General features: G+C 51.0%; 42 protein-coding genes (1 of these 42 only partly in view). 40 read left to right on the top strand and 2 right to left on the bottom strand.

Going from position 1 to position 44,584, the window contains the following annotated elements; genetic code table 11:
- Positions 1-525 precede the first annotated feature (525 nt).
- The 10 genes from JOD24_RS05810 to JOD24_RS05765 all read left to right on the top strand — a co-directional run bounded on the left by JOD24_RS05810 (position 526) and on the right by JOD24_RS05765 (position 9,625).
- A complete protein-coding gene (locus tag JOD24_RS05810; protein ID WP_380163246.1) occupies positions 526-909 on the top strand; it encodes a VOC family protein in 384 nt (127 codons plus the stop codon).
- Positions 910-1,021: 112 nt separating this feature from the next.
- Positions 1,022-1,462 (top strand): hypothetical protein, encoded by a 441-nt coding sequence (locus JOD24_RS05805; RefSeq protein ID WP_380163245.1) that lies wholly within the window; start codon positions 1,022-1,024, stop codon positions 1,460-1,462.
- Between the two features lie 224 nt (positions 1,463-1,686).
- Positions 1,687-2,055 carry a transposase gene (locus JOD24_RS05800; RefSeq protein ID WP_380163338.1) on the top strand — a complete coding sequence of 123 codons (369 nt, stop codon included), beginning with the start codon at positions 1,687-1,689 and terminating at the stop codon, positions 2,053-2,055.
- Positions 2,056-2,267: 212 nt separating this feature from the next.
- Positions 2,268-2,519: a YlmC/YmxH family sporulation protein gene (locus JOD24_RS05795; protein ID WP_380163244.1), complete on the top strand. Its 252-nt coding sequence runs from the start codon at positions 2,268-2,270 to the stop codon at positions 2,517-2,519.
- Positions 2,520-2,750: 231 nt separating this feature from the next.
- Positions 2,751-3,641 carry a dipicolinate synthase subunit DpsA gene (gene dpsA, locus JOD24_RS05790; protein WP_380163337.1) on the top strand — a complete coding sequence of 297 codons (891 nt, stop codon included), beginning with the start codon at positions 2,751-2,753 and terminating at the stop codon, positions 3,639-3,641.
- A gap of 5 nt (positions 3,642-3,646) precedes the next feature.
- Entirely contained in the window at positions 3,647-4,249 is a 603-nt protein-coding gene (locus JOD24_RS05785) for a dipicolinate synthase subunit B (protein ID WP_380163243.1), read from the top strand.
- Between the two features lie 104 nt (positions 4,250-4,353).
- The gene (locus JOD24_RS05780; protein WP_380163242.1) at positions 4,354-5,379 is read left to right on the top strand and encodes an aspartate-semialdehyde dehydrogenase; all 1,026 of its coding nucleotides are present in this window, start codon (positions 4,354-4,356) and stop codon (positions 5,377-5,379) included.
- A gap of 24 nt (positions 5,380-5,403) precedes the next feature.
- Positions 5,404-6,627: an aspartate kinase gene (dapG, locus tag JOD24_RS05775; RefSeq protein ID WP_429246494.1), complete on the top strand. Its 1,224-nt coding sequence runs from the start codon at positions 5,404-5,406 to the stop codon at positions 6,625-6,627.
- A 56-nt stretch (positions 6,628-6,683) separates the two neighbouring features.
- On the top strand, positions 6,684-7,577 hold the full coding sequence (gene dapA, locus JOD24_RS05770) for a 4-hydroxy-tetrahydrodipicolinate synthase (protein ID WP_429246493.1): 894 nt from the start codon (positions 6,684-6,686) through the stop codon (positions 7,575-7,577).
- Between the two features lie 368 nt (positions 7,578-7,945).
- Positions 7,946-9,625 carry a ribonuclease J gene (locus JOD24_RS05765; RefSeq protein WP_380163239.1) on the top strand — a complete coding sequence of 560 codons (1,680 nt, stop codon included), beginning with the start codon at positions 7,946-7,948 and terminating at the stop codon, positions 9,623-9,625.
- Positions 9,626-10,076: 451 nt separating this feature from the next.
- Here JOD24_RS05765 and JOD24_RS05760 read toward each other — a convergent pair whose 3' ends face one another.
- Positions 10,077-11,462: a UDP-N-acetylmuramoyl-tripeptide--D-alanyl-D-alanine ligase gene (locus tag JOD24_RS05760; protein ID WP_380163238.1), complete on the bottom strand. Its 1,386-nt coding sequence runs from the start codon at positions 11,460-11,462 to the stop codon at positions 10,077-10,079.
- A gap of 163 nt (positions 11,463-11,625) precedes the next feature.
- Here JOD24_RS05760 and JOD24_RS05755 point away from each other — a divergent pair, with 163 nt between their 5' ends.
- The 18 genes from JOD24_RS05755 to JOD24_RS05670 all read left to right on the top strand — a co-directional run bounded on the left by JOD24_RS05755 (position 11,626) and on the right by JOD24_RS05670 (position 31,922).
- Positions 11,626-12,399 carry a ClpP family protease gene (locus JOD24_RS05755; protein WP_380163237.1) on the top strand — a complete coding sequence of 258 codons (774 nt, stop codon included), beginning with the start codon at positions 11,626-11,628 and terminating at the stop codon, positions 12,397-12,399.
- Positions 12,396-12,611, top strand: coding sequence for a YlzJ-like family protein (locus JOD24_RS05750; RefSeq protein ID WP_380163236.1), 216 nt, complete (start codon positions 12,396-12,398; stop codon positions 12,609-12,611). Before JOD24_RS05755 ends, JOD24_RS05750 begins: the two co-directional genes overlap by 4 nt.
- An 89-nt stretch (positions 12,612-12,700) precedes the next feature.
- Entirely contained in the window at positions 12,701-14,992 is a 2,292-nt protein-coding gene (locus JOD24_RS05745) for an FtsK/SpoIIIE family DNA translocase (RefSeq protein WP_380163235.1), read from the top strand.
- 175 nt (positions 14,993-15,167) lie between these two features.
- Complete coding sequence (locus tag JOD24_RS05740; RefSeq protein ID WP_380163234.1) at positions 15,168-16,205, top strand: BMP family lipoprotein; 1,038 nt, start codon at positions 15,168-15,170, stop codon at positions 16,203-16,205.
- Positions 16,206-16,280: 75 nt separating this feature from the next.
- Positions 16,281-17,813, top strand: coding sequence for an ABC transporter ATP-binding protein (locus tag JOD24_RS05735; protein WP_380163233.1), 1,533 nt, complete (start codon positions 16,281-16,283; stop codon positions 17,811-17,813).
- Complete coding sequence (locus tag JOD24_RS05730) at positions 17,804-18,865, top strand: ABC transporter permease (RefSeq protein ID WP_380163232.1); 1,062 nt, start codon at positions 17,804-17,806, stop codon at positions 18,863-18,865. Before JOD24_RS05735 ends, JOD24_RS05730 begins: the two co-directional genes overlap by 10 nt.
- Positions 18,858-19,793: an ABC transporter permease gene (locus tag JOD24_RS05725; RefSeq protein ID WP_380163231.1), complete on the top strand. Its 936-nt coding sequence runs from the start codon at positions 18,858-18,860 to the stop codon at positions 19,791-19,793. The genes JOD24_RS05730 and JOD24_RS05725 overlap by 8 nt, the downstream gene beginning before the upstream one ends.
- A 326-nt stretch (positions 19,794-20,119) precedes the next feature.
- The gene (gene yfmF / locus JOD24_RS05720) at positions 20,120-21,409 is read left to right on the top strand and encodes an EF-P 5-aminopentanol modification-associated protein YfmF (protein ID WP_380163336.1); all 1,290 of its coding nucleotides are present in this window, start codon (positions 20,120-20,122) and stop codon (positions 21,407-21,409) included.
- On the top strand, positions 21,396-22,673 hold the full coding sequence (gene yfmH / locus JOD24_RS05715) for an EF-P 5-aminopentanol modification-associated protein YfmH (RefSeq protein ID WP_429246492.1): 1,278 nt from the start codon (positions 21,396-21,398) through the stop codon (positions 22,671-22,673). Before yfmF ends, yfmH begins: the two co-directional genes overlap by 14 nt.
- A 154-nt stretch (positions 22,674-22,827) precedes the next feature.
- The gene (gene ymfI, locus JOD24_RS05710; RefSeq protein WP_380163229.1) at positions 22,828-23,583 is read left to right on the top strand and encodes an elongation factor P 5-aminopentanone reductase; all 756 of its coding nucleotides are present in this window, start codon (positions 22,828-22,830) and stop codon (positions 23,581-23,583) included.
- Between the two features lie 116 nt (positions 23,584-23,699).
- On the top strand, positions 23,700-23,963 hold the full coding sequence (locus JOD24_RS05705) for a DUF3243 domain-containing protein (protein ID WP_380163228.1): 264 nt from the start codon (positions 23,700-23,702) through the stop codon (positions 23,961-23,963).
- A 165-nt stretch (positions 23,964-24,128) separates the two neighbouring features.
- Positions 24,129-24,902 (top strand): DUF3388 domain-containing protein, encoded by a 774-nt coding sequence (locus JOD24_RS05700; protein WP_429246491.1) that lies wholly within the window; start codon positions 24,129-24,131, stop codon positions 24,900-24,902.
- 29 nt (positions 24,903-24,931) lie between these two features.
- Positions 24,932-26,200: a helix-turn-helix domain-containing protein gene (locus JOD24_RS05695; protein ID WP_380163226.1), complete on the top strand. Its 1,269-nt coding sequence runs from the start codon at positions 24,932-24,934 to the stop codon at positions 26,198-26,200.
- A gap of 37 nt (positions 26,201-26,237) precedes the next feature.
- Positions 26,238-26,972 carry a helix-turn-helix domain-containing protein gene (locus tag JOD24_RS05690; RefSeq protein ID WP_380163225.1) on the top strand — a complete coding sequence of 245 codons (735 nt, stop codon included), beginning with the start codon at positions 26,238-26,240 and terminating at the stop codon, positions 26,970-26,972.
- A gap of 343 nt (positions 26,973-27,315) precedes the next feature.
- On the top strand, positions 27,316-28,140 hold the full coding sequence (locus tag JOD24_RS05685; RefSeq protein WP_429246490.1) for a helix-turn-helix domain-containing protein: 825 nt from the start codon (positions 27,316-27,318) through the stop codon (positions 28,138-28,140).
- A 338-nt stretch (positions 28,141-28,478) separates the two neighbouring features.
- Positions 28,479-29,063 carry a CDP-diacylglycerol--glycerol-3-phosphate 3-phosphatidyltransferase gene (gene pgsA, locus JOD24_RS05680; RefSeq protein WP_380163223.1) on the top strand — a complete coding sequence of 195 codons (585 nt, stop codon included), beginning with the start codon at positions 28,479-28,481 and terminating at the stop codon, positions 29,061-29,063.
- A 25-nt stretch (positions 29,064-29,088) separates the two neighbouring features.
- On the top strand, positions 29,089-30,342 hold the full coding sequence (locus JOD24_RS05675) for a competence/damage-inducible protein A (protein WP_429246489.1): 1,254 nt from the start codon (positions 29,089-29,091) through the stop codon (positions 30,340-30,342).
- Positions 30,339-31,922 carry a DEAD/DEAH box helicase gene (locus JOD24_RS05670; protein WP_429246488.1) on the top strand — a complete coding sequence of 528 codons (1,584 nt, stop codon included), beginning with the start codon at positions 30,339-30,341 and terminating at the stop codon, positions 31,920-31,922. Before JOD24_RS05675 ends, JOD24_RS05670 begins: the two co-directional genes overlap by 4 nt.
- Before the next feature lie 57 nt (positions 31,923-31,979).
- Here JOD24_RS05670 and JOD24_RS05665 read toward each other — a convergent pair whose 3' ends face one another.
- Entirely contained in the window at positions 31,980-32,291 is a 312-nt protein-coding gene (locus JOD24_RS05665; RefSeq protein WP_380163220.1) for a metal-sulfur cluster assembly factor, read from the bottom strand.
- 221 nt (positions 32,292-32,512) lie between these two features.
- Here JOD24_RS05665 and recA point away from each other — a divergent pair, with 221 nt between their 5' ends.
- The 12 genes from recA to JOD24_RS05605 all read left to right on the top strand — a co-directional run.
- Positions 32,513-33,601, top strand: a complete 1,089-nt coding sequence (gene recA / locus JOD24_RS05660) for a recombinase RecA (protein ID WP_429246487.1) — start codon at positions 32,513-32,515, stop codon at positions 33,599-33,601.
- A 20-nt stretch (positions 33,602-33,621) separates the two neighbouring features.
- A complete protein-coding gene (locus JOD24_RS05655) occupies positions 33,622-34,278 on the top strand; it encodes a RecX family transcriptional regulator (RefSeq protein ID WP_429246486.1) in 657 nt (218 codons plus the stop codon).
- A gap of 4 nt (positions 34,279-34,282) precedes the next feature.
- On the top strand, positions 34,283-35,272 hold the full coding sequence (locus JOD24_RS05650; RefSeq protein WP_429246485.1) for a metallophosphoesterase family protein: 990 nt from the start codon (positions 34,283-34,285) through the stop codon (positions 35,270-35,272).
- Complete coding sequence (locus JOD24_RS05645) at positions 35,269-36,744, top strand: AAA family ATPase (RefSeq protein WP_429246484.1); 1,476 nt, start codon at positions 35,269-35,271, stop codon at positions 36,742-36,744. Before JOD24_RS05650 ends, JOD24_RS05645 begins: the two co-directional genes overlap by 4 nt.
- The gene (locus tag JOD24_RS05640) at positions 36,710-36,973 is read left to right on the top strand and encodes a hypothetical protein (RefSeq protein ID WP_380163215.1); all 264 of its coding nucleotides are present in this window, start codon (positions 36,710-36,712) and stop codon (positions 36,971-36,973) included. The genes JOD24_RS05645 and JOD24_RS05640 overlap by 35 nt, the downstream gene beginning before the upstream one ends.
- A complete protein-coding gene (locus JOD24_RS05635; protein WP_380163214.1) occupies positions 36,957-37,634 on the top strand; it encodes an ATP-binding protein in 678 nt (225 codons plus the stop codon). The genes JOD24_RS05640 and JOD24_RS05635 overlap by 17 nt, the downstream gene beginning before the upstream one ends.
- Before the next feature lie 344 nt (positions 37,635-37,978).
- Positions 37,979-39,481: a ribonuclease Y gene (gene rny, locus JOD24_RS05630; RefSeq protein WP_380163335.1), complete on the top strand. Its 1,503-nt coding sequence runs from the start codon at positions 37,979-37,981 to the stop codon at positions 39,479-39,481.
- Between the two features lie 51 nt (positions 39,482-39,532).
- Positions 39,533-40,324: a TIGR00282 family metallophosphoesterase gene (locus JOD24_RS05625; RefSeq protein ID WP_380163213.1), complete on the top strand. Its 792-nt coding sequence runs from the start codon at positions 39,533-39,535 to the stop codon at positions 40,322-40,324.
- A gap of 143 nt (positions 40,325-40,467) precedes the next feature.
- Entirely contained in the window at positions 40,468-40,728 is a 261-nt protein-coding gene (locus tag JOD24_RS05620) for a stage V sporulation protein S (RefSeq protein ID WP_040387185.1), read from the top strand.
- A gap of 188 nt (positions 40,729-40,916) precedes the next feature.
- Entirely contained in the window at positions 40,917-41,858 is a 942-nt protein-coding gene (locus tag JOD24_RS05615) for a dipeptidase (protein WP_380163212.1), read from the top strand.
- Positions 41,859-42,769: 911 nt separating this feature from the next.
- Positions 42,770-44,530 (top strand): 2-oxoacid:acceptor oxidoreductase subunit alpha, encoded by a 1,761-nt coding sequence (locus tag JOD24_RS05610; protein ID WP_380163210.1) that lies wholly within the window; start codon positions 42,770-42,772, stop codon positions 44,528-44,530.
- On the top strand, positions 44,517-44,584 hold the 5' end (the start) of the coding sequence (locus JOD24_RS05605) for a 2-oxoacid:ferredoxin oxidoreductase subunit beta (protein ID WP_380163209.1). It continues 799 nt past the right edge of the window; 68 of the gene's 867 nt are visible here — the first part of the coding sequence; its start codon is at positions 44,517-44,519; its stop codon lies off the right edge, out of view. The genes JOD24_RS05610 and JOD24_RS05605 overlap by 14 nt, the downstream gene beginning before the upstream one ends.

Here is a 44,584-nt window from a genome sequence, read left to right as displayed (position 1 = left end):
TGGGTAGGATGGCTACCTTCATCTAGAGCTTCAGCTCCTTTGGATTGTAGTGCCCATGGTACAAAGGTCGCTTTGGCAGCACACGACTCCCTTCCACAACCCATTTTCTGGGTAATCAACAGCCCTGGATTTTTTTCATTTGTCACCTCTTCACTTTTTGGAAATAGGGATAACGGGTGGTGCGCAGCCCTTCCGCGAACAGCTCCACATCGGGCATGGAGTGGTCCACGGCGATTTGGATCGCTTTTTCTCGGTCGTAACGTAATGAACTCGTCGAAGCTGGACGGAAGCATCCTTTCCAGAGAAGTGCCTTTTGATATGATGCAAGAGATTCTCCATACCCTCATTCGTCGATCCGGTCGGTTTTTTGTTTACATTAATTCAAGCGGCGGTTCGAAACGGGATTGATCATTCTGATGTTAGGAAGATTATTAGGGAAAAAAGCAGGGTTGAAAATGTGCAAGATGCTATGAAGGACGACAATAAAGATAATTGATTGTAACTATTTTTTGTAGGGGTGCTATCATGAACTATAGGGAATTCGGGGTAATCCTATTTGTTGAACGCTACGAAGCGTGTGTGGATTTTTATAGTTACATAATGAATTTAGAAGTAAGGAATAAGAAAGAACGCCTTGTTACTTTTAACATTCCCAATGGTTATTTAATGGTTGAGAAAGGCGGGATTGGTTCCGATGAAGAAAAAGCCCGTAGCGAAAATCCTGTTGTATTGCGATTTGATGTTGAATCACTTGCATCTGAAGTAGCTCAGCTAGAAAAATGTGGCGTAGGTTTTGTGCATAAACACCTTGCATTTGATTGGGGAACAATTGCGGTATTTCTCGATCCCGATGGAAATCGCATTGAATTGGGGGAAATAAACAGTAATAGTACTTCATACGCTAAATAAAATGGGTGAGGGACAGGGCTGTCGATTAGCCAAAGTTTAGAGAAAAAAAGCCCCTTTGTAGTACAATGGTTTTGAAGGACCCACCTCAAAACACTACTCAAAGGAGCTTTCTATGAAGCAGGATACTCTACTTTTTGACCTATTGCAATCGCTGTATGGTTTGCAGGAACATACCCAACTAGCTCAAGCATATGAATTCCAGAATTCCGCAAAATTCTCCACCTATCACTTGTTGAAATACTGGATCGCCGTTGCCATCGGACAGTGGAAAGGATTTCTCCATAGTGAAAAACAACCCCCAACCTGCGCTGGGCTTCCTTCAGTGGACCAATCCACCTTGGCGAAGAAAGCCAGAGAAGTGCCTTTTGATATGATGCAAAAGATCCTCCATACCCTCATTCGTCGATTCGGTCGGAACGTTCGACGAACCCTTTCGCTCCCGCTTCCCATTGAAGCCCTCGATTCCACTACCGTCATGGTCGGAAAGGGAAGGCTCCCTTGGGCCCATTTTCAAGGAAGCCAAGCAGGGGTGAGAAGCTACACGTCAGGATAAATACAACGGATCAAGCTTTGGTACAAGTCGAAGCTTCCCCTGCACGGGCACACGACATGGCCTCCACCCTGTTGCAAGAGCCCCATCACATGGGTGGTTCAAGATCGGGAATACATTCACGGCAAACGGTTGGAAAAGCTGGATGACCAGCGGGTCTTCTTTGTCGTGAGTTTACGCAAAAATATGAAAATCGCTCACGTACTCCATCCAACGAGGATTCCCCTATATTTCAGGACATTGGGGCCACTCTTCAAGGGACCTCCCGTCCGCTTCGGATCGTTTCCTTTCACGGTGATCAAGGAAAGGCCATCCACGTCGTGACGAATTTGATCGTGGTAGATCCCGAGGGGATTGCTGATCTGTACCGCGCCCGATGGCAAGTGGAGCTTTTTTTCCGTTGGCTCAAGCAGCATCTGAATGCCACAACCTTGTTTGGGACGACAGAGAATGCGGTTAATGGCCAACTGTTTGGTGCCTGTATTACCTATGTTTTGCTCCATATGCTTTATAATTGGAAGAAGCCGGGTCACTTCCGATCTGTTTCCATGCTGGATTTCATGCGTGATCTATGGAACCTTCAACATCACCTGTAATGGGTGCTTTCCTTGTTCGATTTGTTACGAGCTTCCCCTCATCTTTATGCGAAATATGGCTAACCGACAGGCTTGAGTTTCACATGACCTTCCGTTAAACCTCTCTTCCCCAACCGTCGCAGATTTCCTTCCGAAAAAGGGAACGTTTGTTTCTTGAGAGGTTGTCATAAGTCCCTTTCCCGATCGATAGACTGCAGCAGGAGGGGATCTGGATGCGTTTCAGTGAATTTGCGGAAAAAGAATTGATCGATGTGGCAGGGGGAGAACGGATCGGATCCGTGGGTCAGGCGGATCTGGTGATTGATCCCCAGACGGGGGATATCCGTTCTCTGTTGTTACCCGTGGGGAATTCCTGGTTTGGGAAAAAGCAGGGGGCACGGGAGATTGCATGGAGTCAGATCCGGAAGATCGGTCCCGAGATGGTGATTGTGGAAGGGGTAGGGCGTTCTTATTACAGCCGATAAAAGCGTTGGGTTTGAACTGTCGGGATGAAATGGTGGGCCAAAGTTCACAACGTGGATTACATGATGGGTGCCGGGCTTAGATCTGCCCGGCTTTTTCATATGAACAAAGGCTGAGTTCCCGGTCACCGTGGTTGCTCTATTCTCATAGGATGCAAAAGCGGAGAACTTCTCTCAATGAGGGGATCCCCGCCTCATGGGGTGCTCCCCCAGGAAAGGGGTCTTACTGGGGAGATGTTGACGGGGAAACACATCGCCATTGTCGGCGGAGATGCCAGACAATTGGAAGTGATCAAAAGTTGCATCGAGGGGAATGCGAAAGTCAGTCTGATCGGATTTGACAATCTGCAAAACCCATTCAGCGGTGCTGTCCACCGTGAGCTAAGTATTCAGTTTGTCGAATCGGTGGATTTAATGATCTTGCCCATCATGGGGACCGATGATCATGGGTTGGTGGACAGTATTTTCACCCAGAGGCGAATCGTATTGGCAGAAGAGCATATATCCGCATTGCCGGACCACGCCATTATATTTTCGGGGATGGCTAAACCCTATCTGAAAAATCTCTGTGAGAAGTATTCCATACGTCTGGTGGAATTGCTGATGCGGGATGATGTCGCCATCTACAACTCCATCCCTACGGTGGAGGGAGCTTTGATGTTGGCGATCCAAAATACCAATATCACTATCCACGGTTCTACCTGCGCTGTTTTGGGACTGGGAAGAGTAGGAATGACACTCTGCCGAACGTTGCATGCCCTCGGAGCCCGGGTGAAGGTGGGGGTCCGCAGTCCGGATCAAGTGGCCCGGGCAGAAGAGATGGGACTCTCCCCTTTTCTGATGAAAGACTTATCGGCTCAAGTGGGGGATTTGGACCTGTTGTTCAACACAGTACCCGCTCAGGTGGTAACGGAGCAGGTGTTGAACCAGATGTCCTACTCCTGTGTGATTATCGATTTAGCTTCGAAACCAGGGGGAACTGATTTTACCTTTGCGGAAAAACGAGGGATTAAAGCGATGCTAGCCCCTAGTCTGCCAGGGATTGTCGCCTCCAAAACAGCGGGCAGGATTTTGGCACGGACAATCACCCGCCTGATGGCGGAAGAACTGGGTGAGAGGGAGTGATGGATATGAATCTTGCGGGAAAGACGATTGGATTTGGCATGACAGGTTCCCATTGCACCCATGATGAAGTGTTACCGCAAATGAAACGCCTGGTGGATCTGGGCGCACGGGTGATCCCGATTCTTTCGCATACGGTGCAAAAGGTGGATAGCAAGTTCGGTGAAGCCCGGGAATGGCTGGCCAAAATTAGTGAAATCACAGATGAGAAGATGATCACGACAGTTCCTGAAGCGGAACCAGTCGGTCCCAAAAAATTGCTCGATTGTATGTTGATTGCTCCTTGCACAGGGAACAGCATGGCTCGTTTAGCCAATGCATTAACGGATGGTCCGGTTTTGATGGCAGCAAAAGCGCAGATGAGAAATCGGCGTCCGGTGGTTCTCGCCATCTCGACGAATGATGCTCTAGGACTCAATGCGGCCAATTTGGCCCGGTTGTTGCCAGCGAAATATATCTATTTTGTCCCCTTCGGTCAGGATTCCCCTGAACAGAAGCCGAACTCCTTAGTAGCCAGGATGCAACGGATTCCGGAGACGATTGAAGCTGCCATGGCGGGGGAACAAATCCAACCATTGATAGTTGAAAAATACCGGGATTTAACCTCATAATAGATAGGGATTGATAGTATGTCAGAGATCCTGTGTCGGCTGAATCCATCACGGGAAAGACTCCATAGGATCTCTGACAGAGGAAAATGAGGGGGATTAATTCTATGCCATCAAAGGAAGCAACTGTGGCTGTTTTGGGAGCGACAGGTGCAGTTGGAGAACAGATCCTGAGGAACCTGGAGAGACGTTCCTTTCCTGTGAAAGAGCTCCGCTTGCTTGCATCCCGTCGATCCGCTGGCAAAAAGGTCCGTTTCAAGGGAGAGGAAGTGAAAGTGCAGGAGGCATCTCCCGAGGCCTTCAAAGGAGTGGATATCGCTCTGTTCAGTGCAGGTGGGGGTGTAAGTGAAACTTTTGCACCCGAAGCCGTGAAACGAGGGGCCGTGGTTGTCGACAACACGAATGCATTCCGGATGGATCCGAAGGTCCCCCTGATCGTCCCGGAAGTGAATGGGGCTGCGATTGGCCATCATCAAGGAATTATAGCCAATCCCAACTGCTCTACGATTCAGATGGTTGTGGCTCTGAAGCCTCTTTATGACCGATTCGGTTTGGAGCGGGTAATTGTGTCTACTTACCAGGCGGTCTCCGGCTCTGGAGCGGCAGCCATGGAGGAATTGAAGGAGCAGTCTCGGGCCGCGCTGGAAGGCAAGGAAGTAGTGAAAGAGATTATGCCTGTGGGTAAACTGCCCCAGCATTATCAGATCGCCTTCAATGTTATCCCGCAATGCGATGTGGCTGAGGAGAACGGATTCACCCTGGAAGAGATGAAGATGGTCCGGGAAACAAAGAAAATCTTTGCTGATGAAACGATCGGAGTGACCGCCACCTGTGTCCGTGTGCCGGTCTCCCGCGGTCACAGTGAATCCGTCTACGTGGAGTTGAAACGAGATTTTCAGCTAGAGGAAGTGCGTGAGGCGTTTCGACAGGTTGAAGGAATCGTCCTGCAGGATGACCTTCATCGCCAAGTTTATCCGATGCCTCTGAAGACGGTGGGTCGGGATGAAGTTTTTGTAGGTCGGGTTCGGAAAGATACGGTCCATCCAAGAGGTCTCAATTTTTGGGTGGTTGCCGACAACCTTCTGAAAGGCGCCGCAACCAACGCTGTTCAAATCGCAGAACATCTGCTTTGATTCAAATGAAGAAGGGATTGTCTCATGAGAATCCGTATACAGAAATTCGGAGGTACTTCCGTGGCAACCCCAGAACGCCGAAGTCGGGTGATCCATCATATCCGGCAAGCTCTGGAGGAGGACTGCAGGGTCGTCGTAGTAGTCTCGGCGATGGGACGCAAGGGGGATCCCTATGCTACGGATACATTTTTGGAGTGGGTTTCAAAAAATGGTAATCCTTTGTCGCCGCGTGAACAAGATCTGTTACTTTCCTGTGGAGAGATTATCTCCGCGTCGACCTTGTCTGGCATTTTAAACCGGGAAGGGATCTCCAACACCGTATTAACCGGTGGCCAAGCGGGAATTATCACCAATAATCAATACAATAACGCTCAGATTCTCACGGTGAATCCGACCCGGGTGCAAGAAGAGCTGGAACAGGATCGGGTGGTGATCCTGGCTGGTTTTCAGGGAAAAACCATCGATGGGGAGATCACCACACTGGGACGAGGCGGGAGCGACACAACGGCGACAGCCTTGGGTGTTGCTCTGAAGGCAGATACGGTGGATATATTTACAGATGTGGAAGGGATTATGACAGCGGATCCCCGGATTGTTGAAGATGCGGCTCCGTTGGATACTGTCACCTACTCTGAAATTTGCAACCTCGCTTTCCAGGGTGCCAAGGTAATCCATCCCCGGGCTGTGGAACTGGCCATGCAGACCAATGTTCCCATCCGGGTACGCTCTACCATGAGTGATCACCCCGGAACCTTGGTGTCCAGCACTTACCATCAACCGGGCGGGGAGTTTAACGACCGTCTCATTACTGGGATCACACATATGCCCCGGGTGACTCAAGTAAAGGTACCTGCCAAAGAAGGGCAGTATGATCTTCAGCTCAAGGTGTTCAAGGCGATGGCCGAGAACGGGATCAGTGTGGATTTTATCAATATCAATCCCAGCGGGGTGGCCTATACGGTTTATGATCAGGTGGCGGACCAGGCTGAGGAGATTTTGCTCTCGCTGGAGTTGGAACCGGAACTGGTGCGTCACTGTGCCAAGGTTTCAGTGGTGGGGGCGGGTATTGCCGGTGTGCCGGGGGTGATGTCCCGGATTGCGGAAGCTTTGACTCATGAGGATATTCCCATCCTCCAATCCGCAGATTCCCACACCACGATCTGGGTGCTGGTTCCGGGGGAGAAAATGGTTCAAGCGATTCGCTCCCTGCATCGGAAATTTGAACTTCATCATGTTCATATGACCTGATCCTCAAGGTCAACTATACAAAAAATTACATCGTGATTAGATCGGGATATAGGGGGATGGACACCGTGGAATTTGGTAGACTTCTGACTGCTATGATCACTCCCATGACGGATAGCGGGGCCATAGATTGGCCCAGTGTCGATTCCGTCGTGGAACACCTGATCGAAACCGGCACCGACTCTTTGGTTGTTGCAGGGACGACAGGGGAATCGCCCACATTGACTCACGAGGAGAAGCTGGAGCTGATCCGGCATGTGGTCCGACAAGTGGACGGACGTGCAGGGGTAATTGCCGGTTCTGGCAGCAACGACACCGCTTCTTCGATTCAATTGACCCAGGAGGCGGAAAAAACAGGTGCGGACGGCGTGATGCTGGTGGTCCCGTACTATAACAAACCGACGCAGGAGGGGTTGTACCAACACTTCAAAACGGTGGCCCAATCCACTTCACTCCCGGTCATGCTGTATAACATTCCGGGTCGGAGTGTGGTCAATATGAGTGTGGATACCATGGTCCGTCTGACCCGTGATGTGGAAAACATCACCTCAATTAAGGAGTCCAGCGGTGATTTGGTTCAAGTGATGGAACTGGTGGAAGGGAAGCGGGAGGATGTTGCTGTATATAGTGGGATGGATGAGCTGACGGTTCCGTATCTCTCAGTAGGGGGAGCAGGGATCGTGAGTGTCGCGAGTCACGTGGCTGGAGAAGAAATGAAGCAGATGGTGGAATCTTTTTTCCAGGGGAATGTGGATCGGGCTGGCCAAATACAACGTCGCCTCATTCCCTTGGTCCGGGGACTCTTCATGACTTCCAGTCCGGCACCGTTGAAGTATGCTCTATCCTTGATGAAGGTTTGCGGGGATTCAGTCCGTCTGCCGATCGTCCCGTTGAATCCTTCTGAAAAAGACCACATGCGTTCGCTCCTCCAACAGATGAACAAAAAATCTTGACCAGGGCTGTTGATTGACCATAAGTGGATGATGGGAACGAGATAAGCCTTTCGCTCTTCCCATTGCTCCCCGTCACAATATCGCTTGAGGGAACGGGGATGGCGGGACGGCTACGATCTATTGCAAAGAGCGTAAGGGCTTTTCACCGTCCTACCATTCCGACCTTAGTTCCTACCTGAAATTGGCTAATCAACAGGCCTGAATCTTGACATTTAACAGCCGGATCCCCAGGGATCCGGCTGTTTTTTCATTCATTCCCAGAAGCTTTCTTGAAAGCTTCTTTGCAGATCGTGTATAATGTACCTAAGTGACTTGGTGCGGTTTTTTTGGGTGAACTACAATTGAATACTTTACAGGAGGAAACTTTTTTGACGAAAAACAACTCACGAAGCAAACTTTCTATTTTTGCTCTCGGTGGGTTGGATGAAATCGGGAAAAACATGTATGTGATTCGGTACGGAGACGACATCGTGGTGATCGATTCCGGATTGATGTTTCCAGAAGACGAGATGTTGGGGATCGATGTAGTGATACCGGATATCACATACCTGTTGGAGAATCGCGATAAAGTGCGCGGTATACTCCTGACGCATGGGCATGAGGACCATATTGGCGGCCTTCCTTATATTCTGAGAGAACTGAACGTACCGGTGTACGGAACCAAACTGACCATCAGCTTGGTTGAACATAAGCTCCGTGAAGCCCATCTGCTGAATAAGACCAAACGGGTGGTTGTCAATAATCGCTCTGAAGTGAAGCTGGGATCGATCCTAGCGACTTTCTTTAAGGTGAATCACAGCATTCCCGACGCGGTCGGGATTTGCCTGGAAACACCCGATGGCAGGGTAGTTCACACGGGCGACTTCAAATTTGATATGACCCCGATCAATGGTCAAACAGCTGATATGCATCGGATGGCTGAAATCGGAAAAAAGGGTGTTCTATGCCTTCTTTCGGACAGCACCAATGCGGAACGAGCTGGATTCACAGGTTCGGAACGGACTGTCAGTGAGTCTTTGGAAACGGTGTTTCGAAAAGCGAAACAGCGGGTGATCGTAGCCACTTTTGCTTCCAATATTCACCGGATCCAACAAGTGGTGGACGCGGCGGATCAACACAATCGCAAGTTGGCGGTTGTGGGACGAAGTATGGTCAATGTGGTCAATATCGGAATGGAATTGGGATATCTGCGTGTTCCCCCCGACCTTCTGATTGATCCTGACGATATCAACCGCCTTCCGGCTCACAAAGTGACGGTCATGTCCACGGGGAGCCAGGGAGAACCCATGTCTGCCTTGACGCGGATGGCCCACGGCTCTCACCGGAAAATTGAAATTCTCCCCGGAGATACGGTGGTATTGGCTGCCACGCCGATCCCGGGAAATGAGAAGTTAGTGGCCCGTACGGTGGACCAACTGTTCCGGGTTGGGGCTAATGTGGTATACAGCACCACTTCCCAACCGAGTGTCCACGTATCCGGCCATGGCTCTCAAGAAGATTTGAAACTCATGCTGAATCTGATCAAACCGAAATATTTTATCCCGATTCATGGTGAGCACCGGATGCAGCGTGCTCACTCCCAACTCGCCGAGACCGTCGGGGTCCGTCCGGAAAATATCTTCATCTGTGAAAACGGAGATGTAGTTGAATTCTCGGGCGGCAAAGCGCGTTACGGAACTAAGGTTCAGACGGGCAAAGTCTTGATTGACGGATTAGGTGTCGGAGACGTGGGAAACATCGTTCTCCGCGATCGTAAATTGCTGTCTCAGGACGGCATTCTCGTAGTTGTAGTCACCCTAAGCAAAAACAATGGCAAAATCCTGTCCGGACCCGATATTATTTCACGTGGCTTCGTCTATGTGCGCGAATCGGAAAAACTACTGGATGAAGCCAACCGCATTGTCACCCAAACGATGGAAAAATGTGCAAATGAACGGGTCAGTGAATGGGCCTCGCTTAAGACGAGCATCCGCGATGCTCTCAGTCGTTTCCTTTACGATAAGACTCGACGTCGTCCGATGATCCTTCCGATTATTATGGAAGTGTGATCGAATTGTATTTGTAAATGGCCGCACCCCCTTTAAATATATGAGGGTGCGGCTTTTACATTTTGACCGCAGCGGATTCAAATTCCATAAAGGAAGGGGAGGATGGGATCAGCTTAGCTCATGGTTCGTACTAGTGCCCCTTCAGGTAACTTTGATCCTTGTTTTTCAGCAAGGCGGAGGCAGGATGGTGGGGAGGCTCCGATCTCTTGCAAAGAGCGCAAAGGCGGATCAAATCCCCACCATCCTTACCTTACTGTGATTTTCCACACATGTTCTCTGAGGGGCACTAGCGTTTTTGCAGCCAGTCTATGGGTTATTCGGGAGTTATCTTAGAATAGGTCTGATAGGGATCCTATTGTTCTATTTGCCATTGCTGTGATTGCCGGATTGTTAATGAAAAGATTGAAGCTCTCATACCCACCGCCGTTGCGGGGAAGGTGGCTTTTCAAATTTAGCGGAAGCGGATTTTGTTGACTGTTTTTTCGAGAGCGGTCTTTCGAGAGGCTTTAAAATATAATACGGAACCTGTGGGGATATTTTTGCGGAGGTAATGTGCCACTGTTTCCGGTTGGTTGGGCAAGGAGCGAATTTTGCCTTTATATCCGGCTAACGAGGCTCCTTTAGCGATCTGTCTCGCCTGAGTTCCGACGGTGATCAGGGTGGAGGGATTGATTTGGGCTACGAATTTTCCGACCTGCCTGTGACTCTGCAGAGAGAGCTTTCCCAATGAATGCATATCCCCGAGCACGGCTACACTCTGTTTTTTTCCTGATACTTGCATGAGCACCTTCAAGCCGGCAACCATTGCAGAAGGGTTGGCATTATAACAATCGTTGATTAATAGCCAATTTTTGATGCCTTTGATTCTCTGGAGTCGCATCCGGGGTGCCGGGAAAGACTGCAATCCTTTTTGAATCTTTGAAGTGGGTACTTTCAGTTGTTTTGCGACGGCGATGGCGGCAAGTGCATTGTAAATATTATGTTGTCCCCAAACTGGAATTTGGTAGGGAACTTTTCCGATATAGAAGGACATCCCGTTTTTTGTGTATTTTACACGAGTGGCCTGGAGGGTTGCGGGGTTCTGGATTCCCAGAGTGATCACTTTGCCGCGAAATCTTCGCGTGCTGAGTCGTTTGCTACCCGCATCATCTGCATTGAGTATGAGTGTTCCCTTAGGGGCCAGTCCATCGATCAGCTCTTGTTTGGCCCGGGCTACATTGGCCAAGGAGTCGCCCAGTTTTCCGACATGAGCTTCTCCGACATTGGTGACGATTCCGAGGGACGGTTTTGCAATTTGGCACTGTTTACGGATATTACCGAAGCCGGCCATCCCCATCTCCAAGATGACGATTTGATGTTGGGGGTGTAGCAGAGTCAAATTTCCCGGCATGAGGGAGTGTAGGTTATTATTGGCGACGGATTTCAGAACTTTGTACTGGGTACTCAGGATGGACGCAAGCATTTCCTTGGTGGTGGTTTTGCCTGCACTGCCAGTGATCCCGATAAATAGCGCTCGGGATTGGGCTCTTTGCCAATGAACCAACTTCCAAAGAGCTTTTTGGGGGTCCGATACTTCAATCACTGCATGGGAGGAAGGGATTCGTTTACTCCAACCCCTGGGGACGACCACACCGGCGCTTTTCTTGCTTCGGAGTGATCTTAATTGTTTTTCTGTATTTTTTTGTGGTTTGCAGAACCAAACCACGCCTTCTCTCAGGTGTCGAGTACCGGAAACGGCATGTTTGACAGGGGTTTTAGGGGTTCCTCGTAACAGTCGCCCCCCGATCAATGAGGCTAATCGGCCCAACTGCATGGGATACAATTCTTTCACCTCCATTTTAGGATCTCATAATAAACTATGATTTTTAAAGTGAGATGGTCTGAGACAATCAGCAATTTGGACTCTGATTCTCAGCACAGTTCACAGATGTCGATGAGACTTAATATCTGTGGGTATGTGTTCTCTTGTTTCCTCCCATACTAGGAGGTGAAAAAGGGGGATGAGTATGAGTGACAAATCTGATGTGAATCCTGTAGTGCAACCACCGCCGTCGGATCCCGAAAAGGCTCCGGAGCAGGAACCAGACCCCAAAAAAAGGGGAAAGAAAGGGATCGTCGATGCGATTCAGCAGTTGGGCCAGTCCAATGTTCCGCAACTAGAGTCCAATATTCACTGCCTTTCCGTTATCGGGCAAGTGGAGGGTCATCTGGTGATGCCGGCACAAAACAAGACCACAAAATATGAACACGTGATCCCGCAGATTGTAGCGGCGGAACAGAACCAGAATATCGAGGGTATGGTGATTATCCTGAACACCGTCGGGGGGGATGTGGAGGCGGGGCTGGCCATCGCTGAAATGATCGCTTCCATGAGTAAACCGACGGTCTCACTCGTATTGGGAGGTGGACACAGTATCGGTGTTCCTATCGCCGTCGCTGCAGATATCTCCTTCATCGCGGAGACAGCGACAATGACTGTTCATCCTGTCCGGTTGACCGGGCTGGTGGTGGGGGTTCCACAAACCTTTGAATATATGGAAAAAATGCAAGACCGGGTGATCCGGTTTGTCTCCTACCATTCGGAAATCGGTGAAGAGCGATTCCGAGAGCTGATGTTCCGGACTGGGGATCTGGCCCGGGATATCGGGACCAATGTGATTGGTGAGGATGCGGTGAAGTATGGGCTAATCGACCGTGTCGGCGGCTTGGCTGAAGCGTTAGGGGAGCTGAATCGCCGGATTGAACTGAATCGCCAGGGTGGTGTAGTCCAGTGATCTATTACTCAGTGATTCCCGCCGAAGCTGCTTTCCAGGATCCTTCCCAACCGCAACCGGAAATCCGGGAGGTTTTGGTGGACGGAGTATCCATGGCTGTGGAGATGGATGGTCCTGGTGAAGGCCGGATTCTTCGTTTGTTGTCAACAGATCCTGCCCATTACCTGGATTCCCGTTATCAACCGGGTTCCAAGGTCAGTTTGAAATTTTGACCCTCTTTTGCCCTCCAGTGACTACTGGAGGGTCTTACCATGTTATAATAAGGAATAGACATGGTTTGAATTAGAAAAGGTGGTCGGTTATGGGCAAGAAAAAGAAAAAAAGATCGGGTGGGATTTCCAAAGCGCTCCTGTTTGAATTGTACGGGATCATCCTGTTCACCCTGTCCTTGCTGGCCATCGCCGGACTGGGGGCGGTGGGCCGTTCGCTGTGGTATCTGTCCCGCTTTTTTTTCGGCAGCTGGGGCTTTCTTCTCCCTTTGGGGGGGATAGTTCTCGCTATGCGGGTGATGGTGAAACGTAGCTGGCCGGGGCGCTGGTCTGCACGTTGGACTGGAATCCTCCTGGTCGTCCTCACGTTTTTAATCTGGAACCATATGGACACCTTTGACACGTTGGAAGCCCGAGGACAGGGAGGGCCCGTCCTTTCCGTGACCTTGGATCGGGTTCTGGAAGAGAGAAATTCCCGACTGCCCACAGAGATCGGGGGCGGAATGGTCGGGGCTTTAGGATATGCTCTGTTTCAATTTCTCTTTGACCGATCCGGTTCCACCTTGGCAGTGATCGCTCTCGGGATGGTGGGAATCCTGTTGGCGACGGGCTTTTCCTATGTGAACACTTTGAAGTCCCTCAGAAATTGGTGGAGAGCTCGACTTCGGGAATGGAAAGGTTATTTGATCCGACGGTTTTCCTCCTCCCAGGTCAAAGAGAGTGAAAAAGCGCAGAAGCGTCCCCGTAAAAGCCAGAAGAAAGATAAAAGTGCGCCAGCGGTTGCGACACCTGAGATTCCAGTCATTCACGATTTTTCCGAAAAGAAAGAGACCTCTCCACTGCCGGATCAACCGGAACTCTTCCCTGACACGAAGCTGAAAGCACCAGCTGTCACAAAGAAGCAGACAGGGGAGGAAACCGTGGTGGTTCGGTTTAATAAAGAAGAGGATCTACCGGAGTATCGACTGCCACCCTTCACGCTACTAGAAAAGCCGGGAAAAAGTGGTGGTCAGCAGGATCGCAGGGGAATGGCCGATAATGCTCGTAAATTGGAAGCCACCCTGGAAAGTTTCGGGGTGAAGGCCCAAGTGACCCAGATTCACAGGGGACCGGCGGTGACACGCTACGAAATTCAGCCAAATACAGGAGTGAAGGTGAGCCGGATCGTCAATTTGGCTGACGACATCGCTCTGGCTTTGGCAGCAAAGGATATTCGAATCGAAGCGCCGATTCCGGGCAAATCTGCGTTAGGGATTGAGGTTCCTAATCCAGAGGTTTCCATCGTCGGTCTCCGGGATGTATTGGAGAGCTCTCTATACCATGAGGCATCTTCCAAACTGTCTATCGGGTTGGGGAGGGATATCTCGGGAGAACCGATTGTAGGAAATCTGACTCAGATGCCCCATCTGTTAGTTGCAGGTGCGACAGGCTCAGGGAAGAGTGTTTGTATAAATGATATTATTTGCAGTATCCTGTACAAGGCCAAGCCTCATGAAGTCAAGTTTATGATGATTGACCCCAAAATGGTGGAGTTGAATATTTACAACGGAATTCCTCATCTGCTGGCACCGGTGGTAACCGATGTCCGCAAAGCTGCCGTCGCTCTTAAAAAGGTAGTGGCCGAGATGGAGAAACGATATGAGCTGTTTGCGGAAATCGGAGCTCGGGATATCGATCGCTATAACCAACTGGTCCGTCAAAAAGAACAAGGAAAATCTCTTTTGCCATACATTGTGGTGATCGTCGATGAATTGGCGGATCTGATGATGGCAGCACCCGCAGATGTGGAGGATGCGATCTGCCGGTTGGCGCAGATGGCGAGAGCAGCGGGGATTCACCTGATTATCGCGACTCAGCGACCTTCTGTCGATGTGATCACCGGATTAATCAAGGCGAACATCCCATCACGGATCGCCTTTGGTGTCTCCTCTCAAACCGACTCCCGCACTATTTTGGACATGGGCGGAGCGGAAAAATTGTTGGGTAGAGGGGATATGCTCTATCTTCCAGTGGGAGCTTCCAAACCGATCCGTGTACAGGGATCTTTTGTCTCGGATCAGGAAGTGGAGGCCGTGGTCCACTATGTAAAGGATCAGCAGCAAGCCCGTTATCATGAAGAGATGATTCCCGATGACGGGGAGACGGAGGACGTCAATGGGAGGGAAGTGGAGGATGAGCTTTTTCCCCAGGCGGTTCAGCTGGTGGTGGAAGCGAAGACCGCTTCCGTATCCCTGTTGCAACGTCGTCTGCGAGTGGGGTATACTCGGGCTGCCCGCTTGATCGACTTTATGGAGGAGCGGGGAATCGTCGGTCCCTACGAAGGGAGTAAGCCGAGAGAAGTATTGATGACGCCGGAACAATTGTCTAAACAACAGATCTCCTAGTCGAGTCGTTTTATAAAAGGCTGGTCAATTGGACAACTGCATGGTATAACAATAAAGGGGTATGAAACCCGCAGGGAAAAACGGTTTCACATTGATTCCGGACAAGCCGTTATCCCACAGGTGCATCCTCCTCTACTTTTTACAAGCTGTTACCATACTCAAGGGGGTTCACTGCATGAAAAGAAAATCCTGGAGCATCTTGCTTCTGAGCGCCTTGCTCGTCATCGCCACAGGCTGTGGCGCCGGTGGGAATCAAGCTGGCGACAAGGGAGAGGGTTTTTCCGCCGGTTTGGTGACGGACACCGGCGGGGTCAACGATGAGTCCTTCAACCAGTCGGCTTGGGATGGTATGGAGAAGGCGAAGAAGGATTTGGGTGCCAAAATCAAATATTTGGAATCCAAGCGGGATGAGGATTATATCCCTAATTTGACGCGATTTTCCAGGGAAGAACAAGATATTATTTGGGGGATCGGCTTTAAATTAAACAAAGCAATTCCGGAAGTAGCAGATCAGTTCCAGGATCGTAAATTCGGGATCGTGGATGACAACCTGGGAGGGAAAATTCCAGACAATGTGGTTGCCGTCACTTTTAAGGAGCATGAAGGCTCCTTCCTGATGGGTGTCATCGCCGGTTCCATGACCAAAACCAATAAAGTGGGTTTCATCGGCGGCATCAGCTCGCCCTTGATCAAAAAGTTTGAGGTGGGCTTCAAAGCAGGAGTTCAAGCCGCCAATCCCAAGGCCAAAGTGACTACGGTCTATGCGGAAAGCTTCGATGATGTATCCAAAGGTCGTTCCTTGGCTTCCAACATGTACAATGATGGAGCGGATATTATTTATCACTCCGCTGGCGGAGTGGGCAAAGGCCTCTTTGACGAAGTAAAAACACGGGAAAAAGGAAAATATTGGGCTATCGGAGTCGACCTGGATCAGTCCAAACTGGCTCCTGACCATACCCTCACTTCCATGGTGAAACGGGTGGACCGGGCTGTGTTCGATATTATGAAAGATATGAAGGAGAAGGACGAGTTTCCCGGTGGTAAGCAGGTGGAGCTCGGCTTGAAGGAAGATGCGGTGGGCCCGGCTGAAACGTCCAACAAGCATGTTCCTGATAAAGTGATGAAGAAAGTGGAAGATTATAAACATCAGATCATGGATGGAAAAATCGAAGTTCCCTCCAACGAACAAGAACTGAAAAAATTTAAACCGTAACCTATTTTGTCAGCCGAGCGGAACCGGGCTAGCCTAGAGCTAGCCCTTTTCGCCGATAAAAGGAAGGAGGCTCCCATGAATATCGTCGAAATGAAGGGGATCACCAAACGGTTTCCCGGAATTGTGGCCAATGACCAGATCCATCTGGAAGTCAAAGAAGGGGAGATTCATGCCCTCTTGGGTGAAAATGGTGCGGGAAAGTCCACCTTGATGAACATTCTGTTTGGACTTTACCAGCCGGATGAAGGGGAGATTTGGATCCAGGGAAAACCGGTTCAAATCACCGGCCCCAATATGGCTGGGAAGTTGGGAATCGGGATGGTCCATCAACACTTTATGCTGGTGGATCCCTTTACCGTAACTGAGAACATTATATTGGGGAAGGAACCGGTGAAACGCGGCTGGATCGATTGGGCGAGGGCGGAGCAGGAAGTCCAGGAGATCTCGGACCGGTATGGTCTTCGTGTCGATCCCAGGGCACGAATCCGGGATATTTCCGTCGGTATGCAACAACGAGTGGAGATTTTGAAGACACTGTATCGCGGTGCCGACATTCTGATTTTTGATGAACCTACGGCGGTGCTGTCTCCGCAAGAGATTCAGGAATTGATCGAAATTATGAACAATCTGGTCAAAGAAGGAAAGACCATTATTTTTATCACCCACAAACTGAAGGAAATCATGCAGGTCTGTGATCGGGTGACTGTGATCCGCCGTGGAAAATATATCAACCGGGTGAAGGTGGAGGAAACCGATGAGAACCGACTCGCTTCGATGATGGTGGGGAGGGAAGTCTCTTTTGCCGTCGAAAAGGAAGTAGCGCAGCCCCAGGAGGCAGTTCTGTCCATTGAGGATTTGCACGTAACCGACTCCCGGGGTGTCGGTGCGGTCAACGGACTCGATCTGGAGGTTCGGGCAGGTGAGATTGTGGGGATTGCCGGTGTGGACGGGAACGGTCAGACGGAGTTGCTGGAGGCGATCACTGGGTTGCGGAAGGTGCAAAAGGGGAAAATCAGTCTGAATCACTCCGAGATCACGAACCGAAGGCCCCGGGAAATCACCGAAAGCGGAGTGGGGCACATTCCCGAGGACCGGCATCGCCGCGGACTGATTCTTGATTTCTCTGTCAGTGAAAACATGGTTTTGCAAACCTATTATCAGGCTCCTTTTGCCAAAGGGATCAATCTGCAATATGACCAGATCCATCCCTATGCCGAGCGTTTGATCCAGGAGTTTGATGTACGAACTCCCGATATTCATACATCAGCACGGGCCCTTTCCGGCGGAAACCAGCAGAAAGGGATTATTGCCCGGGAGGTGGATCGGGACCCCGATCTGCTGATTGCAGCCCAGCCGACTCGAGGTCTCGATGTAGGGGCGGTTGAATTTATCCATAAACGGCTGGTGGAGCAACGGGATAAAGGAAAAGCAGTTCTCTTGATGTCCTTGGAATTGGATGAAGTGATGAAACTGAGCGACCGGGTTGCCGTCATCTATGAAGGAAAGATCGCAGGCTGGGTCGATCCTCGAACCGCAACAGAAGAAGAAGTGGGGCTGTTGATGGCTGGTAGCTCTGCGGATACGGAGGTGAAACACGGATGCAACTGATACAGCGAAAGCAGTCGGCCTTCCTGACCTCCCTGATATCTGTCTTGCTTGGAATGCTGGTGGGGGCCGTGATGATGTTAGTGGCTGGTTATGACCCGATCAAGGCTTACTCCGCTCTGCTATCCAGTGCATTTCTCATGCCATATGATATCGGGGAGACGATCCGAACCATCTCACCCTTGATCTTGACGGGTCTTGCAGTGGGCTTGGCTTACCGGACTGGCTTGTTTAATATCGGGGTGGAAGGGCAGTTTATCATCGGCCAATTGGCAGCGACGATTATCGCTCTCAAACTGGATCTGCCTCCGGTGATTCACACTGTGGTGGCTGTGATTGCCGGTGCTGTCGGGGGAGCTTTATGGGCTTTCCTGCCCGGACTGCTCAAAGCGGTTCGAGGGGTTCATGAAGTGATCGTGACGATCATGATGAACTTCATCGCTTTATATCTTTCCAACGTGCTGGTTCGGGAATGGTTGTCCAACGGAGCCGATTCCACGGAAAAGATTCCGGCGTCTGCCTCCCTTCGCTGGAGTGATCTCTCTTCTCTTTTTGGGGGTGCACGGATTCATATCGGTATTTTTATCGCGCTGGCCACCGCACTCTTAATGTATTACCTCCTGTGGCGGACCACTTCCGGGTTTGAATTGCGGGCAGTCGGTTTTAACCCCGACGCTTCCGAGTACGCCGGGATGAGTGTGAAGCGGAATCTGATCTTGTCAATGATGATCAGCGGTTCTTTTGCCGGTTTGGCTGGAGCTTCAGAGTTGCTGGGAACATCGGGCTATCTGGCGATTCAGGCAGCCCATACCGGCATCGGCTTTGACGGAATCGCTGTCGCCTTACTGGGAGCTAATTCTCCGTTGGGAATTATCTTGGCAGGTTCGCTGTTTGGGATTCTCACATACGGAGGCAACAATATGCAATTCGTGGAAGGCGTTCCTTTCGAGGTGGTGCGGGTGGTCTTTGCGGCCGTTATCCTTTTTGTCGCGGCCAATATTGTCCGTTGGGGTACCCAGAAGTTCCGGAAAAAGGCGGTGAAAAACGATGCTTGATATCCTCACCAATATCTTGCAGACCACAGTTCTCTACGCCACTCCCTTGATTCTAGCCGCCCTCGGAGGGTTGTTTTCGGAAAGGTCTGGTGTGGTTAACATCGGCCTGGAAGGTCTGATGACCATCGGGGCGTTCATGGGAGCTGTTGTGACTCTGGCGACGCATAATCCGTGGATCGGTCTGTTAGCAGCGGTTGTCGCTGGAATTTTGTTTGCTCTGCCCCATGCGGTGGCCTCGATCACTTTCAAAGCGGATCAGGTGGTCAGCGGTGTGGCTATCAATTTCCTCGCTTTGGGAGTGTCTGTCTATTTGGTGAAGTCCTTATATAACGGAGCGGCCCAGACGCCAACGGTAAAGGAAACCCTTACTAGGCTCCCGATTCCTGGTCTGGATCAAATTCCTGTGATTGGGCCGGCTTTGTTTAATGCTTTTCCTACTACGTATCTAGCGGTCTTGTTGGTGATCGTTACTTACTTTCTCCTGTATCGGACTCCCTTTGGCATGCGCCTCCGGGCAGTAGGGGAGCATCCCCGTGCTGCTGAGACCATGGGGGTAAATGTGTTCCGGATGAGATATATCGCCGTGTTGATCAGCGGGGCGTTGGCAGGTGCCGGAGGTGCCGGGCTTTCCATCGCCATCGGGAGTGAGTTCAATCAAACGACTGTGGCTGGTCAAGGATTTATCTCCCTGGCGGCATTGATTTTTGGGAAATGGAATCCCTTTGGCGTTCTAGGGGCCGCCACATTCTTCGGGTTTGCCGTCGGTTTGGCCCTGATCGGACAAGTCTTTGGTCTGACAACTTATATTCCCAGTGAAGTTCTCAACATGCTTCCTTATATCCTGACCATTTTGGCCTTGGCCGGATTTGTCGGGCGAGCCCAGGGACCTGCTGCCGTGGGCAAGCCTTATGAAACTGGTGGACGCTAATAATCAATCAGAAACTAGAGCTTTGATTAACCATAAAGTAGATGTTGGGATGGCTACGATCTCTTGCAAAGAGCGCAAAGGCTCTCACCATCCCGACCTAAAATATGGCTAATCAACACGCCTGCAATCAGACGTCTTTTCCTGTCGGGGAGAGGCGTTTTTTGTACTCCGTAGGGGGATTGCGCAGGTTGTCAGAGATATTTCTTCGATCCAGGGACATAATATAAAACAGAAGTCGGAGCATTGTAGATCCTTTTCGAGTGTCTCTCCTTTCTTATATAATGGAGGATACATACTCAGAGAAAAGAGGTGTTGGTGTGTCTGAAATGTCTTTTGAATCGGTGAATGTGGGAAATCTCAGGGTTCATGTTTGTTCGACGGATAAATTTAAGACCACATTGATGATGGCGATGGTTCAGCAACAACTGTCTACAGAGACAGTGACTCGTCATGCTCTCTTACCGAATGTCCTACAACGGGGCACCCAGACCCACCCTTCAACAGTGGGACTGAAACGCAAATTGGATGATCTGTATGGGGCTACACTGTTTGGAGATGTGTTCAAGCGAGGAGAGCGACATATTCTCCAATTGGGGCTGGATCTGGCAGAGGGTTCATTCTTAACTGATGCCGATACTTTGCTGGAGGAAGGGGCCGCTTTTCTGGGAGAGCTTCTGTACCGGCCGGTGACGGATGGGGAAACTTTTCGGGAGGAGTATGTGCGAGCAGAGAAGAAAAATCTGAAGCAGAAAATTGAAAGCTTGATGGATGATAAAATCCGTTTTGCCGCTCTTCGCTGTGTGGAGGAGATGTGCAAAGGGGAACCTTATGCACTGTTTAATCATGGGCGGTTACAGGATCTGGACGGGATCAACCCTCAAAATCTCTATACATACTATCGGGAACTGATCCGGACTTGTCCGATTGATCTGTACTTTGTCGGTAACTTGAGCGTGGATCGCGCAGTGAAGCTGGTTGAAGAACACTTCTCCGTGGAGACAGCATCCAGGGCAGAATTGCCTCCCATCCAGGTGAAGTCTGATCGAGGCGAAGTGCGGGAAGTGGTGGATCACCTGGATGTGAATCAGGGAAAATTGAATATGGGATGTCGGACCGGGGTGACTTACGCTGATGATAACTACGCGGCTTTGATGATGTACAATGGGGTTCTGGGGGGATTCCCCCATTCCAAACTATTTATCAATGTGCGGGAGAAAGCCAGTCTGGCCTATTATGCGGCTTCTCGCGTAGAAAGTCACAAGGGGATACTCACAGTTCAATCCGGAATCGAGATCGCCAACTATCAGAAGGCGGTGGACATCATCCGGGATCAATTTGATCAGATGAGGCAAGGGAAGTTTACGGATTTGGAAATCTCTCAGACCCGTGCGATGCTGACCAACCAGTTGAAAGAGAGACAGGATCGAGCCCTGGATCTAGTGGATGCCCATTACCATGGGATGGTGGGGGGCAGAGAGCGTCCTTTGGAGGAAATGATCGAGGCCATCGGTCAGGTAACACGGGAAGAGATTACAGATGTGGCTCAAAAAGTGACTCTCGATACCATCTATTTCTTGAGAGATCGGAAAGGGGGAGAAGACAATGGAAAAAATTGAACATCAACAACTGAGGGAAACTTTGTTTCACGAAGAGCTCCCCAACGGTCTGCAAGTCTATCTGTTGCCAAAGCCGGATTTCAACAAGACTTACGCCACATTTACCACCAGTTATGGCTCGATTGACAATCATTTTATCCCGCCGGGAGGGCAAGAACTTCAAGTGCCTGACGGGATTGCCCATTTTTTGGAGCACAAAATGTTTGAAGAGCCTGATGGGGATGTATTCAGCCGTTTTTCCAACCAGGGTGCTTCCGCCAACGCATTTACCAGTTTTGAACGGACGGCGTATCTTTTTTCCTGTACGGAAAATGTGGATCAAAATTTAACTACTCTGATCGATTTTGTACAGAGTCCTTATTTTACGGACCCGTCAGTGGAAAAAGAGAAGGGGATCATCGGTCAGGAAATTCGGATGTATGAGGATAATCCCGACTGGCGTTCTTATTTTGGGCTGATCGAAGGGATGTTTAAAAAACATCCCATCCATATCGATATCGCCGGAACTGTGGAATCGATCGATAAAATCACCAAAGAGACGCTTTATACCTGTTACGAGACTTTTTATCATCCGAGCAATATGCTCTTGTTTGTGGTGGGTCCGGTAGATCCAGAACAAACGATGGCATTAGTCCGGCAAAATCAAGCAGAGAGGCCTTATGAAAAGCAAGGAGAGATCCGACGTATCTTTCCGGAAGAGGATGCAGGAGTCGCCCAGGAGATCACAGAAGTATCCTTGGCGGTGGGAATTCCCAAATGCATGTTCGGTTTCAAGGAGAGTCACATCGGTTTGACCGGAGATGATTTACTTCGGCAGGAGCTGCTCACAGAAGTGATGTTGGAGGCCCTGTTCGGGCAAGGGTCGGACTTGTATCAGTCGTTGTACGATGACGGGCTGATCGACGATCAGTTCGGTTACGATTACAGTTTGGAGAAGGGGTATGGTTTTTCCATAGCGGGTGGAGATACCATGGATCCCGAGGCCTTGGTGGAGCGAATCCGGAAGGAGCTTCCTCCGCTTGTGCAAAAGGGAATTTCGCAAGATGTGGTGGAGCGGATCCGGAAAAAGAAACTGGGGAACTATCTCAGGTCTTACAATTCCCCGGAATGGATTGCCAATCAGTTTACCCGTTATAAGTTCAGCGGAACAGATCTGTTCAATATCATTCCGTTGTTGGAGGATCTCAAGGCAGACGAGGTGAACCAACGTCTGAGGGAACACATCGGATGGGATCGGTTCGCAGTCTCCATCGTCCGCAGTTGATCCAATCGGAAATGGGGATGGAAAAGGGAGGCGCGTGTGGTTGCGAGCACCCTGGGCGCGACTGGTTTTCCAGCTATCTCGGACCAGCATATTTAGAGTTGAAAACCATTGACGTGCCCTGCGGCGCGTCTTCTTTCTTGGAAGGGGAAGACAGATGAGTCTATCATTGCAGGGAGAGACCGCGTTAGTATCGGGAAGCAGCCGAGGAATCGGAGCGGCTGTTGTTCGCCGACTGGCCGAGGAGGGTTCCGATGTAGCTGTAGTTTATCGTCAGGCGCGGGAGCAGGCGGAAGAAACCGTAGAAGCGTGCCGATCCTTTGGGGTCAAAGCCTTCGCCTATCAGGCGGATGTCCGGTTTCGCACCGAGGTTGAGAATTTGATGGAAAAGGTAGGCGAAGATTTGGGATGGCCTACTCTCTTGGTTCACAGTGCTGGGGTGGCGGGAGAAAGTTGGGTGCTCCAGGATGTGACAGATGAAGAGTATGACCGGGTGATGGATACCCACGTCCGAGGGGCTGTTCATCTGACGCAAGCCATCTTGCCTGAGATGATTCGTCGCAGGAGAGGGCGAGTCATCCTGCTCTCCTCGATCTGGGGCGAATCAGGGGGAGCGGGGGAAGTTTTGTATTCTGCGGCGAAAGGAGCGTTAAACGGTTTGACACGGGCGCTGGCCAAAGAGGTGGCCCCTTCAGGAGTCACCGTCAATGCTGTCGCTCCGGGAGCGATCCAGACGGACATGTTGGCGGAGCAGTTGTCAGGGGAGGAGCAGCGGGAATTATCTCAGCAAATTCCTGTGGGTCGTCTGGGAACAGCGGAGGAGGTGGCCACCTTGGTCAGCTGGTTGTGTCGCCGAGAAGCGGAGTATTTGACAGGACAAGTTCTTCATATCAACGGAGGCTGGTATCCGTAACCTTACCATCTGGATTTTATCAGGGATGCTGTGGTCACCCCCGGACCATGTATAAGCGGGAACCGTTAGGTTCATATTACCAATGAAAACATATCCCGATGAGGGGGTTTTGACCCATGTCAGTATTGAATGACTTTGATGAGTGGAAAAGCTTCTTGTCCCAACGTGTAGAGCAAGCGCAGGGGATGGGGATGAACCAAGAGACGATCAACGACGTGGCTCATCAGATCGGTGATTATCTAGCTAAGGAGATCAGTCCCCAAAATTCCCAGGAACGTCTGTTGAAAGAACTGTGGAATGCCGCAGATGAACAGGAGCAACAAACCATAGCCGGATTGATGGTCAAGTTGGTCCGTGATGAAGCGGGTCCTCAACAGTGATTTTCAGGATGAAGCACCTGTCGCAGGGTGCTTCATTTTTTTGCCCCACATTTTCTGTGATGTTGGGTTCCTCTTTCCAGGTGACATGTGGTATACTATAAAACAAATTTGTAAGGTTTTCTAAGAGTACAGAACAATTTGACAGACCATGGAAGGTGTGCGGCTATGGGCAGTCACGATTGGTATATTGAATACCAGATTCATAATAATCGACCCGGTCTGTTAGGAGATTTGGCTTCCCTGCTGGGAATGCTCTCCATTAACATTATCACCATCAACGGGGTGGAGAACAAACGCAGGGGGATGCTTCTCAACACAGATGACCGGGAGAAGATTCACGCCTTGAAGCACATCTTGAACCGGGTGGACAATATTACGGTTACGGCACTTCGTCCGCCCACGCTGATGGATCGAATGGCAGTTCGCCATGGTCGTTATCTCGATCGTTGCCTAGAAGATAATAGAACTTACAGGTTTACCCGTGAAGAGTTGGGTTTGTTGGTGGATTTTATGGCCGAGCTGTTTAAAAAGAAAGGGCACCAATTGATCGGGTTACGTGGAATGCCCCGGGTAGGGAAAACAGAGTCCGTGGTGGCTTCCAGTGTATGTGCCAACAAGCGTTGGACTTTCGTTTCCTCCACCCTGCTCAAACAGACGGTTCGAAAACAGCTTGCCGAGGATGAGATGAATACGGAGAACGTCTATATCATCGATGGGGTGGTTTCCACGCTTCGCGCGACGGAACGACACCACATGTTGGTGCAGGAAATTATGCGGATGAATGCCACGAAAGTCATTGAACATCCCGATGTTTTTATCCGAGAGACTGAATACACTTTGAACGATTTTGACTATATCATCGAATTGAGGAACCATCAGGATGAAGTGATCAGTTATGATGTTCTTGATGAGGATCTCACTGCTTTCGATATTAGATAGAGAAGGATCGGAATTCAGGAGGTGCAGTTATGTCTGGTATCGGAATCCTGTTGAGGGAGACGAGGGAGGCTAAGGGCTACTCGCTAGAACAGGTGCAGCAGAGTACCAAGATTCACATCGAGTATCTGCGTGCACTAGAAAATGACCAGTTTGATTCCTTGCCGAGCCCTTTTTATGTCCGTGCGTTTCTTAGATCCTATGCGCACTGCCTCGGTTTGGATGCTCAACCGTTGATGGATCGGTATGAACGGATGGCGATTCCTGGAGGAGTGCCTCGCAGGCAACCTCTGGCTCCTCAAGGGATGGAACGGGAAGACTTGAGGAGCAGAGGTGTTGGGCAACGTTCTTTTCGGGGGGATCCTCGATTGGGTCGAACTTATCCTTCAAAACAACAACGCATGACGTCGCCGAAGGGGCAACCGATACAGCCCTTTTCGGATCCCAACCCCCAGCCCCCAATCCGCAATCGACAGCAGCCGATCTCTCCATTGGATACCGGATGGAGAGGGCAAGAAGAAACTATGCAATCACCTTCCGATATCCAAGGTGGACCGTCCCCTCTCCCAAGGGCAGGAAACATCCCGACTCCACCCTCTCACCCAGGGGCAGGGAATATCCAGTCTCCTCAATCGAGAGGGGATCACTTCCGACATACGCAACGAATGCAGCCCATCGACCGCCAGCCGGCAGCTGCCCGTTCCGGCGAATCACAGGAACAGTTGCAACAGACGATGACTCCCCGCAAGGTGTCGCAAGAGATGAAGCGGGGAGTGGAAAAAGGGGACGGCAAACCGAAAAAGCGTGGAGCCAGTAAGTGGATGGTTCGCGTGGCTTCCATCGGAGCATTGTTGTTGGTTTCCATCGGGGGGTATACGATCCTGACGAACACCTCCGAGTCGGGGACATCCGAACAGTCGTCAGCGGACCAACCATCGGCTGGGATTCCCAAAAACGACAACACCGCTAATGCTCAGGATGTGAGTACCCCACAATTGAACAAAGTGAAAACGGGCAATGACATCGAAGGCGATCTGTTCAACCTGGAAAGTGCAAAAAAGATCGAAGTGGAGATCAAATCGGTCAAGGGAAGTACCAATCTATCAGTCGGTAGTAAAGTGAACAATGTAGAGGAGTCCTACGAGATCAAAACGGGGGAACAGCGGAAGTTGAAATCGGATGAGTTTATCTGGTTCCGTCTGGTAAAACCATCCAGTACGCAAATCAAAGTGAACGGCGAAGAGATCGATACGACGGCCCAGGATGTTCCTAAGAGCTACCGAATCCAACTGAAAAAATAATCATCAAAAAACAAATCACTCGTAGGAGGTGGGCCGGGTGTCGGTTGAAATCGGTCACCGGCTCAGACAAGCCCGGGAAGCACAAGGGTACTCCCTTGACGAGATGGAACATTACACCAGGATACCTGCCTATGACCTCGCATCCCTGGAAGCCGGCGATTTTTCGAATCTTTCTAGTCCCTATTACATTCGGGTATACCTCAGGACCTATGCAAATACGCTTGGGCTAGATCCTCGGGAGATTGTGGGAGCGTATCGTTCGGCAATGAAAGAGGTTGCCAAAGGTAGAAATGTAGTCGGTCACTCAAATCGGGGATCTGTTTCCCGGGGATCCAGCCGAAGATCAAGTACTCATTCTCTCTCGATGGGAGACGAGGAACAGACTGCGAGTAGCATAGAGGAGGCACCTCTTTCCCGAAGTGCTCGTTTCAAGCGGCAGCAGACTGGCTCTCAAAAAATTGTGGGAGGCGAGGTGACGGGGAGATCCTCCCGAGGCGGGCGAAGAAGGGTAAGTATGCCTCCGGATGTACCGGAACCTGAAGAATTGGGGCTTTCTCCGAAACGCCAAGAAAGCCGAAAGCATTCCTTTATAGAAGAACCTTCCCTGAGCCGAAGCACTTCTAGGAAAAATTCCGCTCTTAAAAGGCGTGGCAAAGCGAAAGAATCGAAGGAAAGCAAATTTGGAATCTGGTACAACCGTTTCCTGATCGTGATGGCGCTCTTGCTTATTCCAGCTTCCATCTATGTCCTGATCTTGGTGACAGGAGAATGATGTGGAACAATAGATTAAGGAGTAGGAGTGCGCTATCCATTGGGAGCATGTTAAAAAGGGTAGTCTTTTTCTAATTTTCGCAAAAAGGGAAGACCTTTTCTTCAGCTGAGTCCCTCTCTGTAGTGGAAGTGAAAGTCAACAGAATGAAAATCAAGACTTCATAAGAAAAAGAGAAATTGTTTCCTATTTCTCATGTCAAAAGGCTCCCGTCAAGAGGGAGCCTTTTGACATGAGTCTTTTGCCTCGGTTATACTGAACAGGACTTTTTTCTCCTTTTTCAATCTGTTCTAATTCTAATATCATTTGATTCCCCATAGTGGCAGGCGGCAGGAGGTGATCCACCATGGCGAAACCGACCGATCGACTGAGACAGGCGAGGGAAGAGGCCGGACTCACTTTGGAAGATGTGCAGGACCGGACAAACATTCAAATCCGGTACCTTCAAGCATTGGAGGATGGAGATTTTTCGGTTCTTCCCGGAAAATTTTACACTCGTGCTTATCTAAGGAATTATGGGGAGTTTCTTGATCTGGATCCGGCACCCATGATTCAACAATTTGAAGAATCCTTCCAAAGCGAGGCGGATTCATCGCTCATCATCGAGGAGAAAGAGGAGGCATCACCGGTTCTCAGCAGGAAAGAGCGGTACGCTGCAGACAAGGGGAAGGAAAAGAAACCTTCCCTAAAGCTTTGGAAAAAAGGGTACACATGGCTGGGGATCGGGCTTGCTTTATTGATTCCGGTGGTGATTCTGTATTTTGTTTTCAGTGATGCCCCACCGGAGAAGACTGAGGAGGAAGCCACGGCCCAGGCAGAACAGGGGAAACCTCTTGGGGAAAAGAAAGACACCTCGCAGGTAAGACTGGTGAAACCTTCAGAAACCTATGATTACGGGGATGTCTTTGAAGTTTCCAATGCTAAAAAGGTAGAGGTGACCGTGGAGGCCAATAAAGATACTTGGTTTCGCTATCGGCCTGGGGGGCCGACTAAAAAGATCGATGAGGAAGCAGAGCTTGCTGCAGGAATGGAAAAAACCTTCACACATCCGGAGTGGGTTTCCCTGATGATTGGCCATCCGGAGCATGTCAAATTGACTGTGAACGGACATGTGATCGACACCTCAGAGGAGAAGAGTTCCCATGCATACCAGTTAAAGCTGAAGAAGTGAGATAGCCCGCCCATACCGGGGTGGGCATTTCCTTTTTGACACGGAAGAAAAGAATGGTTTATACTTACCTGCAGAGAATGGGAAAGTGAACGGATGAAGCCCTAGTGAGAGGGCTTGTTTTATGCGGAACCGAAGGTGTAAAATTATGGTTTTCCGATATACATAGAACGGGGTCTGTTTCTGGCGGTTTTTGAGCATGCTGGATTATGGTAAGGTTATATAGCAAGATTCGAATCCCATACGGGTTGGCGCCGGAAACAAACGAAAAGGAGACTGGACACGGAGGAGAGCATTTTGCAACCTTGTACCTTCCAATCCTGCGGGGGAGGTTCGCTGATGTGAATCTAGCAAATAAAATCACCCTGGTTCGGATTTTTCTGGTTCCGGTAGTGATGTTATTTCTTCTGGTTAATTACGATCTGGGTCAATTCCACATCGGTCAAGGTGTGATCACCGTTAGTGAGATTATCGCCACCCTGGTGTTTATTCTGGCGGCGGTGACAGACGGCTTGGACGGTTATATTGCTCGCAAACGGAAATTGGTGACCAATCTGGGGAAATTTTTGGATCCCCTGGCTGATAAACTGCTGATTTCGGCGGCGTTGATCTCTTTGGTGGAGATGCAGCGGTTAGATGCTTGGATTGCGATTGTCATTATCAGCCGAGAATTTGCAGTGACGGGTCTCCGTTTGGTGGCAGCCGCCGAAGGAAAGGTGATTGCGGCCAGTCCTCTCGGTAAATTGAAGACGATTGTCCAGATCATTGCCATTGCTGCGCTGATGTTAAACAACTTTCCCTTCTCTTTCATCGCCTTTCCTTTTTCTCAAATCCTCACTTGGTTGGCAGTTGCGATCACGATTTGGTCTGGAATCGACTACTTCTTAAAAAATCGCAGTGTCATCCACTTTACAAAGTCCCGCTAACCCCGCTGAGAAAGGAAGTCTTCGGATGCGTGCTGAATTGGTCGCGGTGGGAACGGAGTTGTTGCTGGGGCAGATTGTAGACGCTCATTCCGCGTTTTTGTCCCGGGAGCTCTCTCAACTGGGAATTGATGTGTTTTTTCATACTTCAGTCGGTGATAATCACAGTCGACTGAAAGAAGTGGTGAAGAGGGCCGTCTCCCGCTCTGAGTTGGTCATTTTCACAGGTGGATTGGGTCCGACTGAGGATGATCTGACGAAAGAAACCGTGGCAGAGGTTTTGGGGGTGCCGCTGGTGGAACACCCTCCGTCGGTAGCATCGTTGGAACAATTGTTTTCCGGAAAGGGGCAAACCATTCCAACCTCCAACTATAAACAGGCATGGGTGTTCGAAGGGGGAGAGGTGTTTCGAAATCGCAATGGAACTGCCCCTGGTGTGGCGGTATCGAAGAATTCGGTTACCTGCGTTCTCCTCCCGGGTCCTCCGACGGAGCTGTACCCCATGTATCATGAGGAAGTACGCCCCTTTTTGGAGTCGATCCGCAATACGGAGGAAGTGGTGGTGTCCAACGTTCTCCGCTTTTTCGGTATTGGCGAATCCCACCTGGTAGAGCGGCTCGGAACATTGATCCGAGACCAGACCAATCCGACGATCGCCCCTTTGGCCAAGGAAGGAGAGGTCACTCTTCGTTTGACGGCGAAGGCTGGTGATCTTCAAGGGGCGCAGGAACTGATGGCTCCGGTAAAAGAGGCGATTTTACAGTCTGTCGGCCGGTTTATGTACGGTGAAGATGATGATACCTTGGAGAAGCTGGTCATTTCCGCACTCAGAGATCAGAGGAAAAAGCTGGCTGTCGCTGAAAGTTGTACCGGGGGAATGTTGGCTCAGACATTGACATCGGTGCCCGGCAGCAGTGCCGGCTTTCAAGGTGGAATCGTCTGTTACACCAACGAGGTGAAGAAGGAAATGCTAGGGGTGTCTCCTGAGCTGTTGGAAACCCAGGGGGCGGTCAGCATGGAGTCCGCTCTCGCCTTGGCAGAAGGGGTGCGGAGTCGACTGGACACCGACTTTGGCCTCAGTGTGACAGGTGTGGCAGGGCCCGACCCGGTAGAGGGGAAACCGGTGGGCCTGGTTTATCTGGGGTTGTCCGAAAAGGGCGAGGCGCCCCGGGCTTATCGATTGGACCTTGGCGGCTCTCGGCAAAAGATTCAAATCCGTGCTGTCAAACAAGCGCTCTATACTCTGTTGGAACGATTAAAGAAAGGTGTAGCTGCGAAATGAAGCATTTTGATTCCTTTGAACTAGATTCCCTGATTATGAAGGGGATTCGGGAGATGGGGTTTGAAGAGCCATCTCCCATCCAGGCGGAATGTATTCCCGCCGTCCTCAGAGGTGAGGATGTGATCGGCCAGGCCCAGACAGGGACTGGAAAAACCGCTGCTTTTGGAATTCCGCTTCTGGAACATGTGGATCCCGGTTCTAGAAAGGTGAAGGCAGTTGTACTGGCTCCGACCCGGGAATTGGCTATCCAGGTGTCGGAAGAGCTTCGCAGGATCGGGCGTGCCAAGCGGGTGAAGACGTTGCCCATCTATGGCGGGCAGCCGATCGGACGTCAGATTAAGGCTTTGAAACAAGGCGTTCAGGTGGTGATTGGCACACCGGGGCGTATGTTGGACCACCTTCGTCGCGGAACGCTTCGTTTGGATGATGTAGAGATGTTGGTGTTAGATGAAGCGGATGAGATGTTGGACATGGGATTCATCGACGATATTGAGGCCGTGATGGATCACCTGCCGGAGAACCGACAGTTGTTGCTCTTCTCGGCAACCATCCCCCCCGCGATCCGGCAACTTTCTCGCAAATATATGAACAAGCCCCGATATATTACGGTGAGTCGCGGAGAAGTGACTGCTCCGATTATTGAACAGGTTTACTATAAAGTGTTGGAAAGCGCTAAATTGGATTCGTTGTGCCGTATTCTGGACAGTGAATCCCTGGAGCAGGGAATTCTGTTTTGCCGCACGAAAAAAGGTGTGGACGAGCTGGCTGAATCTCTGCAGGCCCGGGGATACCTTGCGGCGGGTTTACATGGGGATCTGGCTCAGCAACAACGGGATCGGGTGATGAATTCTTTTCGGCGGGGCGATATTGAACTACTGGTGGCCACTGATGTGGCGGCCCGTGGGATCGATGTGGGCACGATCTCCCATGTGATCAACTATGATATCCCGCAGGATGCGGAAAGTTATGTGCACCGGATCGGCCGGACCGGACGGGCGGGTCGCACGGGGCTTGCCTTGACGTTGGTCACCCCCCGGGAGATGAAGCAGCTTCGTTCCATTGAACATGAAATCGCCGGCGAGTTGAAGTCCCGGGAACTTCCCAGCTTGGAGGAAGTGGCGGAGAGACAACAACAGTTGTTGAAAGAGCAGTTGGTTGAGACGATCCAGTCCGGTGAACTGATTCCGATCTTTGAAGAGCTGGTGCAAAACCTGACCGATAAACACGATGCCAATCAGGTTGCGGCGGCGGCTTTGCATATGGCTTTTGCGGACCGCTTTACCGGAGCCACAGATGCAGTCTATGACTTTGGGGAAACGGGTGCGTCCCCAGGTATGGTCCGTTTCTTCATCAATGTGGGCCGCAATGCAGATATCCGCCCCCGGGAGTTAGTGAAAGCGATCGCCGAGCAGGCGGGAATCGCCGCCAAAAAAGTGGGTCGAATCAACATCTATGATCGGTTTTCATTTGTGGAAGTCCCTGAAGAAGCGGCTCCATTCGTGTTTGAAGCCCTTCGCCAGAGCAAGATCAATGGTGCTAGAGTCAATCTGGAGCCAGCCCGTCCCCGGAACCGCTCCTGACCTAAAACAACAAAAAAACCCGCCGGTTGGAGCCGGCAGGTTTTTTTTGTTGTTTTTTCAATGGATTCCCAAAGCCATTTTGGCATATCGGGACATCCGATCTTTGTCCCAGGGCGGGTTCCAGACGATATTTACTTCGACCTCTTTGACTCCCTCGACGGACTTGGCGGCAACTTCCACCATCTCATTGATCATTCCAGCGAGAGGGCATCCCATGGCGGTCAGGGTCATAGTAACTTTGACGTTCCCTCCATCATCGACATCTACTCCGTAGACCAAGCCCAGGTTGACGATATCGATATGGAGCTCAGGGTCTTCAACGGTTTCCAGAGCTTCCATGACCTCTTCTACCATTTTTTCTTTATCCATTCGCCTCACTCCTTTTCGGGGGATTCAAATTCCATTGTATGGGGCATGTACCTTCATCTGCTAAGTGTTTCCGTACTATACCCCTTATAATACCAGAGTTTTTCTGGAGTTGCGAGGGGGAGGATGTGGGGGATCGAATAAATGTTCGCAAATGGTCTTGGCAGGGGCTGAAAAAGGATGTATGATGAGGTTATCCAAGGGAATCGAAGGAGTGAGGATGCATGTCCGACCGCCGTCAGGCTCTGGATATGGCTTTGAGGCAGATAGAAAAACAGTTTGGTAAAGGTTCGATCATGAAGATGGGAGAAGCTGGTGCTCGTCAAGTGGAAACGATCTCCAGTGGTGCGCTGGCTTTAGATATCTCGTTGGGAGTCGGAGGATATCCCCGGGGCCGGATCATTGAGGTGTACGGTCCTGAGTCTTCAGGGAAGACGACGGTTGCCCTTCATGCAATTGCTGAGGTGCAGCGGGGGGGCGGACAGGCGGCCTTTATCGATGCGGAACATGCTCTGGATCCGGTTTACGCGGAGAAGCTGGGGGTAAACATCGACGAACTGCTTTTATCTCAGCCCGATACGGGGGAGCAGGCGTTGGAAATTGCCGAGGCTTTGGTCCGTAGCGGAGCGATTGACATTATCGTTGTGGACTCGGTGGCAGCTCTGGTACCGAAGGCGGAAATCGAAGGTGAGATGGGGGATTCCCATGTCGGTTTGCAGGCTCGCTTGATGTCGCAAGCTCTTCGTAAGCTCTCCGGAGCGATCAGCAAGTCCAAGACGATTGCGGTCTTCATCAACCAGATCCGGGAAAAGGTGGGTGTCATGTTCGGCAACCCTGAAACCACTCCCGGTGGCCGTGCCCTCAAATTCTACTCCAGTGTCCGTCTGGAAGTGCGACGTGCGGAAACGATCAAACAGGGCAACGAGATGGTGGGTAACCGCACCCGGATCAAAGTGGTCAAGAATAAGGTGGCCCCTCCTTTCAAGCAAGCGGAAGTGGATATCATGTACGGAGAGGGGATCTCCAAAGAAGGCAGCATTTTGGATATCGGAAGCGATCTGGACATTGTGAAGAAGAGTGGTGCCTGGTACTCCTTTGAGGGAGATCGGTTGGGCCAGGGTCGGGAGAATTCCAAACAATTCCTCAAGGAAAACAGCAAAGTGGCCCTCTCCATTGAAAATAAGATCCGGGAACATTTTGACCTGCAGACAGTCACTCCGGAACAGGAGCAGGAACAGAAGCCTGAGAAGCAATCGAAAAAGGCGGGGGGCGAAAAAAAGGCAGAAGCTCTTTCCCTCGACCTGAAGGAATAAAGGAGAAGGCGTGAGAACCGATGGAAGACGAAGCGGGTGAAATCACACGGATCGAGAGACAAAAAAGTGGCTTACCCCGTTATAACATTCATATGGATGGCACTTATCGATTCTCTGTTCATGAGGACGTCTTGGTCCGGTTCGCCCTGTCAAAGGGGATGAAGGTGGATGGAGAGGAGATCCGGCGGATCTTGGCGGAGGAAGAGCAGAATAAGGTTCGCCAGTCCGCCCTTCATTATCTCAGTTATCGCCCGCGGACGGTTCGTGAGGTGGAGCTTCATCTCCAGGCCAAAGGGTATGAGCCGGATTCCATTCATTCGGTGATCACCGAAGTGAAAGATCAGGGTTTTCTGGACGATCGGCGGTTTGCCGAAGCTTGGGTGGAAGAGCGTCGCGAGCGGAAAGGATACGGCGTCCTGGCTTTGAAGCGTGAGTTGGAACAGAAGGGAATTTCCCCGGAGATTGCCGAGGATGTGCTCAGTCGGGTGGATGATGAGGAAGAACATAAACTGGCTCGAGAGACGGCTGAAAAGCGGTACCGTCGTCTCGCAGGGGAACCCTGGCCCAAGGTGGAAAGGCGCCTGGGCCAGTATCTGTTGCGGAGAGGGTTTCAACCCTCGTTGGTATACAGGTTATTGCATGAGCTTCGGATGAGACATCGGGAAGAAGGGGGATGATCTGATGCTTCGTCTCCTCTATGTGACAGATACTCATATCCGGGGGACGGCTCCCCGGAGCAGAACCGATGATTTTGTGGAAGCCCTTCGGAATAAGTTGAATGAAGTGATCGACATCGCTGGTCGGGAAAAGGTGAACGCTGTGCTCCACGGCGGAGATCTTTTTGATCGACCGGACCTGTCTCCCGCCGTCGTGCGGGATTTTGCCCGTTTATTGCGCCGATTGGAAACACCGATTTATACGATTGCCGGCAACCATGATATATACGGACATAACCCGGAGACGGTGGATCGATCGATGCTGGGCCTTTTGGATGCTTTTGGAGCGGTTCGGTTGATCCGGAGAGGAGAAAAAATCTGTCTGGAGGAAGGGGGAGTCCGTGTGCAACTTACCGGCCAACCCTTCCACTATGATCTGGATCGGCGGGATCCGACGATGGATTATGTGGTGAAAAATGAGACAGATGCCGATTACTGTGTCCATATGGTCCACGGAATGGTGGTGGACCGCGCACTTCCCGACAGTGTTCCCCACACCTTGGCCGACCATCTCTGGTCGGAAGAGGTAGATGTCTTGTTGACAGGACATTACCACGCCGGTTTTCCTGTTAAGAAAAAGGAAGGCCGGTATATCATCAATCCGGGAGCATTGGCCCGGATCAACAACCACCCTACGGAGATCCACCGTCACCCTCAGGTGGCAGTGCTCGATTTCGGAAAGGAAATCAGGGTGAAACTGCTTCCACTCCAATGCGCCGCCCCAGGGGAAGAGGTGCTGGACCGGTCTTGGGTGGAACAGGGGGCCTATCGGGAAGAGAGGATCGCCGCCTTTGAACGGGAAATCCGGGATCATGATTTTCGCAGTCTCCATGTGCAGGGGATTGTGGAGGAGATCGCAGGATCGAAAAATGTGGAAGATGAGGTTCGCCATGAAGCCTTGCGACGGATTGCGGTGGTGCAAGAACACTTGGGAACCGGGAGGGGAGAGGATTGAAACGTTTTGAACGGTTGGTGATCGAAAACTTTCAGTCCCACGAACAAACAGAAGCATTCTTTAACGATGGGATCAATGTGTTCGTCGGCCCGTCGGACAGTGGCAAAAGCGCAATTTTGCGGGCACTGCGATGGGTTCTCTACAATGAACCCAAAGGGACCGACTTCATCCGAGCGGGAAAAAAGCGGTGTCGGGTCACCCTGACTCTCTCCGACGGTACGGAGATTACCCGGATACGTTCCGCTTCCGTCAATCGGTACATACTGAAGGTCCCTGAGCAGGAGGAACAAGTCTATGAAGGCTTTGGATCCTCTGTCCCGCAGGAAGTGATGGATGCCCATGGAATGCATGCATTGAAGTTGGATTCTGACTGGAAACTGCCCGCCCAGTTCGGCACGCAACTGGAACCGCCATTCCTGTTGGCGGAAACAGGAAGCGTGAAGGCCAAATCCATCGGCAGGGCCAGTGGAGCCCACATCATCGATATCGCTTTACAGGGAACCGCCCAGGATTTGAGTGGAGTCAACTCCAAACTGAAACATGTGGTAAAGCAATCGGAGGATCTGAAGCAACGTCTCCAGCCCTATGAAAATTTACCCAAGCTCCAGAAACAGCTGGAACAGGCGGAAGATCGGTATCAGAAAGCGGCAGACATGCAGAAGCGTCTGGAAGCGATCCGTCGTCTGAAGGATTATCGGGATCGGATGAGCCAGGAGATCCAGAGAATCCAGGAACGGCTGAGGGGATTGTCCCGTGTTGACGAAGCCGATCGGATCCTTCTGGAAGTGGAACGGGCCCTTCTTGATCAGGGTCACATGAAGCGACTCGCCTCGGCCTTTTCGGGGATCCGAATGGAACGGGAAGGCTGGAAAAAGGTCCGGGTCGAAACCGAACGGACGATGGAAGTAGAAGATCACCTGTCCCACCTGACCCAGGAACAGGAGCGGTTGAGACAGCTGATCCCGCTCCGGGAGCAACGGAGACGGGTGCAGAGGGAAGCGGACCGACAGCGAAGGATTTGTTCGGTTACCGCTGGAATCGATCAGCTAGATCCGGATCAACTGGAGCGCTTGGGCAAGCGTTATCAGGTGCTGGTGGGTCTGTTACCGAAGGCTCAGGCATTGGGACGGGAAAAGGAACTTCTGCACCACCGTCTTCGACAACGGGTCCATTTGCCGGAAGAAGAAGTGGAAAAGCTGAGTAGTCTGGTGGAGAAACGAGACCATCTTCTCAAACTGGAGCAGGGATGGAAGGACTGCCGGGAACGTCTGTCCCGGGGCCGCCGGTTTCTGGCGGATAAAGGTGATGAAATCGAGAGATGCACCGGCCATCTGGCCACCCTTCTCCGCGAACTGGGCCGGTGCCCCACTTGCAGTTCCCCGATCGATGATTCTGTCCTGGAACATATCATGGAAGAATACGGAGGAGGAATGGCCGGTGCAGCAGCAGGAAGAGAGGATCAAACAACTTAAACAAGCTTTAAATGAAGCCAAGGATCAGCGCTATCGGGCTGAGGCGAGGCTGGAGAGCTTGGAACAAGAGGAAAAAAAGCTCCTTCAGGAGCTGGAGGAGCTAGGTGTGGAACCCGACCGCTTAGAAGAGGAGATCCAAAGGCTGGAAGAGGAGATTGAGAGCCGGATTCGGGAGGCGTGGAACCTGTTGCCGGAGGAGCTGAACCGCAACCATGGATCAAGTAAGTGAACTGCATGCGTTAAGCGAAGCTTTGGCATCAGCCAAGAAGGAAGTACTGATCCGAGAGACGGAGAGAAACGGGTTGCAGGAGCTCTTGGATGATATGGAAAACCAGCGGCGAGATGGAGAAAAGGAACGAGACCTTTTCGAAAAGGTGAGAGTTCTCTTGCAGGGGTCGGCTGAACATGCCCGGCTGCAAGCGAAGGAGCAAATGGAGACACTGGTCACCAATGCCCTTCAGTATGTATTCGGACCGCAGTTTCGCTTTGAAATTGAGCTGTTGGAGCACGGTGGCAAATCGGTAGCTGAGTTTTATGTGATTACCGACTGGGAAGGGACTCCGGTAAAGACCAAACCCCAGGATGCTCGTGGAGGGGGCGTGGTGGATATCATCTCCTTGGCACTGAGGGTAGCGATGGTGGAAACCTTCCGCCCCCGACCGGAGGGTCCTTTGATTCTGGACGAGCCGGGAAAGCATGTTAGTGCGGAGTATGTGCTTCCCATGCTGGAATTTCTCAAAGCGACTGCAGAGATGTTTGGTCGACAGGTGATTCTGGTCAGCCACAATTCCCATCTGACGGAAGGGGCGGATCGCGTCTTTCAGGTCCAGATGAGAGGTGGGGAAACTCTGGTTCGCATTCCCGGTGTTCTTGACAATGAGGCCGGGTAAATAATACAATTGGAGTGCATCTAAAATCCTTAAATTGGCTTGGAAGATGCTTACTCAGGGATATGTAAGTGCCCACTGTTGATACCGGGCGGGAGCTTTATCATAGGATCGGGAATTTTTTTGTTTCAGCTGTGGAAGGGATTTGACCTGATCCGGAAGAGAGACGAATTAGGAGATTCCCGTCTCTTGCCAAATATACGGGAGGCCTGTGGAGTCTCGTGTAAGCATGTGATGCAAAACAGACCGAGGCGGATCGGTCTTGTTTTATACTTGGGGAAGGGAGGAGGTGGGTAGCGATTGAGGCGACTGATTTTCTCGTGTGGTTACTCCTGTTCCTCCTCGTAATGGGTCTGGGTGCGGCCATCGGGTACCGGATGCGGAGATTGACAGCGGAAGCCCGGATCGGCAGTGCCGAAAAAGAGGCGGAACAGATCATCGATAAAGCGAGAAGCGATGCGGAAACGTTGAAGCGGGAAAACATTCTGGAAGCCAAGGATGAGGTACACCGTCTGCGGACGGAGGCGGAACAGGAGCTTCGCGAACAGCGCAACGATCTGGCCAGGTTGGAGCGTCGTCTGATGCAGAAGGAAGAGACTTTGGACAAGAAACAGGAGAGCCAAGAAAATCGGGAGGACACTCTCAGCCAACGGGAAGAAGCCATTCGGGACCAGAAAGAGAAGATCGATGAGCTTTACCGGGGCCAGGTGGCGGAATTGGAACGCTTGTCTGGATTGACCACGGATGAGGCGAAGCAACTGATTTTGTCCAAAGTAGAAAATGAGATGAAACATGAGACGACGCAAATGATCAAGGAGATGGAGCAACAGGCTCAGGAAGAAGCCGATAAGCGGGCGCGGAGCATCCTCTCCCTGGCGATCCAGCGATGTGCCGCAGATCATGTGGCAGAGACTACTGTATCTGTGGTCACACTTCCCAATGATGAGATGAAAGGAAGAATCATCGGACGTGAAGGCCGTAACATCCGTGCATTGGAAACATTGACCGGAATCGATCTGATTATCGACGACACGCCGGAGGCGGTGATTCTTTCCGGATTTGATCCCATTCGAAGAGAAGTGGCCCGTGTAGCCTTGGAAAAGCTGGTGGCTGATGGCAGGATCCATCCGGCTCGAATCGAAGAGATGGTGGAAAAATCCCGCAAAGAAGTAGATGAACGGATCCGGGAATACGGTGAACAAGCCACCTTTGAAACGGGTATACACGGTCTCCATCCGGATCTGATCAAAATTCTGGGCCGGTTGAAATTTCGGACGAGCTATGGACAAAATGTGCTACAACATTCGATGGAAGTGGCGCATTTGGCCGGTCTGTTGGCAGCCGAGCTGGGTGATGATATCCATCTGGCGAAACGGGCGGGTCTCCTGCATGATATCGGAAAAGCGATTGACCATGAAGTGGAAGGTTCTCATGTGGAGATCGGGGTTGAACTGGCTAAAAAATATAATGAGCACCCGGCTGTTATCAACGGAATTGCATCCCATCACGGCGATGTGGAGGCCACCAGCGTGATCGCGGTACTGGTCGGTGCGGCAGATGCCTTGTCGGCAGCACGACCTGGCGCGCGACGTGAGACCCTGGAGGCGTATATCAAACGGTTGGAGAAGTTGGAGGAGATCTGTGAGTCCTTCGACGGGGTTGAGAAATCCTATGCAATCCAAGCTGGCCGTGAAGTCCGGATCATGGTTCGCCCGGATGAGATCAATGACGGTGAGTCCACCCGACTGGCACGGGAGATCAAGAAAGAGATTGAGAATAAGCTGGACTATCCGGGGCATATCAAAGTTACAGTGATCCGCGAAACACGGGCTGTCGAATACGCTAAATAAAGCGGCATTGCGCCGCTTTATTTTTTTCCCTGAAGAGGAGTGCTATAAGCGATGAGAATACTGATGATCGGTGATGTGGTCGGTTTGTCGGGACAAAAAACTCTTTTGGAATATCTGCCGAAGTTGAAACGTGCTCATCATCCCGACCTGATTGTTGTGAATGGGGAGAACGCCGCCGACGGGCGAGGGATTACGCGACCTATCGCCCGGGAATTTTATGGTTCCGGAGTGGATTGCATTACTTTAGGAAATCACACTTGGGATAAACGGGAGATTTTTGATTTTATCGATGGTGAAGAACGGATGGTTCGCCCGGCCAACTACCCGGAAGGCACTCCGGGACAAGGATACGTCCACTTGAAGTTTGCCGGTGGAGAGTTGGTGGTGATCAATCTGATGGGGCGTTCCTTTCTATCCACATTGGATTGTCCTTTCCGAGAGGCGGATGCAATTTTGAAAAAATTGAAGGGAAATCCGCCGGTGCTGGTGGACTTCCATGCGGAGACCACCTCCGAGAAGCTGGCTCTCGCTTGGTATCTAGATGGCCGCGTATCTGCGGTGGTGGGGACCCATACCCATATTCAGACTGCCGATGAGCGGATCTTGCCCCAGGGAACCGCCTATTTGACCGATGTGGGAATGGTGGGCCCCTATGACGGTGTGCTCGGGATGGACAAAGAATTGGTCATAAAGAAGTTTTTAACACAGTTACCGGTTCGTTTTGAAGTGGCCAAGGGTAGAAACCAATTGAATGCCGTGCTGATTGATTTGAATTCCGCGACAGGAAAGGCGACGGGGATCAAACGGCTTCGCTTGGATGATGACCAGCCTTGGTTTGAATAATTGAGGTGGATCCCGATAAAAACCTATAGATTCCGGGGATTACGGAAAATAAAGGCTGATAGCAACAAATAGAAGGAATTTATAAAAGATTGCCGAATATATTAACAGTGGATTCACTCCAAACCATCGAGGAGGTAGCCGATATGGAAGTATTAAAAGTTTCAGCAAAGTCCAACCCGAACTCCGTCGCTGGTGCACTTGCAGGCGTCCTGCGAGAACGAGGCAATGCCGAGATCCAAGCCATTGGAGCAGGTGCACTCAATCAATCCGTCAAAGCGGTTGCGATTGCACGAGGATTTGTTGCGCCTAGTGGAATTGACTTGATCTGTATTCCTGCTTTCACCGATATTGTCATCGATGGTGAGGAACGGACGGCAATCAAGCTGATCGTGGAGCCTCGCTGAGAGGAATGACAACCGAACACTTAAACCTGTTTATAAATTATAAACAGGTTTTCTTTTGTGTTTACAATCGAAGTATTGTGTGATTTACTTCGTTTGAAGGCGATCGGATCGGATGATGGAGATAACCCTTAACGATCCAAAATCACTAAAACCCAATATTTTTTACAATGATTATAGGAGGATACAATATGAGGTGGATGGACGGTCATTGTGATGTATTGTATAAACTTTGGAAAGATGCGGAGGGGGACCTGGACTTCTACGGAAAGGGGAACGACCTAGATGTAACCTATGATACAGCCAGACAAGCGGGAGTGCTATTGCAGGTATTTGCAATCTTTGTCCCGGAGAATGTTCCTCGCAGTCAAAGCTGGCAAGTAGCATTGGAACAAGTGGATCGGTTCTATGAAGAGGTCGTCCGAAAAGGGGGCGTGCAACCGGTCCGAACGCCGGAGGAGTTGAACAACCTGACCCAGGAAAATCGGATGGGGGGGCTGTTGTCCTTGGAGGGGGCGGATGCGTTGCAAGGGAGCCTTCGCTATCTGCGGACCCTATCCCGACTGGGGGTTCGTCAGGTGGGTTTGACTTGGAATTACGCCAATGAAGTAGCGGACGGGATTGAAGAAGAACGAGGGGGCGGTCTGACCCGCTTCGGCAGAGAGTTGGTCCGGGAGATGGAGCGCCTGCGGATGGTACTGGACGTTTCCCATCTTTCGGTCCGAGGATTCTGGGATGTGATGGAGGAAGATCTGCCGGTGATCGCTTCCCATTCCAATGCTCGCGCCCTTTGTTCTCATCGGCGGAACCTGATGGATGATCAGATCCGGGCTTTAGTGGACAGACAGGGATTGATCGGGATCACTTTTGTTCCTCAGTTTGTCCATGATGATCCGGATGCAGCCACAGTGGATGACCTTTTGAAGCATATTGAATATATCTGTAGTCAGGGAGGAGAAGAGAGGATCGCTTTTGGGTCTGATTTTGACGGAATCCAACAGAAGATCCCGGGATTGGAACACATCGGCAAGCTCCCTTCCTTGGGTGAAGAATTGCTGAAGCGCTATCCGGAACATTTAGTGAAACGGTGGACTTGGACAAACTGGCATGAGTTTTATAGCAGACATTTGTAGGCGGTCAGGGCTGTTGATTAACCGGAAAATGGCCGGTGGAAGGGAGTCGTGTGCTGCCATAGCGAGACCTGGAAGCGGTAAGCGACCCTGGCGAGACTTGTGCCCTAAGGGTGCAAAGCGACCTTATGTGCACAGGCACAACAATCGCGATGGGCTGAAGCCCGGAATAGAGGTAGCACCGCAGGCACTACAATCTGAAATCAAGGACGCACCACAGGCATGTTGATTAGCCCTATTTTAGGTAGGAAATCAGGTCGGGAGGGTGGGACGGTGAGGAGCCTTTGCGTTTTTTGCAAGAGATCGTAGCCGTCCCACCCTCCCCGTCCCCTCAAACGACATTTTATGATGGAGGCAATGGGAAGAGGGAAAGGGTTGTTTCGTTCCCGTCATCCATTTTATGGTTGATTAACAGCTCTGGTAGCACCAAAGGCACTACAATCTGAAATAAAGGATGCACCAAAGGCACTACAATCTGAAATAAAGGATGCACCAAAGGCACTACAACCAGAAATAAAGGTTGCCATCCTACCCAGCGGAGAAGTCTTACGAGAGGGCTTTTAGGGGCAACAATCTTCCCTGTGTTGCTTGCGTAGGCCTTTGCCCCTGCCCGATGGTCAGATGTGGAGTGGCCAGTCATTACTTCCTTGTTGGATGGCAACGGTCGTGTGGGTGAAACACAATCTCCCCGCCTGGTAGGCGGTATACAGTGGTTGCTTTTTAAGGGCCAGGGGTCTAGAATGAATAACTGAACAACGGGTGTGAGAAAACCCGCAAACCGCAGATTTTTGGCGGTGGCGGGTGGGCATCCAGCATCCCTTTATGAAGTGAAAAGATACAGTCAATCGGTTCATGAAAACTGTAATGATAAGGGTGCGACAGTTGCAGGGTAGAACCAAAGGAGATGAAATCATTTGATCAAGCAACTTTCGTGGAAAGTGGGCGGCCAACAAGGAGAAGGGATCGACAGCACCGGTGAGATCTTCTCTACCGCGCTGAATCGCTTGGGATATTATCTATACGGTTATCGCCACTTTTCTTCCCGTATCAAGGGAGGACATTCCAATACCAAAATTCGGATTAGCACTCGTCCCATCCGGGCGGTTTCCGATGATTTGGATATTTTGGTCGCCTTTGATCAGGAAACCATCGACTTGAATGCCCAAGAACTGCACGCCGATGGGGTGGTGTTGGCGGACTCTAAGTTTAATCCTGTCCTTCCAGAGGGGATCCAAGCCCGCTTTTTTTCCATTCCCTTTACCCGGATTGCACAGGATGTGGGTCTGGCTCAGATGAAGAATATGGTGGCTGTGGGTGCTTCCAGCGCTTTGATGGGATTGCCATTGGAATCCTTTCAAAATGTGATTGAAGGGAAGTTTGCCCGTAAAGGGGAGCAAGTGGTCGAAAAAAATATGCAAGCGATTCGCGAAGGGGCGGAGCAAATCCGTCAGAAATGCGGAGGTCCTCTGGAAACACTTCTGCTGGAGGAATCAGACGGAAAGAAGCGGCTCTATATGATCGGCAATGATGCGATCGCTCTGGGAGCGATTGCTGCAGGAGCCCGTCTGATGGCTGCTTACCCGATTACGCCCTCTTCAGAAATTATGGAATACTTAATTAGGCGACTGCCTGAATTCGGAGGTACCGTGGTGCAGACCGAGGACGAAATTGCGGCTATCTCCATGGTGATCGGTGCCAATTATGGTGGCGTTCGGGCATTAACAGCCTCTGCCGGTCCGGGGTTGTCGCTGATGACGGAGGCGGTCGGCCTTTCCGGAATGACTGAAACCCCTGCCGTGATTGTGGATACGCAACGGGGTGGGCCCAGTACGGGGCTTCCCACCAAACAGGAACAGAGCGATATCAATGCTATGATTTACAGCACCCATGGGGATATCCCCAAGATTGTGATCGCTCCCAGTACGGTGGAAGAATGCTTCTATGATACGATTCAAGCCTTCAATTTGGCGGATCGATATCAGTGTCCAGTGATTCTCCTCTCTGATTTGGCTCTATCCCTTGGCAAGCAGACTGTGGAACCCCTCGATTATGACCGGATTCACATCGATCGTGGAAAGCTGGTGACGGATGGGGATGGGTTGAAGGAGCTGGAGCATTCCGAGTTGTACAAACGATATGAACTGACGGAGGAAGGGGTATCTTCCCGGGTGTTGCCGGGTGTCAAAAACGGTCTTCACCACGTTACCGGGGTGGAGCATGATGAAACCGGTCGCCCGTCGGAACAAGCACTGAACCGGAAAAAGATGATGGAGAAAAGATTGCGGAAGCTGAGTCAGGGAATCGAGTTTGAGGATCCGGTGCATGTCCGTGCCGAGCATGTTCAGCCCGATCTGTTGCTCCTGGGCATCAACTCCACCCGAGGAGTGATCCAGGAAACGATGGAGCGATTGGAGGAGGACGGGGTGAAAGTCAATCATCTGCATATCCGTCAGTTGCTTCCCTTCCCGACAGATCAGGTTCAACCTATGATCAAGCAAGCGAAAAGGGTGGTGGTGGTGGAGAATAACGCCACTGGGCAGCTTGCCAATCTGATCAAGCTTCATGTGGGGATGGGCGAAAAGATCTCTCACATTCTCAAATATGATGGAAATCCCTTTCTTCCTTCGGAAATCTACAATCAATGTAAGGAGATGTTGGTCCATGGCCACGTTTAAGGATTTCCGCAATAAAGTGAAGCCCAACTGGTGTCCGGGTTGTGGCGATTTCTC

It is taken from the genome of Kroppenstedtia sanguinis (assembly GCF_050433445.1).
Classification (GTDB): domain Bacteria; phylum Bacillota; class Bacilli; order Thermoactinomycetales; family DSM-45169; genus Kroppenstedtia; species Kroppenstedtia sanguinis.
Note: the sequence above shows the minus strand (reverse complement) of the source record. Positions and strands in the feature narration are given on the sequence as shown.

Excerpts from the sequence above, each read along its gene's own strand:
- JOD24_RS05760 (WP_380163238.1), bottom strand. The coding sequence starts at position 11,462 with ATGGAGGTGAAAGAATTGTATCCCATGCAGTTGGGCCGATTAGCCTCA.
- dapA (WP_429246493.1), top strand. The coding sequence starts at position 6,684 with ATGGACACCGTGGAATTTGGTAGACTTCTGACTGCTATGATCACTCCC.
- JOD24_RS05650 (WP_429246485.1), top strand. The coding sequence starts at position 34,283 with ATGCTTCGTCTCCTCTATGTGACAGATACTCATATCCGGGGGACGGCT.
- JOD24_RS05735 (WP_380163233.1), top strand. The coding sequence starts at position 16,281 with ATGAATATCGTCGAAATGAAGGGGATCACCAAACGGTTTCCCGGAATT.
- rny (WP_380163335.1), top strand. The coding sequence starts at position 37,979 with ATGGGTCTGGGTGCGGCCATCGGGTACCGGATGCGGAGATTGACAGCG.
- JOD24_RS05665 (WP_380163220.1), bottom strand. The coding sequence starts at position 32,291 with ATGGATAAAGAAAAAATGGTAGAAGAGGTCATGGAAGCTCTGGAAACC.
- dapG (WP_429246494.1), top strand. The coding sequence starts at position 5,404 with ATGAGAATCCGTATACAGAAATTCGGAGGTACTTCCGTGGCAACCCCA.
- JOD24_RS05615 (WP_380163212.1), top strand. The coding sequence starts at position 40,917 with ATGAGGTGGATGGACGGTCATTGTGATGTATTGTATAAACTTTGGAAA.
- recA (WP_429246487.1), top strand. The coding sequence starts at position 32,513 with ATGTCCGACCGCCGTCAGGCTCTGGATATGGCTTTGAGGCAGATAGAA.
- JOD24_RS05700 (WP_429246491.1), top strand. The coding sequence starts at position 24,129 with ATGGGCAGTCACGATTGGTATATTGAATACCAGATTCATAATAATCGA.
- JOD24_RS05725 (WP_380163231.1), top strand. The coding sequence starts at position 18,858 with ATGCTTGATATCCTCACCAATATCTTGCAGACCACAGTTCTCTACGCC.
- JOD24_RS05785 (WP_380163243.1), top strand. The coding sequence starts at position 3,647 with ATGAATCTTGCGGGAAAGACGATTGGATTTGGCATGACAGGTTCCCAT.
- JOD24_RS05705 (WP_380163228.1), top strand. The coding sequence starts at position 23,700 with ATGTCAGTATTGAATGACTTTGATGAGTGGAAAAGCTTCTTGTCCCAA.
- JOD24_RS05730 (WP_380163232.1), top strand. The coding sequence starts at position 17,804 with ATGCAACTGATACAGCGAAAGCAGTCGGCCTTCCTGACCTCCCTGATA.
- JOD24_RS05620 (WP_040387185.1), top strand. The coding sequence starts at position 40,468 with ATGGAAGTATTAAAAGTTTCAGCAAAGTCCAACCCGAACTCCGTCGCT.
- yfmH (WP_429246492.1), top strand. The coding sequence starts at position 21,396 with ATGGAAAAAATTGAACATCAACAACTGAGGGAAACTTTGTTTCACGAA.
- JOD24_RS05745 (WP_380163235.1), top strand. The coding sequence starts at position 12,701 with ATGGGCAAGAAAAAGAAAAAAAGATCGGGTGGGATTTCCAAAGCGCTC.
- JOD24_RS05780 (WP_380163242.1), top strand. The coding sequence starts at position 4,354 with ATGCCATCAAAGGAAGCAACTGTGGCTGTTTTGGGAGCGACAGGTGCA.
- JOD24_RS05655 (WP_429246486.1), top strand. The coding sequence starts at position 33,622 with ATGGAAGACGAAGCGGGTGAAATCACACGGATCGAGAGACAAAAAAGT.
- JOD24_RS05670 (WP_429246488.1), top strand. The coding sequence starts at position 30,339 with ATGAAGCATTTTGATTCCTTTGAACTAGATTCCCTGATTATGAAGGGG.
- JOD24_RS05635 (WP_380163214.1), top strand. The coding sequence starts at position 36,957 with ATGGATCAAGTAAGTGAACTGCATGCGTTAAGCGAAGCTTTGGCATCA.
- dpsA (WP_380163337.1), top strand. The coding sequence starts at position 2,751 with ATGTTGACGGGGAAACACATCGCCATTGTCGGCGGAGATGCCAGACAA.
- JOD24_RS05795 (WP_380163244.1), top strand. The coding sequence starts at position 2,268 with ATGCGTTTCAGTGAATTTGCGGAAAAAGAATTGATCGATGTGGCAGGG.
- JOD24_RS05805 (WP_380163245.1), top strand. The coding sequence starts at position 1,022 with ATGAAGCAGGATACTCTACTTTTTGACCTATTGCAATCGCTGTATGGT.
- JOD24_RS05685 (WP_429246490.1), top strand. The coding sequence starts at position 27,316 with ATGGCGAAACCGACCGATCGACTGAGACAGGCGAGGGAAGAGGCCGGA.
- JOD24_RS05755 (WP_380163237.1), top strand. The coding sequence starts at position 11,626 with ATGAGTATGAGTGACAAATCTGATGTGAATCCTGTAGTGCAACCACCG.
- yfmF (WP_380163336.1), top strand. The coding sequence starts at position 20,120 with ATGTCTTTTGAATCGGTGAATGTGGGAAATCTCAGGGTTCATGTTTGT.
- ymfI (WP_380163229.1), top strand. The coding sequence starts at position 22,828 with ATGAGTCTATCATTGCAGGGAGAGACCGCGTTAGTATCGGGAAGCAGC.
- JOD24_RS05625 (WP_380163213.1), top strand. The coding sequence starts at position 39,533 with ATGAGAATACTGATGATCGGTGATGTGGTCGGTTTGTCGGGACAAAAA.
- JOD24_RS05695 (WP_380163226.1), top strand. The coding sequence starts at position 24,932 with ATGTCTGGTATCGGAATCCTGTTGAGGGAGACGAGGGAGGCTAAGGGC.
- JOD24_RS05810 (WP_380163246.1), top strand. The coding sequence starts at position 526 with ATGAACTATAGGGAATTCGGGGTAATCCTATTTGTTGAACGCTACGAA.
- JOD24_RS05740 (WP_380163234.1), top strand. The coding sequence starts at position 15,168 with ATGAAAAGAAAATCCTGGAGCATCTTGCTTCTGAGCGCCTTGCTCGTC.
- JOD24_RS05675 (WP_429246489.1), top strand. The coding sequence starts at position 29,089 with ATGCGTGCTGAATTGGTCGCGGTGGGAACGGAGTTGTTGCTGGGGCAG.